Genomic DNA, 55600 nt, shown 5'->3' on the forward strand with positions numbered 1-55600 from the left:
TCGAGGCGCTCGGCACGGAGCCGCTCGGCGCGTTCAGCGCGGAGCAGGCGAAGGCCTGGTTCGAGGACTGCCGCAACGACCTGGTCCGGCAGTGGCTCGCGCACCCCGCGAGCCTGGCGCGCATCGGCTTCGACGGCTACGCCACGGGCGGCGACGTCCTCCCGCTCCTGGGCTTCACCGCCCTCGGCGCCGACGCGCACGACACCTGGGAGCCCGGGACACGGGAGCCCGGCACCCGCGAGCACAGCACCGGCGAGCGCAGCACCGGCGAACCCCGCACCCCGCAGAACAGCACGAGGAGCCCCCGATGAACACCACCGGCATGCGCCGCTACTCCCCCGACGAGGTCGTCGACGCCGTCGTGATCGGCACCGGCGCCGGGGGTGCGCCGATCCTGGCGACCCTCGCCGCGCGAGGCCTCCGTGTCGTCGCGCTCGAGGCCGGACCGCACTTCGATCCGCTGACCTTCACCGCCGACGAGACCGAGGCGACCGAGATCAACTGGATGGAGGAGCGCCTCAGCGGCGGCAGCACGCCCACCGCCTTCGGCCCGAACAACAGCGGCCGCGGCGTGGGCGGTTCCACCCTGCACTGGGGCGCCTTCACCCCGCGCCCCGACCCGCGCGACCTGCTGCTGCGGACCGAGTCGGGCCTCGGCCGCGACTGGCCCGTCACGCACGCCGAGCTCGTGCCCTACCTGGAGCGCGCGGAGGCCACCATCGGCGTCTCCGGGCCGGCCGACTACCCGTGGGACCCCTCGCGCCGCTACCTGCAGGCGCCGGTGGACCGCAACGCCTCCGCCGAGATGATGCTGCGCGGCTGCGCGGCCCTCGGGATCCGCGCCACCGACGCACCGGCCGCCGTCCTCAGCGCCGGGCGCGATCAGGAGGCGCACGGCGAGCGCGCCTCCTGCCGCAACTGCGGGCAGTGCCACCAGGGCTGCCGCACCGGCGCCAAGGGGAGCATGGACACCTCCTACCTGCCGCTCGCGGTGCGCGACGGTGCCGAGATCCGTGCGGAGTCCTTCGTGCACGGGATCGAGCTCGATGCGGCCGGGAAGGTCAGCGCCGTCCTCTACACCGCGGACGGGGTCGAGCACCGGCAGCGCTGCTCCGCCCTCTTCCTCTGCGCGGGCGGCGTGGAGACGCCGCGGCTGCTCCTGCACACCGGCGTCGCGAACAGCAGCGGGCTGGTCGGCCGCAACTTCCTCGCGCACGGCGCCACCCAGGTCTGGGGCACCTTCGACGAGGAGATGCGCGGCTACCGCGGCTACCCCTCCTCCGTGATCACCGAGGACACCGTGCGCCCAGCCGACGCGGACTTCGCCGGCGGGTACCTGATCCAGAGCCTCGGCACGATGCCGCTCACCCAGGCGACCTCGTTCGTCCGCGGCGCCGGGCTGTGGGGGCCGTCGCTGATGCAGGCGCTGGACGACTACCGCTTCCTGGCCGGCGTCGGCATCAACGCGGAGTGCCTGCCCTCGGACGACAACCGGCTCGTGCTGATCGACGAGCTCGACGAGCACGGGGTGCCGAAGGCGCGGATCACCTTCTCGCCGGGCTCGAACGAGGAGGCGATCGACAAGCACGCGATCCGGACGATGACGGCGATCGTCGAGGCGGCGGGCGCGCGCAGCACCCGCGTGATCGCCCGCACGGCGCACACGCTCGGCACCTGCCGGATGGGCACCGACCCGGGCGACGCGGTGGTGGACGGCGACGGCCGCAGCTTCGACGTGCCGAACCTGTTCGTCTGCGACAACTCGGTCTTCCCGAGCGCGATCATCGCGAACCCGGCGCTGCTGACGGTCGCGCTCGCGCTCCGCACGGCGGACCGCTTCCTCGCGGCGTAAGCGGGCGGGCGCCTCCCGCGAGATGCCACTTGTGCACGCTTTCGTCGGCGTGTCGCGTGCACAAGTGGCATCTCGCGAGGGGGAACGAGGGATTTACACGTCGGAAACTTCTCAGAAATCGCACAGCATCTGGGGGCGGTTGAGTGGGAGAACACCCCTCACCCGATGGAGCCCGCATGCGCCTGTCCCGGCCGTCCACCCGCACCGCCCGCCGCGCCCTCGCCCTCGGCGCGGCGCTCGCCGCCACCCTCTCGCTCGTCGCCTGCTCCGGAGCGAGCGACGCCGCCTCCGGAGACGGCGGCGACACGGTCACCGTCACCGTCGGCACCCTCCGCGGCCAGCCGCACTTCTACCAGCCGTTCCTCTACGAGCAGTTCGCCGAGGAGGGCGTCGAGTTCGAGGTGATCACCCTCGACACCACGCCCGCGCTCAGCGACGCGCTCGTCGCCGGGACGATCGACTTCGCGATCTCGGGTGTCACCCCGACCATCGCCTCGATCGCGCAGGACCGGGACCTGAAGATCGTCGCGTCTGCCGCGGACGGCGGCTCGGGCTTCCTCGGCGGCGAGGGCATCTCCTCCGTCGAGGACCTGGCCGGCAAGAAGGTCGGCTACATCCAGGGCAGCGCCCAGGAGGTCGCGCTGCGCTACTACCTCGACCAGGCTGAGCTCACCGACGACGACCTCGAGCTGATCACGATCCCGGTGCCCGAGATGGCGTCCGCGTTCACCAGCGGCTCGATCGACGCGTTCTTCGGCGTCGAGATCGGCGTCTCGATCGCGGAGGCGGCCGGCGGCACCGAGATCGCCGACCCGTATGCGACGCCGATCGGCCGGGTGAACATCGGCCTGGTCACCACCGGCGCGATGATCGAGGAGCAGCCGGAGGTCGTCCAGAAGGTCGTCGACACCCACGCCGCGACGACCGCCTACATGGCCGAGAGCGTCGACGAGTGGCTGCCGGACATGATCGCCGAGTTCGGCGGCGACCAGGAGGTGCTCGAGTCGGCGCTGGAGAACTTCTGGCTCCGCTCCGACCTCAGCGAGGAGTACCAGGGCCAGCTCGGCGCGCTCGCGACGCAGATGCAGGAGCTCGGCTTCATCGACTCCGCGCCCGCGATCGAGGACGTCGTCGACACCTCGTTCGCGCCCGAGGCCTGAGCGGTCGGCCGATGACCACCACGACGCGCCCCGCCGAGGCGGCGACCGCCACCGAGCGGCTGTCGACCGTCCGGCGCCGGCGCCGCCCCGGGCGCAGCGGCTGGACGACCTTCCTGCTGGGCCTGCCCGTCCCGATCCTCTTCCTGCTGCTCTGGCAGTTCGGGCGGGCGGGCGAGTGGGAGCTGCCGTTCGGCATCCGGATGGCGTTCCTGCCCTACCCGGGCGACGTGCTGGTCTCGCTGATGGACTACGCCGTCGCGGGCTTGCGGGACGACGCCTTCAGCGGGCTGCTCTGGACCGACCTGGCGGCGAGCGCCGGCCGCGTCTTCGGCGGCTTCGCGCTCGCCACGGTGCTCGCGGTGCCGCTCGGCGTGCTGATGGGCCGGTACTACGCGATCAACTCGCTGTTCGATCCGTTCATCAACCTGTTCCGGCCGGTGCCGGCGACGGCCTGGGTGCCGCTGGTCGCGCTGCTGATCGGCTACGGCGACCAGGCGTCGATCTTCCTGATCACGCTGTCGGCGTTCTTCCCGATCGTGCTCGGCACGATCAGCGGGGCGCGCCAGGTGCCGCCGCGGCTGATCGAGGCGGCGCGGATGCTGGGCACGTCGCGGGCGGGCGTGCTCGTCCGGGTGGTGCTGCCGGCCTCCGCCGCCGCCATCGTGAACGGCATGCGCATCGGCCTCGGCCTCGCCTGGGTCGTGCTGGTGCTCAGCGAGACGACGGGCGTGAGCACGGGCCTCGGCTCGACGATCTTCCTCGCGCGCGACGTGGTGCGCACCGACCTGATCGTGGTCGGGATGATCTGCATCGCGATCGCGGGATTCGCCTCCGACCGGCTGCTCCTGCTCCTGTTCCGCGTGCTCTTCGGCCGCCGGCCGCTCGTCAAGTGAGGACCCGATGACGCTCTCCGCTGCCGCCCCCGGCCCCGCCGCCGGCCCCTCCGCTCCGGGCACCTCTGCTCCCGCCCGCACCGCGGACGTCCACGTGCTCGATCTGGTGAAGCGCTACGACACCGCCGGCGGCGGCGTGCTCGCCATGGCCGACGTCTCGCTCGACGTCCGCTCGGGCGAGTTCGTCGCCGTGGTCGGCGCGAGCGGCTGCGGCAAGTCGACGCTGCTGCGCATCCTCGCCGGATTCGAAGAGGCGACCGAGGGCGTCGTCGAGGTCGGCGGCCGGGCCGTCTCGGCGCCCGGCCCCGACCGCGGCGTGGTCTTCCAGGACTACGGGCTGTTCCCGTGGCTGAGCGTGCGAGAGAACGTCGCGTACGGTCCGCGGCGGAAGAAGCTGGCGAAAACCGCGGCCGCGGAGGTGACCGACCGCTTCATCGAGGCGGTCGGTCTGACCCGCTTCGCCGACCGCTTCCCGGGCGAGCTGTCCGGCGGCATGCAGCAGCGGGTCGCGATCGCGCGGGTGCTGGCGAACGAGCCGTCGGTGCTGCTGATGGACGAGCCGTTCGGCGCGCTCGACGCGCTGACCCGCTCCGACCTGCAGGTCGAACTCAAGCGGATCCACCGCGAGACGGGCACCACCGTGCTGTTCGTGACGCACTCGATCGAGGAGGCGGTCTACCTCGCCGACCGCGTCGTGGTGATGACCGGCGGCGCCTCGCACGGCGTGCCCGGGCACATCAGCGAGATCGTGACGGTCGACCTGCCCGGCGAGCGCGACGTGACGTCCCCGGCCTTCAACGCCTGCAAGCGCCGCATCTCGGAGCTGGTGCACGCGCCGGCCTGACGCTGCGCCGCGAGATGCCACTTGTGCACGCTCTCCTCGGCGTGTCGCGTGCACAAGTGGCATCTCGCGGAGGGGGACGGGGGAGGCTTCGGGGACCGTCTGAAGGAGGAGTCGTCGTGACCAGCACCGATCGCGCAGGCCGGATCGCCAGGAGCGCCCTCGCCGGGGTGCTGCTCGTCAACGCGGTGCCGCACGGCGTCGCGGCGCTGCAGGGGCGGAGGTTCCCCTCGCCGTTCGCCACGCCGCCGGGGCGCGGGCTGTCGTCGCCGCTCGTGAACGCGGGCTGGAGCGCGGCGAATCTCGTCGCCGGGCTGGCCGCCCTGCCGCGCCGCAGGTCGAGGCGCGCCGCGATCGTCGGCGCGGGCGCCATGGGCGTCCTCCTCGCCGCCTACTTCGGGAGCCTCGACCTCGACTGACGTCCTCGCTCCCCCGCGAGATGCCACTTGTGCACGCTTTCCACGGCGTGTCGCGTGCACAAGTGGCATCTCGCGGCACCGCGCAAGGGGCTCCTCCGCCAGAACCGTTCCCGCAGAAGGGGGGTCCGCGGATCGCTGAGAACGGGCGCACGGATGTGACCGCTCCTGTCACGCTAGGAGCCGGCCCGTTCACGTCGTCCCGAAGGGAAGCGATGCCCGTTCTCCAGCTGGTGCTCTACCTGGTCGACGATCCCGAGCAGAGGGCGCACGCCTGCACGTTCCACGGTGATCGCCACAAGCTCGCCCACGACCTGGAGACGCGGCAGTTCCTGCCGGTCGCGCGCGGGCCCGAGCAGTACAGCGTGGTCGCGGTGAACCGCATCCAGCGCGTCGAGTTCGAGCGTGTCGACGCGGACGCGCAGCCGCTCTCGGACACCGTCGCCTGCTAGCTCCGGCGCAGGAGAGCGGATCGTTACCCGGTCGCCGGCTCCCGCGCGGGAGGATGGGCGGTGGGGGACGATCCGCGACCCCCGTCGTCCGCTTCTCCGGGGGTCCGCCATGCCCGTCCCGTCCCGCTCGCTCCTGCGCACCGCCGTCGCCGGCACCGCCCTCGCCCTCGGCGTCGGGACGGTCCTGAGCGGCTGCGTCTCCTCCGACGAGCCCGTCGCCCAGCCGGCCGCGACGGTGACCGCCACCGCGACGGTCACCGCGACGCCGGCCCCCGCCTCGACCCCCGCACCGACCGCGACGCCCGCGGCCGCCGCGAGCCTGCTGATCGGGCCGACCTCGTTCTCCCTGGTGGACGCCACCGGCGCACAACTGGGCAGCTGGGCCTACCGCGACGGCACCGGTGCGGTCGCGGCGCTCGCCGAGGCGTTCGGCAGCGAGCCGACCGAGTCGGACGACGTCCCGTACGAGGGCTACCGCAGCCGCGCCTACACCTGGCCGGGCTTCGTCCTCCGAGACACCGACGTCTACGACGCCGGCGGGCCGGAGCTCACCTACCCGGAGCCCGACTTCCTCCTCGAGGCCACGGCCGCCGCCGTCGGCGATGTCGCCATCAGCATTCTGGGCGGCGTCGCGGTCGGTGACGCCACCGCCGAGGTGGCGGCCGAGCACCCGGACAGCACCACCGACGGCGCCCCCGGATCCTTCCTCTTCGACACGACGCCCGTCGGCACCCTCGAGGGCTACGAGCTGACCAACACGGTGGGCGCGATCGCCGAGGACGAGGTCACCGTCTCGAGCCTGCGCGCCCCGTTCGTCAACTGGGGTGTCTGAGGGATCACGCGCAGGCGGTCGCGCTCAGCAGTCGCGGGCGCGGAAGCGCAGCGCGGTCAGCGCTGTCGAGTGCCAGCCCTGCTGACCGTCGTGCTGGCTCAGGGTCAGCGTGCTCCCCGAGGGGAGGACGTCGAACGCGAAGGTGTCGAAGCGGGGGTCGTTGACGAGGACGGGCTCGAAGGAGGTGCTGCGCCGGAACGGGTCGGCGACCGTGCCCGTGCCGACTCCCGGATCGGAGCCCTGGGCGGAGATCGAGGTCGGCGCGAGGCTGAAGCCGATGGTGGTCCACCAGCCCGCCACCCAGGGCAGCGAGAGGTCCGAGAGGGACGTGATGTTCTGGAAGGTGAACCGGACGTCGAGCGGGTCGAACGGCCGCCCGTCCGCTCCGAAGAAGCGGAAGGTCAGCGTCTGGGAGTCGGACCCGGGCGACGGGGTCTGCGTGAGTGCCCCGGCACGACGCTGGTTCAGCAGGAGCGTCCCGGGACCGAACGCGCCGGGCTCCCCGGCGCGCGCGACCGTCTCGCTCGGCGGCGGACCGGTCTCCTCCCCGATCCACACGGAGCCCTCCCCGGTCAGATCGAAGCTCCGGCCCTGCGACTCGGTCGTGGTGCCCGGCGCGAGGACGGACGTGATCCGCACCGTCGACACCGCTCCCCCCGGCGAGATCGCGGTGAGCACGGTGGGGTCGCTCGCGACGCTCGCCGGCGGGAACACCGTCGTGCTGAAGCACGGGGCGGGCGAGGCGGCGGCGAGCGGAGCGGCCACCGCCGCGCTGACGACGGGGACGCCCCACACGGCGCTCGCGGCGACGCTGCGCCGGGTGGGGCCGTGCGGGTCGGGGCGGTGCTGCGACATGCGGGATCCGTTCCGTGAGACCAGGAGTGCGGCGGAATCCGACCGGGCACCCCGGCAGCGTAAGAGCAGCGGTCGCCCGAGTGCGGTGTTCCCCTCCCCGCTGGCGTGGAACGAGCGCTCAGCAGTCGCTGGAGCGGAAGCCGAGTCCCGTGATCGCGCTGCTGTGCCAGCCCTGGAAGCCGCCGAACTGGCTGTAGACGAGCGAGCTGCCGGACGGGAAGGAGCGGAACGTGAAGGTGTCGTAGCGCGGCGCGAGCGGTACAGCCCGCTCCCCGGCGGTGGCGCGCCGGAAGGGATCGGCGATCGTGCCGGCGCCGACTCCCGCCGCGCCGCCGCGCGAGGAGATCGACGTGGGCGCGACGCTGAAGCCGACGGTCGACCAGGACTTCAGCGCCCAGTAGAGCCCCAGGCTGGTCGCGTCCGACGAGATGTTCAGGACGGTGAGCTGGACGTCCGTCGGGTCGAACGAGTTCCCGTCGGCGTCGAAGAACTCGAAGATCAGCGTCTGCGAGTCCGATCCCGGCGTCGGCACCTCCGGAACGTTCTCGGTCGTCGTCGAGACCCGCCCGGCGCGACGCTGGTTCAGGAGGAGCAGCCCGGGCTCGTAGAAGCTCAGCGGCACCTCGTTCGCGAACTGGAATGTTCCACCGGCGTACCACGCGGTGCCGTCCTGGGTCAGGTTGAAGCTCCTGGGGTCGGTCGTAGGCGTGGTCGTGGTGTCCGCCGCCAGGACCGAGGTGATGCGGACCGAGGTCGACGTGCCGGTGGGCGAGGTCGCGGTGAGGGTCAGCGGATTCAACGACATGCTCGACTGCGTGAACAGCGTCGTGCTGGTGCAGGGCAGCGTCGAGGCCGCGGCCAGCGGAGCAGCGACGGCCGCACCGACGACGGGGATGCTCCACATCGCGCCCGCCGTCACGGAGCGGCGCGAGGGACCGGAGGAATCGGAGGGGTGAGTGGACATGGCGGATCCGTTCTGAGAGAGGGTGAGGACGAGCTGGAGCGACTCGTCGGGAGTCGAGACAGGCGCACGGTGGTAACGCTGTCATCACTGCAGGAAGCCTCAGTGAATCGCAGTCGCACCGCCCGGCGCACGCCCCCCGTCCGCGCCACGCGCGTCCGGCGCCACCCCCACCGCTCCGGGAAACCCGGGAGAGGACCCGGCGGAGCCGTTCAGCGAGGGCACGAACCGGCGAGGCGCGGCTGACCGACACGGCAGCTTAGGCCGGTCGGCTCGAGAAGACGAATTAGTCTCACTTCTGGCGCGGAACGTCGGTTCGAGCAGGGCGATCAGCACGCTGGTCGAGCCGCCCCGCAGGGGCGTATCGAGCGGAGGGGGCACCTTCGGCACCGGCGTACGACGGGGAGAGACCAACCTCCCCGAGCGGTGCACCTAGGAAGAATCACCTCATAGGTATGGAGAAACCATGCTGATCGAGTAGCCCGCGGAGCGGGCGTATCGAGATCCATCACCGTCTGCACCTGAGTCTGCAGACCCGCCCTGCTGGTGACGGCGGGTCTCGATACGCCCCTGGCGGGGCTACTCGACCGGCATGACGTGGCGCAGCCGCGTCCCTTTCCCTCACCACCGAGACGCGAAGCGGCTTCGGCGCTCGAGACGCCGCCTGCGGCGGCTAGTCGACCAGCATGTCTGCGGGCTCTACCGAGTAGACCCACCCACCCCGAGGACGCCGGGCCCCCTCCCGGGCGGCGGGCACGGCCGCGCCCGGCCCCGCGGGTCAGCGACCGCGCGTGGACGCGCGCTCGACGAGCTCCGGCGCGAAGACCCGGCGCCGGTCGACGACGCCGTCGCCCTCGGCGGACACCACCTCCTGCAGCAGGTCGACCGCCGACGCGCCGAACGACTCCTGCGGAGCGCGGATCGAGCTCAGCGGCACGATCGACGCCTCCGCGTACTCGATGTCGTCGTAGCCGATGAGGGCGATGTCCTCGGGCACGCGGATCCCCCGGCCGATCAGGACCTGCTCGAGGCCGATGGCCAGGAGGTCGTTGACGGCGAAGATCGCGTCGGGGCGGGCGGCGGGCTCCCGGTCGGCGATCGCCTCGCCGACCTCGTGCCCCTCCGCGATCACGCGGTGCTGCACGTCGATCATCTCGAGGGTCGCGCCGGGCACCGCGGCGACCGCGCGGCTGGCGCCCGACAGGCGCTCGCCGACCTGCTGGATCGACAGCGGGCCGCCGACGAAGGCCAGGCGGCGGCGGCCGAGCGCGAGCAGGTGCTCGACCGCGAGGCGCCCGCCGAGCACCTCGTCGATCGAGACCGAGGGCTGGGTCTCGGCGGCCGCGTGCCGGCCGACGAGCACGGTCGGCGTTCCGCGCGAGCGCACCGAGGCGAGGCGGTCCTCGATCGAGCCGTGCGACGCGACCAGCATCCCGCGCACCCCGTGCTCCTCGAACAGCTCGAGGTAGGCGTCCTCCCGCGAGGTCTCGCCGCCCGAGTTGGCGAGGAACAGCGACAGCCCGAGCTCGGCCGCTCGCCGCTCCGCTCCCTCCGCGATCATCGCGAAGAAGGGGTTGGACACGTCGGGCGCGATATAGGCGATGGTGGAGCTCTGCCCGAGCCGGAGCTGGCGGCCGGCGTTGTTGCGCACGAAGCCCAGCGCCTCGATCGCCTCCTGGATCCGCTTGGCCTTGGTGTCGGAGACGCGCGCGGGGTGGTTGAGGAAGTGCGAGACCGTCCCCATCGAGACGCCGGCGGCGGCGGCGACGTCGCGGATGCCGACCCTGGTCATCGCTGTCTCCTCGTGCTGGCGGGCGCCGCGACGGGGCGTCGGACGGGCTTCGATGCTCTCACGCGCCGCTCCCTACTCGCGGAGCGGCGACTCCGGTGGCGACTCCGGCAGCAGCGGCTCCGGCAGCGCGACGCCGTGCGCCTCCAGCGCCTCCGACACCACCTTCACCGCGTTGAGCGCGCGGGGGAAGCCGACGTACTGCACCGTGTGGATGACCGCCTCGACGATCTCCTCCGCCGTCGCCCCGGTGTTGACGGCCGCGCGGGTGTGCCCCCGGAGCTGCGCGTCCACCCCGCCGAGCGCCGTGAGGACGCCGAGGGTGATCAGCTCGCGCTCGCGCAGGGTGAGACCCGGCCGCGAGTTGACGTCGCCGAAGTTGAACTCGAGGCCGTAGCGGGCGAGGTCCTGGGCGCGGCCGCGCTGCAGCGCGATCAGGCCGTCGGCCTTGCCCTCGCCGTAGACGGCGTCGAAGGCGGCCCGGCCGCGGGCGAGGCGCTCGGGGTCGGGGGTGGGCTGCGTCATGGCGGAGTCTCCTGGGATCACTAGATCGAGTGTCCGCCGTCGAGCGGCAGGATCACTCCGGTGATGTTGACGGCCGCCGGCGACGCGAGGAACACGATCGTCCGGGCGAGGTGCTCGGGCTCGCCGAGCAGGCGCGACGGGATCTGGTCGAGCAGCGCCGCGCGCCGCTCGGGGGTGTCGTTGTCCCGGCCGGGCGTGCGCTGCGCGCCGGGCGCGAGCGCGTTGACGGTGACGCCCTGGTCGGCGACCTCGATCGCGAGCGCCTTGGTGAGGCCGACGACCCCGGCCTTGGCGGCGGCGTAGGCGGTCGCCCCGCGGACGAGGCGGCCACCGGCGACGGCCGCGACGGAGGCGATGTTCACGATCCGGCCGGAGCGCCGCTCGAGCATGGCGGGCAGCACGGCGCGGGTGACCGCGAAGACGGTGTCGAGGTTCCGCGACATCTGGGTGCGCCAGGTCTGCTCCGTCATCTCGTGGAAGAACGAGACCGCGCCGCCGCCGGCGCCGTTGACCAGCACGTCGATCGCGCCGTCCTCCTCGATCACGGCGCCGAGGGCGCGCTGCACGGCGTCGAAGTCGGTCAGGTCGACCGCGACGGCGCGAGCGGCCCTGCCCTCCTCGCGCACGCTCCGGGCGACCTCCTCCGCTCCCGCCGCGTCGAGATCGACGACGACCACGTCGGCTCCCGCGCGGGCGAGCTCGCGGCAGACGACCCGTCCGAGCGCTCCCGCGCCACCGGTGACCAGGGCGCGCTGCCCGTCGAGTTCCATGCGATGTCTCTCCGATCCTCGTCGTGCGCCGCCGAGCGGCCATCGGGCTCCAGCGCCCGGACGACGGCTTCATCGTTCCGCAGCTTTTGAAACGTGTCAAGACAGTCTTGACAGCTCGCACAGCCGTCGGTAGCCTCCTGAATTGTAACGTTTCAAACAATGCCCGCTCGGCATGGCCCGTTCGAAACGCCGTTGCACCTTTCAAGGAGGAAATGTGTCCCGCTCTGCAGAATCCCGCGGACGTCGCTCCCGCTCGGCCCTCACCGGGCTCGTCGCCGGCACCGGAGCCGCCGTGCTGCTGCTCACCGGCTGCGCCTCGGGCGACGGCGGCGGCTCGTCCGAGTCCGGCTCCGCCGGCTCCTTCTCGGTCCTCACCCCGGCCGAGAACTCGATCATCCGCGACGAGCTCGCCACCCTCGGCGAGGGCGCCTGCTCCGCCGAGAACGAGGCGATGCCGCTCGACAGCCAGACGGTCGCCCAGGCCGACGTGGTGCAGAAGATCACGCTGCTCGCGAGCCAGGACGCGCTGCCCACCAGCTTCGTCGCCGGCACCGCGCAGGTCCGCCCCGACGGCGACCTCGGCAAGAACGACCTCATCGTCGACTACGAGGAGAAGCTCACCGAGCTCGGCGTCTGGGACGACGTCCTCCCCGCCGCCCGCTCGACGATCACCTCGGTCTACGGCGGCATGGTCTCGCTGCCGTTCCAGTACAACGTCGAGGGCATCTGGTACAACAAGCAGATCCTGGCGGCGAACGGCATCGCCGAGCCGCAGACCTGGGACGAGCTCGTCGCCGCCCTCGAGACGCTGAAGGCCGCCGGAGTCGTCCCGCTCACCGAGGCCGGCAGCCAGGGCTGGCCGCTCACCCGCCTTATCGGCAACTACCTCTTCCGCTCGATCGGCCCGGACGCCATGAAAGACATCCAGTCGGGCGATGCGAAGCTCACCGACGCCGAGTACATCGAGGGCGCTCAGGCCGTCGCCGATCTCGGCAGCGCGGGCCTGTTCGGCGAGGGCGTCACCTCGCGCGACACCGACACCGCGAACGCCCAGTTCCTCACCGGCGAGGCCGCGATGACCTACAACGGCTCCTGGTTCCTGGCGAATCTCAACGACCCCGCTCAGAACCAGATCGGCGAGGAGAACGTCGGCTTCCTGCCGTTCCCGAACGTCACGGGCGGCGCGGGCGACAGCAGCCAGTGGCCGGCCAACGCCGGAGCGGCGACCGCGACCTCGACGAAGGCCTACGACGACGGGGTCGGCGACTGGCTGACCTGCATCGCCGAGAACTACGGCTCGAGCGTGCTGCAGAACCAGGGCGTCATCTCAGGCTTCGCGCTGAACGAGGAGGTCACCGACGTCCCGCCGCTGACCACCACGGTCCAGGAGTACGTGAACGAGGCGGACGAGACCGTGCTCTGGTTCGAGGCCCTCTTCGACGCGAAGACCACCTCGGACGCGCAGACCAACGTCTCACTGCTGGTCTCGGGCGGCATGAGCGCCGAGGACTACATGTCGGCCCTCCAGGCCGATCTCGACCAGGCGCAGTGATCCTGAGCGGGCCGGGGGCTCCTCCCGCCGCCGGCCCGCGTCCCTCCTCTTCCTCCTCCCCCGCGTGCACGCCCTGCGCGCACGTCGAAAGGACAGCGCTTCCGTGAACAGCGTCCTCGGAGACAAGAAGGCGATCCTGATCCTTCTCGGACCGGCCCTCGCCGTCTACACGCTCATCAAGCTCGTCCCGGTGCTCTGGTCGCTCGGACTCACCTTCTTCACCGGCAATCCGCTCAGCGGCTTCGAGTTCTCCGGCGGCGAGAACTTCCTGCGCTTCCTGCAGGATCCGCAGGCGCTCGAGGCCCTCTGGTTCACCGTCCGCTACTCGCTCGTGATCACCGCGGGGCAGGTCGTGCTCGGCTACGCCCTGGCGCTGCTCTACGTCTTCGTGCTGAAGAACGCGTCCTCCTTCGTCCGAACCGTCGTGTTCTTCCCGACCGTGCTGCCCACGGTCGCCGTCGCGCTGCTCTTCAAGAGCATGTTCGCCGTCGGCGGCCAGGAGGGCCCGGTCAACGCGGGACTCGGGTTCCTCGGTCTCGGCAGCATCGACTGGTTCGCGACCGCCGAGGGCACCTTCGCCGTCGCCGTGATCATGGAGCTCTGGCGCTCGATGGGCTTCTTCGCGATCCTGCTCTACGCCGGCCTCGTCGACATCCCGGAGGAGACGCTCGAGTCGGCCCGCCTCGACGGGGCGACCGGCTGGCGCCTGGTCTCCTCGATCGTGCTGCCGCTGTCGCTGCCGGTGCTGCTGTCGTCGGTGATCTTCAGCTTCAACAGCACGCTCAAGGTCTTCGACACCCTGCTCGCGCTGAACAACGGCGGACCGGGCAGCTCGACGACACCGCTGACGCTCTACATGTACCGCACCGTCTTCAGCTACTCGGACTACGGCTACGGCTCGACGATCGCGCTGGTGCTGACGATCATGTGCTTCCTCGTCACCCTCTTCATCTTCCGCTCGTCGCGCCGCGACAACACGAAGGAGGCCTGAGGTGTCCACCGGAACCCTCTCCCGCCCGGCACCCCGCACCCGCCCCTCGGTGCCGGCCGGCCCGCACCGCCGGGTCCGCAGCCTCGGTCGCGGCACCCGGCGCTGGATCGGCCGCGTGCTGATCGGCCTCCTCGTCGTCGTCGAGGCGTATCCGATCTTCTGGATCGTGATGGGCTCGTTCAAGACGCAGAACGAGTTCTTCGCCAATCCGACCTGGGCGCTGCCGCAGAGCCTCGACTTCTCGAACTACGTCTCGGCGCTGACGGAGGGCGACCTTGCGACGAACCTGCGCAACAGCGTCCTGGTCACCGTCCCCTCGCTCGCCCTGATGATCGTGCTCGGCGTCGCCGCCGCGTTCGCGCTCGAGGTCCTGGTCTGGCGCGGCCGCAACACGGTGCTGCTGCTGTTCATCGCGGGCATCATGATCCCCGGCCAGATGATCCTGGTCCCGCTCTTCACGGTGTACTTCCGCACCGGGCTGACGAACTCGCTCTGGCCGCTGATCATCACCTACACGGTGATGGGGCTGCCGCTGACGGTGTTCCTGATGACGGCCTACTTCCGCGCGATCCCCCGCGAGATCTTCGAGGCCGCCGCGATCGACGGCGCGAGCATGATCACCGCCTTCTGGCGGGTCGGCGTGCCGATGATGCGCAACGCGATCATCACGATCGCGCTGGTCGAGTTCTTCGCGGTCTGGAACGACCTGCTGATCGCGCTGACCTTCACGACGAACGACGAGCTGGCCACGGTGCAGGTCGGGCTGCTGAACTTCAGCGACGAGTACGGCTCGACGCAGTACGGACCGCTGTTCGCCTCGATCAGCATCAACATCCTCGGGATGCTCGTGCTCTACCTCTTCCTCAACAAGCAGATCATGGCGGGCCTCGCCGCCGGCTCCGTGAAGGGCTGACGGATGCGCGCGCCCTCCCCCTCCCCCTCCCCTCTCCCCGCGAGATGCCACTTGTGCGGGCGACACGCCGTGAAAGCCGTGCACAAGTGGCATCTCGCGGAGGAGGCGTACTGGGAGGATCTCCGGCCCGGTGAGGGGCGGCGGCGGCCCCGGGCGGACGTGCTCAGCGACGCCCCGCGGCTGCGGCTCGACGGGGACTGGCGCTTCCGGCTCGCGCCGACCGCGCACGGGACCGGGCCGGGGTTCGCGGATCCGCTGCTCGACGACGCGGACTGGGACCTGCTGCGCATCCCGTCGCACTGGGTGCTCGAGGGCCACGGCGACCCGCTCTACACGAACACCGCGTTCCCCTTCCCGCTCGATCCCCCGCACCTGCCGGAGGACAACCCGACCGGCGACCACCGCCTGCGCTTCGAGCTCCCCGCCGGCTGGCCGGAGGGCGGCCGGACCGTGCTGCGCTTCCAGGGTGTCGACTCCTGCGGCGCCGCCTGGCTGAACGGCGAGCCCCTCGGCTGGTCGACGGGCAGCCGGCTGCCCTTCGAGTTCGACGTCACGGTGCCGCTGCGGCGCGGCGAGAACCTGCTCGCTGTCCGCGTGCAGCGCTGGTCGGCGGGGAGCTACCTCGAGGACCAGGACATGTGGTGGCTGCCCGGGATCTTCCGCGAGGTCGAGCTGCTCTGGCGCCCGGACGGCGCGGCCGACGACGTGCTCGTCAGCGCCGATTACGAGGACGGCACGGGCACCCTGCTGGTGCGCGCGCTGGACGAGGCGGGCGGCGAGCTGCCCGGCGTGGTCCGGCTGCCCGAGCTCGGCCTCGAGGCCCCGGCGGGCGAGAGCGTCCGGCTGCCGGTCGAGCCGTGGAGCGCCGAGTCGCCGCGGCTGTACCGCGGCACGCTCGAGGTCGCCGGCGAGCGGATCGAGCTCGCCGTCGGCTTCCGCACGGTGCGGATCCGCGACGGCGTCTTCACCGTCAACGGCTCCCCCGTCCGCCTGCGCGGCGTGAACCGGCACGAGCACGACCCCGATCGCGGCCGCGCCCTCGACGAGGCGACCATGCGCCGGGACATCGAGCTGATGAAGCGGGCGAACGTCACCGCGGTGCGCACCTCGCACTATCCGCCGCACCCCGCCTTCCTCCGCCTCTGCGACGAGCTCGGACTCTGGGTGCTGGAGGAGTGCGACATCGAGACGCACGGCTTCATCTACGCGGGCTGGCAGGGCAACCCGCCGACCGAGCCGCAGTGGCGCGAGGCCCTCGTCGACCGCATCACCCGGATGGTCGCGCGCGACCGCAGCCACCCGAGCATCGTCATCTGGTCGCTCGCGAACGAGAGCATGGTCGGCGAGTCGTTCGACGTGCTCGAGCGGGTCGTGCGCCGGCTCGATCCGAGCCGGCCGATCCACTACGAGCGCGATCCGAGCTTCCGCAACTCCGACTTCTCCTCGGCGATGTACCCCGCGCTGGAGGAGCTCGAGGCGATCGCCGAGCGGCGGGAGCCGACCCCCGAGGGCGTGGTGGCCGGCTCGCCCGACGACGCGCGCCGCCGGCGCCTGCCCTTCGTGCTCTGCGAGTACGGGCACGCGATGGGCAACGGCCCGGGCTCGCTCGACGAGTACCAGCGGATCCTCGAGTCGTCCGACCGGATGGCCGGCGGCTTCGTCTGGGAGTGGATCGACCACGGCTTCCGCGCGACCACCGCCGACGGGTCGGAGCACTTCCGGCACGGCGGCGACATCGACTTCCAGCCCAACGGCGGCAGCTACTGCATCGACGGGCTGCTCTTCCCCGACCGCACGCCCTCGCCCGGCCTCGCGTCGCTCGCGCGGGCGATCGCGCCGGTGGTGATCGACGTGGCGGAGGGGGCGATCGCGATCCGCAGCCGGCAGGACGTCGTCGACACCGCGGCACTGCGCTGGCGCTGGCGGGTCGAGGACGACGGAGCGCTGCTCGCGGAGGGCCTGCTCGACGTCCCCGCCGTGCCGGCCCGCGGGAGCGTCGTCGTGCCGTTCACGGCACCGGTCGCGGGCGTCCTCACCGTCTCGGCCGAGCTGGCCGAGGCGGCGCCCTGGGCGCCCGCCGGCCACGAGGTGGCGTGGGGGCAGCGGATCGACGCGCCGACCCCCGCCGTCCGCCGCCGCTCCGCACGGGTCGCCGACGAGGACGGCGTGCTGCGCCTCGGCGACGCCCTGCTCGACCCGCGCACCGGGCGGCTCCTCTCCCTCGGCGGCGTGCCCGTCGACGGTCCCCTCGTCGACCTCTGGCGCGCGCCGACCGAGAACGATCGCGGGCAGGGGACGCTGAACGCGCTCGCCGCGAGCTGGTCGGCCGTCGGCCTCGACCGCGTCCTGCACCGCACCGTCTCGGTCGAGCGCGATGAGCACTCCGTCACCGTGACCACCCGGAGCGGACCGGCGACCCAGACGCTCGCCGTGCTCAGCCGCCTGGTCTGGACGGCGGAGGAGGGCGCGCTGCACCTCGCCGCGCAGTTCGCGTTCACCGGCGCCTGGCGGGACACCCCGCACGGCCACCACTCGGTGACCCCGCCGCGCCTCGGCGTCCGCCTGACGCTTCCGGGCGGCTACGCGGACGCCGACTGGCTCGGCCGCGGCCCCGGCGAGTCCTACGCCGACACCCTCGACGCCGTCCGCTTCGGCCGCTTCGCCGCGAGCATCGACGCCCTGCAGACGCCGTACGTCGTGCCGCAGGAGAACGGCAACCACGTCGGCACCCGCCGCCTCTCGCTCAGCGGTCCGGGACTGCCGCCGCTCGTCGTCACGGGTGACGGCTTCGACTTCACCGCGCGCCGCTGGACGAGCGAGGCCCTCGCCGTCGCCGCGCATCCCCACGAGCTGCGCGACTCCGGCCACGTCGTGCTCAACCTCGACGTCCGCCAGCAGGGCGTCGGCAGCGCCTCCTGCGGCCCGGCCCTCCCGGAGCGCTACCGCGTCCCACTCGAGGAGGCGTCCCTGGAGCTGACCTTCCGCGCCGGCTGACGCTCCGCGCTCTCGGGTATCTTGCGCCGTCGTACGCCCGCCTGATGTCGGGCGAGCGAAGGATCCGATCGCTCGCTTCGCGCTGATCCGACGGGGCCGTGTCCGCTGAGGCGGGTGCCGCTCAGCGGCGGCGCTCGAGCTCCGCCTCGGCGCGCCAGAGGTGCGCGGGCTCCCAGCCGAGGGCCTCGCGGGCGCGGTCGATCGAGACGACCGTCTCGAAGCCCTCGAGGGGGCGGGTCAGCGGTACGTCGGGGAAGGCTCCGGCGACCAGCTCGGCCGAGGGGATCGTCAGGCCGGTGTCGGAGGCGGCGATGTCGTAGACGGCGAAGCCGGGCTCGCCGACCTCCAGGGCACGCGCGATCGCGCTCGCGCCGTCGCGGGCGTCGACGTAGCTCCACAGCAGTTCGCGGCGGTAGGCCGGGTCGCCCGCGCGCTCGACGAAGCGGGAGTACTCGCCGGCCCGGGTGATGTTGGTGAAGCGCAGCGCGGTGATCGAGCAGTCCCGGTCCCAGCGGACGAGCTGCCGGGCCATCGCCTCCTCGAGGACCTTGACCAGGCCGTAGGTGCTGTTCGCGCGGTCGCCGTCCTCCTCCGTGAGCGGGAGGGAGGCGGGCGGCTCGGCGAAGGGGAAGCCCATCGCGGTGATGCTGGAGGCGTGCACGATCCGCGTCACTCCGGCCCGCAGCGCGGAGTGGAACAGGTTGAACGAGACGGTCATGTTGGCGTGGAAGGTCGCCGCGTCCGGGACCAGGCCGTTCACCGGGATCGCCGCGAGGTGGACGATCGCGTCGACTCCGCTGTGCCGCGCGGTGATGCCGAGCACGGCGTCGAGCGCCTGGCCGTAGTCGGTGAAGTCGACGCGGGTGAAGGGCACCGCGACCGTCGGCGGCGTCAGGTCGAGGCCGATCGGCTCGTGGCCGTCGGCGAGCAGCCGCTCCAGGGTCGCGGTGCCGAGCGTGCCGGAGCAGCCGGTGACGGCGATGCGCATGGGGGTCCTCTCGCGGGGATCGTGCGGGGGTCGAGCGGGGTGGGGCGGGGTCGGGCGTCAGCGTACGGGGAAGTCCGCGGGCAGCGGGAGGGCCGGGACCTCGTGCCCGGCGGCGTCCGACTCGTCGGCGTGCAGGTGCCCGGTGCGCCCGCCCGCCGGCAGGCCGGTCTCGGTGAAGAACCCGCGGAGCGGCTCGTAGACCGCGACGATGTCGTGCACGTCGCCTGCCCGGGTGAGCACGATGTCGCCGGCCTGGACGTAGCGCTCGGCGCCGTCGACGAGGATCCGGCCCTTCCCCTCCGCGAAGAACCACACCTCGTGGTCGTCGTGGTGGTGCCGGTCGAACCGCCCGCCCTCCAGCGGCACGGCGAAGCGGCCGAGGGTGCCGACGGCGCACCACTCCGGCCGGTCGCCGGGGTGCAGCCAGGTGCCGGGCTCGTAGACCGGCATCAGGCCTGCGCCCAGCGCGGAGCGGTGCCGGGCTCGAGGATCCGCGCGCCGGGCAGCTCGTCGAGGCCGGTCTCGGCGCCGCCGGGCGTGTAGACGACGAGGAGTCGCAGCGGCCGCCAGGTGGTGTTGTAGGTGGAGTGCACCGTGTCGCGCGGGATGTGCAGGGCGTCGCCCTCGCGGATCGCGAAGGCCGGGCCGTCGCCGACGGTCTGCTCGCCCTCGCCCGAGACGACGTAGATGACCTCCTCCTCGCCGGGGTGGCTGTGCGGGTCGTGGCCCTGACCGGGGTAGATGATCACCTCGCCGGTGGTCAGGCCGACGGGTCCGTCGAGGTGCGGGGTGACGAGCCACTTGATGGTGCCCCAGTCGAAGACGCGGGTGGGCACGTCGTCGGGGCGTCGGCCGGACTGCGCGGACGGGACGGACGGCGCGGACTGAGTGGCCTGCGCGGACGGGGTGGCGGGCGGTGTCGTGGTCACGGGGTCTCCTTCGAGGTGAGCGGGATGCTGGTGAAGTCGACGAGCTGCTGGCGGATCGCCCGCTCGGTCGGCAGGCGCTCGACGGAGGAGGCGCCGAAGAAGCCGGCGACCCCCGTCGTGTGCTGGAGGACATACGCGGCGTCGGCGGGCTCGGCGATCGGCCCGCCGTGGCAGAGCACGATGACGTCCGGATTCACGGCGACCGCCGCGTCGCGCAGCTCCTGCACGCGCGCGGCCGACTCCTCGAGCGAGAGCGCCGTCTGCGCGCCGATGCTGCCGCTGGTGGTGAGGCCCATGTGCGGGACGAGGACGTCGGCGCCGGCCTCCGTCATCGCCACGGTCGACGCGACGTCGAAGACGTAGGGGGCGGTGAGCAGGTCGCGCTCGGCGGCGAGCCGGATCATCTCGACCTCCAGGTCGAAGCCCATGCCGGTCTCCTCGAGGTTCTGCCGGAAGACGCCGTCGAAGAGCCCGACCGTCGGGAAGTTCTGCACCCCCGTGAAGCCGAGCCGCGCCAGCTCATCGAGGAAGACCTCCATCCGCCGGAAGGGATCGGTGCCGCAGACCCCGGCGAGGACCGGGGTGTCGCGGATGATCGGCAGCACCTCGCGGCTCATCTCGACGACGATCTGGTTGGCGTCGCCGTAGGGCAGCAGGCCCGAGAGCGAGCCGCGGCCCGCCATCCGGAAGCGGCCGGAGTTGTAGATGATCAGCAGGTCGGCTCCGCCGGCCTCGGCGGCCTTCGCCGAGATGCCGGTGCCGGCTCCCGCGCCGATGACGGGCCGCCCCGCGGCGATGGTGCGGCGGAGGCGGGCGAGTGCGGTCGTGCGGTCCATCTCAGCTCCCGTCCTGGTCGGCGGCGTGGGCCGCGGAGTGGTCGGCGGAGTGGTCGGCGGCGTGGCGGATCAGCCGGTCGAGCGCATCCGCGGCGGCGCGGGCGAACTCCGGATCGTTGACGTCGAGCGGGGAGTCGAGGACCTCGACCGCGGAGCCGGCGACTGCGGCGAGCACCGCGTCGACCAGCGCGGCATCGGCCTCGGCGTCGGCGAAGACGGCGCCAGGCACCCCGATCGCCGAGAGCCCGCCCCTCGGCACGGCCAGCACGGTCGGCCCCTCGGCCGCGGCGAGCTTCCGGCCGATCAGGCCGCCCAGCTCGGTGCTCTCGTCGGCGGTGGTGCGCATCAGCGTCACCGTCGGGTTGTGCACGAAGAACCGCCGCTGCGCGAAGCGCTCCGGGACACCGTCCCGCGGGCCGAAGTTGACCATGTCCAGCGCTCCGAGGCTGACGACCTGCGGGACGCCTGCGCGCCCGGCCGCCTCGAGCCGGTCGGGGCCGGCCGTGAGCACGCCGCCGACCAGCTCGTCCGCGAGCTCGGTGGTGGTGAGGTCGAGCACCCCCGCGAGGTGCCCAGAACGGGCCAGGGCCTCGACGGCCCGGCCGCCGGAGCCGGTGGCGTGGAAGACGAGGACCTCGTAGCCGAGCTCGTCGAGGCGGGCGCGGGCGACGTCGACGGCGGCGGTCGTCACTCCGAACATGGTGGCCGCGAGGAGCGGACGGCCGGACTCCTCCGCGGGCTGCTCGCGCCGGGCGGCGTGCGCCGCGGCCATCCCCGCGATGCCGCCGGCGGCGTTGTCGAGGACCTCGCGGGAGAGGCTGTTGATGCCGGCGATGTCGACGACGCTGTAGGTCATCGTCACGTCGCTCGCGCCGACGTAAGGGGCGACGTCGCCCGACGCCATCGTCGAGACGAGCATCTTCGGCAGCCCGACGGGCAGGTCGCGAACGGCCCGGGCGGCGATGGACGAGCCGCCGCTGCCGGCGAGGGCCAGGACGCCGTCGAGACCGCCGTCGCTCCGGAGGCGCTCGAGGACGACGGCGGCGCCCTCTCCCATCGCGGTCATCGCGGCTCCGCGATCGCCGCGCGAGCGCAGCTCCTCGAGCTCGGCGCCCGCGGCGCGGGCCGTCTCGGCGGCGGTGACGTCGGGAGCGGCGGCCGCTCCGGAGTGCGCGCCGACGCCCACGTCGACGAGCAGCACGTCGACGCCGAGGTCGCGCAGACGGGCGGCCGTCCAGGCGTACTCGGCGCCCTTGGTGTCGAGGGTGCCCACGAGGGCCACCCGGGGTGCCGGTGTCCGGGGTGCCGGTCCTGGGGGTGCTGGCGTCATCGCGGCTCTCCTCCTCCTGGCCGGATCGCTCCGGTCCACGTCGTCGTGGTGCGCCGGGCCCGCCCAGCAGCTGCCCCCATGATGACTCGCATTTTGAAACGTGTCAAACAGCAGTTCCGCGGCTATGCTGGCGCTCGATTGAAACGTGTCAGAGTCGAGACGCTCACGCAGAGGAGTGCTCGCCCAGCAGGAACGAGGCACCCCGGTGGCCATCCCCTCCTCCCCCCGCATCGAGCACCACCGTGCAGCGCTCGGCATCGGCGAGCGCCGACCCCGCCTCTCCTGGACGAGCCTCGCCGGCGACGACTGGCGCCAGGAGTCGTACGAGCTCGAGCGCGTCGACGCCGCCGGCGACGTGCAGCGCCGACGCGTCGGCTCCGCCGAGTCGGTCCTCGTGCCGTGGCCGTTCGCTCCGCTGACGAGCCGGGAGCGGGTCGAGGTCCGGGTGCGCGTCTTCGGCCGCGGCGAGGACGACGCCCCCTGGAGCCGTCCGACGGCCGTCGAGGCCGGCCTGCTCGAGCCGCAGGACTGGAGCGCGGTGCCCGTCGGCGCCGCCTGGCCGGAGGACCCGGAGTCCGACCGGCGGCCTCCGCTGGTGCGCCGCTCCTTCACGGTCGACGGCGAGGTCGCCTCCGCGCGCCTCTACCTCAGCGCGCACGGCCTGTACGAGGTCGAGCTCAACGGCGCCCGCGTCGGCGACGACACCCTCGCGCCCGGCTGGACGGCCTACGCCGACCGCCTCCGCTACGCCACCCACGACGTCACCGACGCCCTCGTCCCCGGCGAGAACGCGCTCGGCTCCTGGCTCGGCGACGGCTGGTACCGCGGCCGGCTGGGCTGGCGCGGCGGCTTCCGGAACCTCTACGGCACCGACCTCTCGCTGATCGCCCAGCTCGAGATCGTCTACGCCGACGGCCGGCGCGAGACCGTCGCGACCGACCCGTCCTGGCGCGCCGCGCCCGGCCCGATCCTCTTCTCCGGCAACTACGACGGCGAGGTGCACGACGCGCGCGAGGAGCGGGACGGCTGGTCCTCCCCCGGCTTCGACGACGCCGGCTGGACGCCGGTCGCGGTGGCGGAGCGCGATCCGGCGACCCTCGTCGCGCCGCAGGGCCCGCCGGTCCGCTGCACCGAGGAGGTGCGCCCCGTCGCCGTGCTGCGCACCCCGAGCGGCCGGAGCGTGCTCGACCTCGGGCAGAACCTCGTCGGCCGGATGCGGATCCGGCTGAGCGGGCCGCGCGGGGCGACCGTCACCCTCCGCACCGCCGAGATCATGCAGGAGGGCGAGCTCTACACCCGGCCGCTGCGCGACGCCCGCTCCACCGACGTCTACACGCTGGCAGGGCGCGCCCGGGAGGAGTGGGAGCCGCGCTTCACCTTCCACGGATTCCGCTTCGTCGAGGTCGAGGGCTGGCCGGGAGACCTCGAGGCGGCGGTGGCCGCGGGGGACGTCGTCGCGCGCGTCCTGCACACCGATTTCGAGCGCACCGGCTGGTTCGCCTGCTCCGACCCGCTGGTCGAGCGGCTGCACGAGAACGTGCTGTGGAGCATGCGCGGCAACATGGTGGACATCCCCACCGACTGCCCGCAGCGCGACGAGCGGGTCGGCTGGACCGGGGACATCCAGGTCTTCGCGCCGACCGCGTCGTTCCTCTTCGACGTCTCCGGGATGCTCTCGTCCTGGCTCCGCGACGTGGCGGCCGAGCAGCTGCCCGACGGCACGGTGCCCTGGTACGTCCCGGTGATCCCCGCGCACGCGATGTGGACGCCGATCCGCCCGGGCGCGGCCTGGGGCGACGCCGCGGTCCTCGTGCCGTGGACGCTGTACGAGCGCTTCGGCGACGCCGGGGTGCTGGCGGTGCAGTACGACAGTGCGAAGGCCTGGGTCGAGCTCGTCGAGCGGCTCGCCGGGCCGTCGCGGCTCTGGGACGAGGGCTTCCAGCTGGGCGACTGGCTCGATCCGGACGCTCCTCCCCAGGACCCGGCGGACGCGAAGACCGACCGCTACCTGGTCGCCACGGCCTACTTCGCGCAGTCCGCCCGGCGGCTCGGGCAGACCGCCCGCGTGCTCGGCCGCGAGCAGGACGCCGACCGCTTCCTCGCACTGGCCGCCGAGATCCGGGCCGCCTTCGTCGGGCGCTACGTCGAGCCGGACGGCCGGATGGCCAGCGACGCGCAGACCGCGTACGCGCTCGCCCTCGAGTTCGAGCTGCTGCCGGAGTCGCTGCGCGCCGCCGCGGGGGCTCGCCTGGCCGAGCTGGTCGCGTCCGCCGGGAACCGCATCTCGACCGGCTTCGTCGGCACGCCGATCGTCTCGGACGCGCTCTCGGGCACCGGCGGGATCGACCGCGCCTACGCACTGCTGCTCGAGCGCGAGTGCCCGTCCTGGCTGTACCCGGTGACCCAGGGCGCGACGACGATCTGGGAGCGCTGGGACAGCCAGCTCCCCGACGGCACCGTGAACCCCGGCACGATGACCTCGTTCAACCACTACGCGCTCGGCGCGGTCGCCGACTGGCTGCACCGGGTGGTCGCGGGTCTCGCGCCGGCGGAGCCGGGCTACCGCTCGATCCTGTTCCGGCCGCGCCCGGGCGGCGGGCTCAGCTCGGCGAGCGCCGCCCACCTGACCCCGTACGGCCGCGCCTCCATCGCCTGGACCCTCGCCGACGGCGAGCTGCGCGTCGAGGTCGAGGTGCCCGTGGGGGCCACCGCGGTGCTCGACCTCGAGGGCGCGGAGCCGCGCGCCCTCGGGCCAGGCCGGCACACCGCCGTGGTGGCGGCCGGCGCGGCGGTCGCAGCGGCGCTCTGAGCGGCCGCCTCGCGTGCCGACCCCCGTGGGTGCACGGGGAAGAGGCGCCCCTTGCTCTTCGCCGAACGAGCAGCCCGGAAGGGGCGCATCGAGACCCGTCTCGCGGGAACGGCGTGACGGCAGACCGAGCTCTCGATCACGTGGATCTCGATGCGCCCGCTCCGCAGACCGCCCGATCACCGGGAAGGGGACGCTTGCCGACCAGCCGGATGCCTGCGGGCGTCTCCTCACGGCAGGCCCGGAGTCAGGGGTAGGGAGCCGGCCTCGCCACCCCGCCCCTCACTCCCCGTCGGCGAAGTCCGTGCTGCGGCTGAGCGGCTCCCACGCGTCCACGTCGGAGCGGAGGGCGTCGAGCGCCGCGCGGAAGGCGTCCGAGGCGTCGTTGCCCAGCAGCAGGATCGACGGCGGCGCGTCCGACTCCACGGCCTCGATCAGGGCGGTCGCCGCCTTCGCCGGGTCGCCCTTCTGGGTGCCGTGCACGGTGTCGTGCTCCTTGCGGCGCTTGCCCGCCGTCTCGGCGTAGTCGGCGATCGGCTGGGACGACTGGGTGAGCGAGCGGCCGGCGAAGTCGGTGCGGAAGCCGCCCGGCTCGACCGAGAACGCGCGGATGCCCAGCGGCGCGACCTCCTTGCGCAGCGACTCGGTGAGCGCCTCGATCGCGGCCTTGACCGCCGCGTAGTAGCCGGAGCCCTCCGGCGAGATGCGGGCGCCGATCGAGGACAGGTTGACGATCACTCCGGAGCGGCGCTCGCGCATCCCGGGCAGGACCGCCTTGATCGTGCGGACGGTGCCGAAGAGGTGGGTGTCGAAGAGCTGCTGCACCGCCGCCTCCTCGCCCTCCTCGACGGCCGCGCGGTAGCCGTAGCCCGCGTTGTTGACGAGCACGTCGATTCCGCCGAAGCGCTCCTCGGCGGCGTCGACCGCGGCGGCGACCTGGGCGTCGTCGGTGACGTCGAGCGCGAGGGCGAGCGCGGAGTCGGGGTGCGCCTCGGCGAGGTCGCGGACGGAGTCGACGTCGCGCGCGGTGACGACGACGCGGTCGCCGTGGGCGAGGACGGCGGTCGCGAGCGCGCGGCCGAGTCCGGTGGAGCAGCCGGTGATGAGCCAGGTGGTCATGGCGGTCCTTCTTCCTCGAGGTGCCCGCGGACGGCGCGGGCCGGACTCCATTCCACCGCCGCCCGGGCTCCCCGGGACAGGGGTGGACGCGGATCACGGCTGGACGCGTGGGAGGGTGGTCCGGTGTCCACAGTGAGCGTGCCGACGCCGCGCTCGGGGGTGCGGACGCGGCGATTCCGGCGCCTCGCGCGCCTCGGCTTCGCCGTCAACGGCGTCGTGCACCTGCTGATCGGCGGCCTCTCGCTGCGGGTGGCGTTCGGCGACGAGACGACGCAGGAGGCGGATCCGTCGGGTGCGATCGCGCGCCTGGCCGAGTCGCCGGCCGGCCTCGTCGTCGTCTGGGCGGCACTGGTCGCGCTCGTCGCCCTCGGGCTGTGGCAGTTCACCTTCCAGAGCCGCTCGAGCGATCCGAGCCGCGCGAAGCGCTGGGGGCGGCGGATCGTCGAGTCGGGCAAGGGCTTCGCCTCGCTCGCGCTGGCCGGGACGACGCTGGTGTTCGCGCTCGGCGGGTCGACGAGCTCCTCCGCGACCATCCGCGCGATCAGCACCGACCTGCTGGCCCGCCCGGCCGGGTCGATCGTGCTGACGATCGTCGGCGGGATCGTCCTCGGCAGCGGGATCGGCTTCCTCGCCATCGGCGTGCGGCGCGGCTTCCGCAAGCTCGTGCGCATCCCGGCGGGGCGCCGCGGCCTGGCCGTGCTGATCCTGGGCGCCGCCGGCTACGTCTCGAAGGGGATCGCCCTCGGCATCGCCGGCGGTCTCTTCGTCGTCGCGGCGATCACCGGCGACGCCCGGCGGGCGACCGGGCTCGACGGCGCCCTGCGCTTCCTCGACGTCCCGCCCTACGGGACCATCGCGCTGACCGCGATCGGCGCCGGCCTCGTGATGTACGGCGGCTTCCTGATCGCCCGCGCGAAGCTCGCCAAGCTCTGAGGGCCCGGGCTCAGCCCATGACCGCGGCGGGATCGAGCCGCTTCGCGTAGCAGCGGGTCGCCGGCTCGTCGCCCCAGTAGCCGAAGCCGGGGATCGGGTCGTAGCCCGAGCTGCTGTAGAGCGCCATCGCCTCGGGCTGCTCGATGCCGGTGACCAGGCGGAGCAGCGTCACGCCGTGGCGGACGGCCAGCTCCTCGACTCCCGCGAGGAGGAGGCGGCTGTAGCCGCGGCCGCGCGCCGACTCGGCCACGAACATCCGCTTGATCTCGCCGATCTCCCCGTCGGCGGCGAGCGCGACGCAGCCGACGACCTCGGGCCCGACCTGCAGCAGCAGCGTCGGCGCGTCCACGGGCGGCCGCGGCCCGGGGTCGTCGCCGCCGTAGCGCCTCATGATCTCGGCCTCCTGCACGGCGAACAGCCGCCCCGCCACCGCATCGCCGGCCGTCGTCTCGACCATCCGCGCCTCGTCCGCACTCACGCCCCCCACCCTCGCACGCTCCCATCGCTCCCCGCGAGATGCCACTTGTGCACGCGACACGCCGAGAAAAGCGTGCACAAGTGGCATCTCGCGGAGGGTCAGCAGACGGCGGAGCGGAACCGGAGGTCGGTGAGGAAGACCCCGTGCCAGCCCTGTCTGCCCTCGTGCTGGGTGTAGGTGAGCGTGCTCCCGGAGGGGAAGACGTCGAAGACGAAGACGTCGTTCTTGAAGTACGCGATGGTCGAGACGTCTCCCTCGACGCGACGGTACGGGTCGGCGAGCGTGCCGGCACCGGTCCCCGCGAAGAGGCCGTCCTGGACGATCGTCGTCGGCGCGACACTGAAGCCCATCGCGTCCCAGTGATCCGGCTGCCAGGCCTGCCGGTCCTGCGAGGTGAAGTCGTAGAACTCGAACTGGAGATGGACCGGATCGAACAGCCGCCCCTGCGGATCGAAGAACTGGAAGGTCAGGGTCTGCGAGTCGGATCCCGGACTGGGAAGGGTCGTGGCCGGGCCCTCGCGCCGCTGATTCAGGACCAGCGCGCTTCTCGGCGCGGTGCCCGAGTACTGCACCTCGGTGCTCTCGAGGTCGGTCTCCCCGGTCACCGCGCCCCATCCGAGTCCGCTCTGAGTCAGATTGAAGCTCTGACCCTGCGTCGTCGTCGTGGTGCCGGGAGCGAGCACCGAGGTGATCCGCACGGTGGACACCGCGCCGGAGGAGCTGGGCGCCAGGAGCACCGCGGTGTCGCCGCCGGCGTTGCTGGTCCGCCTGAAGGCGACCGCGCTGTCGCAGAGGGCGGCGGTGGAAGCGGCAGCGAGAGGCGCCGCGATCACCGCGGCGGCGACCGGAGCGCTCCACACCGCCGCTGCGCTCACGGTTCGGCGGGACGGTCCGGGCGTGGGGGTGGAGGACGAGGACACGGCGGTCCTTTCGATCAGGAGGCGGAGTGCGCCTCGATCCGGCGGAGTGGTAGCGCTGTCATGGCGCTGTGCGGCCAGCCAAGCGCACCCCCTCCGCCACGAGCAGTCCCCCGTCCGTGCCACACCCCCCCGGTGAGCACCTCCCGCGAGATGCCACTTGTGCACGCGACACGCCGAGGAGAGCGTGCACAAGTGGCATCTCGCGGGAGGGAAGGGGGACGCGCGGGTCAGGCGTAGTGGGCGGCGACCTCGGCGAGGCACTCGCGGAAGACGCGGACGGCGGGCGAGGCGAGCTGCGCCTCGCGCTGGGCCGTGAAGATGGTGCGGCGGGGGCGGCCGGGCAGCTCGAGCAGGCGGCAGTCGGGCTCGCCGCCGGCCCAGACCAGGTCGGGCATCAACGCGACCGCGTTGCCCGAGGCGGCGAGGCGGATCTGCGCCTGGAGGTCCGCGGTCTCGAAGCGCACGTCGGGCTCGAAGCCGGCGACCCGGCAGGTCTGCTCGGCGAAGTGCCGGCTCGCGGTGCCGCGCGGCTCCATCACCCAGGCGGCGTCGCGCGCGCTCTGCAGGTCGCGAACCGCGGAGTCGTGGCGGACCGCGAGCCGGATCGCATCGGTCGTGAGGTCGCTGCGCACCAGGCCCGGCAGCCAGGACACCGAGTGGCCCGGGTACTGCTCGGCGACGACGAGGTCGAACTCGCGCGCCCAGGAGGTCTCGTGCAGCGCCCCCTCCGGCTCGCGCTGCACCATCTCGACCCGCACCTCGGGCGCCCGCTCGGCGATCGAGTGCAGCGCGCCCGGCATCAGCGCCAGGGCCGCGGACTGGAACACCGCGACCCGCACCCGACCGGTGACCGACTCCCCCGACGCGGCGAGCGCCGCCTCCGCCCGCTCGAGCAGCGCCAGCACCTCGCCGGCCGCCGCGACCAGGATCTCGGCCTGCGGGGTGAGCTGCACCCGCCGCCCGACCTTGCGCAGCAGCTCGACACCGGTCTCGCGCTCGAGCACGGTGAGCTGCTGCGAGACGGCGGAGGGACTGTAGGCGAGGGCCTCCGCGGCGGCGGCGAGCGTGCCCCGGATGGCGACCTCGCGCAGCAGCACCAGGCGGCGGACGTCGAGCACGGGCGACCTCGATTCGGCAGAGCTGATCAGTAAGGAGGAGTGACCGGTACCGGTAAGGAACGGTCGCTTCTGCTCAACGGTACCCCGGTCGGATACTGACGTCATGACGGATCTCGCCGCGCCTGCCCGCTCCACCGGTCCCTCCTCCGACGACGCCGCCGGTCACGCCGGTCCCGCCGGTCACTCCGGCCCCGCCCCCGACAGCGTCGACCCCGGCCTCGTCGACGCGAGCGTCGCGCTGGTGCGCCAGTGGCTGCGCGACGCCGCCGACGTCCCGGTCGACGCCTCCGGCGCCCAGCTCGCCGGCGTGCTGAAGGACCCGACCGGCCTCGACTTCACGGTCGGCTTCGTCGACGGCGTCGTCCGCCCCGAGGACACGAAGGTCGCCGCCGCGGCGCTGCGCTCGATCGCCGGCGGCGTCCCGCGCTTCCTCCCCGCCCCGATGCGCGGCGCGGTCGCCCTCGGCGGCGCGGTGGCCCCGCTGCTCCCCGACATCGTCGTGCCGATCGCGCGCCGGGTGCTGCGGCAGATGGTCGGCCACCTCATCATCGACGCGACCGACTCGCGCCTCGGCCCGGCGATCGCGAAGATCCGCCGCGACGGCGTCCGGCTGAACATGAACCTGCTCGGCGAGGCGGTCCTCGGCCGCAAGGAGGCGCAGCGCCGCCTCGAGGGCACCCACCGCCTGCTCGCGCGGGACGACGTCGACTACGTCTCGATCAAGGTCTCCTCCACCGTCGCCCCGCACAACCCGTGGGCGTTCGACGCCGCGGTCGACGACATCGTCGAGGAGCTCGCTCCCCTCTTCACGCGCGCGGCCGCCGCGACGCCGCAGAAGTTCGTCAACCTCGACATGGAGGAGTACAAGGACCTCGATCTCACCATCGCGGTCTTCACCCGCCTGCTCGACCGGCCCGAGTTCCTCGGCCTCGAGGCGGGCATCGTGCTGCAGGCCTACCTGCCCGATGCGCTCTCCGCGATGATCCGACTGCAGGAGTGGAGCGCCGCGCGCCGGGCCCGCGGCGGCGCCGGCATCAAGGTGCGCCTGGTCAAGGGCGCGAACCTTCCGATGGAGCAGGTCGAGGCGTCCGTGCACGGCTGGCCGCTCGCGACCTGGTCGACGAAGCAGGACTCCGACACCAACTACAAGCGCGTCATCGACTACGCGCTGCACCCGGACCGGATCCGGAACGTGCGGGTCGGCGTCGCCGGCCACAACCTCTTCGACGTCGCGTACTCCTGGCTGCTGGCCGGCGAGCGCGGCGTCCGCGAGGGGATCGAGTACGAGATGCTGCTCGGCATGGCGCAGGGCCAGGCGGAGGCGGTGCGCCGCGCGGTCGGCTCGCTGCTGCTCTACACGCCGGTCGTCTCGCCCGCCGAGTTCGACGTCGCGATCGCCTACCTGATCCGCCGGCTCGAGGAGGGCGCGTCGAGCGACAACTTCATGTCGGCCGTCTTCGAGCTCGAGGCGCAGCCCGCGCTGTTCGCCCGTGAGGAGGCCCGCTTCCGCGCCTCCGTCAGCGCGCTCGACGGAGCGGTGCCGCCCGCGCACCGGGTCGCCGACCGCTTCGCCGCGACCGGCCGCCCCGGCTTCGGCGACTTCCGCAGCACCCCGGACACCGACCCGTCCGTCGCGGCGAACCGCGCCTGGGCCGAGGAGATCCTCGCCCGCGTGCCCTCCTCCCGCGCCGGTGTCGACGCGATCGAGGCCGCGACGATCGCCACCCGCGAGGAGCTGGAGGCGGCCCTCGCCGCGACCCGCGCCGCCGGCTCCGCGTGGGGGGCCCTGCCCGCCGACGAGCGGGCGCGCATCCTGCACCGCGCCGGCGACGAGCTCGAGGCGCGCCGCGGCGAGCTGCTCGAGGTGATGGCCGCCGAGGCCGGCAAGACGATCGACCAGGGCGATCCGGAGGTGTCCGAGGCGATCGACTTCGCGCACTACTACGCCGAGCAGGCCCGTGAGCTCGACTCGGTGGACGGCGCGGTCTTCCACCCCGCGCAGCTGACGCTCGTCGCTCCGCCGTGGAACTTCCCGGTCGCGATCCCCGCGGGCGGTGCGCTCGCCGCGCTGGCCGCCGGCTCGGCCGCGGTGCTGAAGCCCGCCGGGCCGACCGCGCGCTGCGGCGCCGTGCTGGCCGAGGCGCTCTGGGCCGCCGGCGTGCCCCGCGAGGCGCTGCTGCTGCTCCGACTGCCCGAGGAGGAGCTCGGCGCCGACCTCGTCGCGCACCCCTCGGTGGACCGGGTGATCCTCACCGGGGCCTACGAGACGGCCGAGCTGTTCCGCTCGTTCCGGCACGACCTGCCGCTGCTCGCCGAGACCAGTGGCAAGAACGCGATCATCGTCACGCCCTCCGCCGACCTCGATCTCGCCGTGAAGGACGTCGTCGCGAGCGCCTTCGGCCACGCCGGCCAGAAGTGCTCGGCCGCGTCGCTCGTCGTGCTGGTCGGCTCGGTCGCGCGCTCCAAGCGCTTCCGCGCGCAGCTGCTCGACGCGGTCGACTCGCTCACCGTCGGCCTGCCGACCGATCCCGCGACCCGGATGGGGCCGGTGATCGAGCCCGCCGCGGGCAAGCTGCTGCGCGGCCTGACGACGCTCGGCGAGGGCGAGCGCTGGCTGCTGCAGCCGCGCGCGCTCGACGACACCGGGATGCTGTGGAGCCCGGGCGTCCGCGACGGCGTGCGCCGCGGCTCCGAGTACCACCGCACCGAGTACTTCGGCCCGATCCTCGGGATCATGACGGCGGCGACGCTCGAGGACGCGATCGCGCTCGTCAACGAGGTGGACTACGGCCTCACCTCGGGGCTGCACGCGCTCGACCCCGCCGAGATCGGCACCTGGCTCGGCGGGATCCAGGCCGGCAACCTCTACGTCAACCGCGGCATCACCGGCGCGATCGTCGAGCGCCAGCCGTTCGGCGGCTGGAAGAAGTCGGCGGTCGGACCGGGCACCAAGGCCGGCGGACCGGACTACCTGCTCGGGCTGGGGTCGTGGACCTCGGCACCGTCGACGGCCACCGCCGCGGTCGAGGACCCGCGCGTCGGCCGGCTCGTGGCCGCCGCCCGCGCGGAGCTGTCGCCCGCGGAGGCGGACGCCGTCGAGCGGACGGCCCGCAGCGCGGCGCAGGCTCTGGCAGCGGGTGCCGCCCGCGACGTCACCGGGCTGGCCGCCGAGCGCAACGTGTTCCGGCACCTGCCGTACGACGCCCCGGTGCTGATCCGCCTCGCGGGCGGCGAGCCGGTGGGCTCGCTCGCGCAGGTCGTCGTCGCCGCGGCGACCGCGGGGACCCGGGTGGCGGTCTCGAGCGCGACCGAGCTGCCGCCGCAGCTCGTCTCGGCCATCGCGTCGGGAGCCTCGGCGGTCGCCGTCGAGGACGAGGCCGCCTTCGCGGCGCGGGTCCGCGAGCACGGCGCCGGCCGCGTGCGCCTGCTGGGCGCCGACGCCTCCTCCGTGACCGCGGTCACGGGCGGCCGCCCCGACCTCGCGGTCTACGCGAACGAGGTCACCGAGTCCGGCCGCCTGGAGCTGCTCCCGTTCCTCCGCGAGCAGGCCGTCTCGATCACCGCCCACCGCTTCGGCACCCCGGACCACCTGACGGACGCCCTGCTCTGACCCCTTCCGCGAGATGCCACTTGTGGACGCTTTTCACGGCGTGTCGCGTGCACAAGTGGCATCTCGCGGGAGGGGAGGGGGACGTGGGTCAGAAGAGGCCGCGGGGGGACTCGATGGAGGCGAGGACGCCGGGGGCCGCGACGATCGTGAGGCGGGCGACCTCGTCCGCCGTCAGCTCGGGCAGGCGCTGCGCGAGGTCGAGGAAGCGCTCGATCTCGGGCTCCTCGAGGACGTCGGCGGCGAGGGTGCGGAACTTCGCGACGTACTGCTCGCGCGTGAACGGGTGCGCACCGAGCGGGTGCGCGTCCGCCACCGCGATCTCGTCCACGATCGTGCTGCCGTCGGTGAGCAGGATCTCGACGCGCGCGCCGAACGCCTTCTCCGCCGGGTCCGTCGAGTGGTAGCGGCTGGTCCACTCCGCGTCCTCCTCCGTCGTCGTGCGCTGCCAGAGTGCGACGGTGTCGGGGCGGGCGGCGCGCTCGGGGGCGTAGCTGCGCTCGTGGTGCCAGGCGCCGTCCTGCAGCGCGACCGCGAAGATGTACGGCACGGAGTGGTCGAGCGTCTCGCGCGAGGCGGTCGGGTCGTACTTCTGCGGGTCGTTCGCGCCCGAGCCGATCACGTAGTGGGTGTGGTGCGAGGTGTGCAGGACGATCCGCTCGACGCGCTCGGGGTCGGCGGCCTCGGGGTGCGCGTGGTGCAGGCGGCGCGCCAGGTCGATCAGCGCCTGCGCCTGGTACTCGGCCGAGTGCTCCTTCGTGTAGGTGTCGAGGATCGCGCGCTTGGTCTCGCCGGCGTCGGGCAGCGGCACGTCGTAGGAGGCGTCGGGGCCGTCGAGCAGCCAGGCGATCACGCCGTCCTCGCCCTCGTAGATCGGCGACGGGCTGGTCTCGCCGCGCATCGCCCGGTCGACGGCCTCGATGGCGGCCTTGCTGGCGAAGGCGGGGGCGTACGCCTTCCAGCTCGAGATCTCGCCCTTGCGCGACTGGCGAGTGGCAGTGGTGGTGTGCAGCGCCTGGGCGATCGCCTGCTCGATGACGGCGACGTCGAGGCCGAGCATCGTGCCGAGTCCGGCCGCGGCCGAGGGGCCGAGGTGCGCGACGTGGTCGATCTTGTGCCGGTGCAGGCTGATCGCGCGGACGAGGTCGACCTGGACCTCGTAGCCGGTGACGATGCCGCGGACCAGCCGGGCGCCGTCGATGCCCGCGTGCTGGGCGACGGCGACCAGCGGCGGGATGTTGTCGCCGGGGTGCGAGTACTCGGCCGCGAGGAAGGTGTCGTGGTAGTCGAGCTCGCGGACGGCGACGCCGTTCGCCCACGCGGCCCACTCGGGCGAGACGCGGCGGCCCGGGTCGACGCCGAACACCGTCGCGCCCTCGCCGCCGATGGAGGCGGGGTGGGCGAGCGCCTGCGAGCGCGCGGCGACGACGGGGCGGCGCACCAGCGACGCGGCGGCGACGGCGGCGTTGTCGATGACGCGGTTGACGACCATCTCGGCGACCTCGGCCTCGACCTCGACGGGATCGGCGGCGACCTCGGCCAGGGCGTGGGCGAGCTGCCCGTGGCGCGGGAGGTCCTCGTCGCTGCGGTGGACGCGGACGTGGTGTTCGTGCACGGGGGCTCCTTCGGCTCGTCCCTGCCAATCTAGCGGCGGGGCCGCCGGGCAGACTGTCGGCATGACCGCCACCCGCGTGGCCGCGTTCGACTGCGGCACCAACTCCCTCCGGCTCCTGATCGCGGACGTCGAGGACGGCCGCCTCCTCGACGTCCTCCGCCGCACCGAGCTCGTCCGGCTCGGCCACGGCGTGGACCGCACCGGCCGCTTCGACCCGGAGGCGCTCGAGCGGACCCTCGCCGTGACCCGCGAGTACGCCGAGCTGGTCCGCGAGGCCGGGGCCGAGCGCGTGCGCTTCGTCGCCACCTCCGCGACCCGCGACGCGGCGGACCGCGAGGACTTCCTCGGCGCGGTCGAGCGGATCATCGGCGTCCGCCCCGAGACGATCAGCGGCGAGGAGGAGGCGGCCCTCTCCTTCCGCGGCGCGCTCTCGGCCGTCGACGCGCCCCGGCCCGTCCTCGTCGTGGACCTCGGCGGCGGCTCGACGGAGCTGGTCGTCGGGAGCACGGTTCCGGAGCAGGCGCACTCGATGGACGTCGGCAGCGTCCGGCTCACCGAGCGCCACCGCGCCGGCGGGGGTGCGCCGACCGCGGAGCAGCGAAGCGCGATCCGCGCCGACGTCCGCCGGGCGCTGGCCGCCTCCCCCGTCGACCTCTCGGCCACGCGCAGTGTCGTCGGCGTCGCGGCGACGGTCCTGACGGTGACCGCGCACGTCCTCCGCCTCGAGGCCTACGACCGCGACGCGCTCGAGGCGACCCTGCCGATCCGCGACGTCCTGGCCGCCTGCGACGAGCTCGCCGCGCTCTCCCCTGCCGCGACCGCCGCGCTCCCCTACGTCCGCGCCGGCCGCGAGGACGTCCTCGGCGCCGGCGCCGCGATCTGGTCCGAGGTCCTCCGCGCCGTCCAGGAGGCCTCCCCCGCCGTGACGTCGGTCACGACGACGGCCCACGACATCCTCGACGGCCTGGCCCTGCACCTCTGACCCCCCTGCACCTCTGATCCCCTCCGCGAGATGCCACTTATGAGCGCGACACGCCGCAGAACGAGCACATAAGTGGCATCTCGCGGGAGGGGTCAGCGCGTGAGGGTGCTGCCGGAGTCGTGGGGGAGGCGGGCGGCGGCGATCAGGGGGACGAGGGTCAGGACGGCGAGCGTCAGGAAGGCGAAGCGGTAGGGGACGAGGCCGGGGCCGAACGCGGCACCCGCGGCCAGCGCGATGCCGCCGGCGGCGACGCCGAAGCCCGCGGCGATCTGCTGGGTCGTCGCGCTGAGGGTGTTCGCGCCCGACATCCCCTCGGGCGCCACCTCGGCGAAGGTGACCGTGTTGTAGGCGGTGAAGCCGGCCGAGCGCGCGACACCGCTGAGCACCAGCAGCGCCACGATCAGCGGGACGGGCACACCAGGATCGAGGAACGCCATCGCGACCATGCAGGCGATGCCGACGACGTTCGCCGCGACGAGCACCCCGCGGAAGCCGACCGTGTGCAGGAGCCAGGTCGTCGCCGGCTTGATCGCCAGATTGCCGACGAAGAGCGCGAGCACGATCGAGCCGGCCTGCACCGCGTTCCAGCCGAAGGCGTCCTGGAAGAGCAGCGGCAGCAGGAACGGCACCGCGTTGATCGTCGCCCGGTAGAGCGAGCCGCTCGCGTTCGCGACCCGGAACGTCGAGAAGCGGAAGGCGTCCAGCGGCACGAGCGGGTGCGGCGTGCGGCGCAGGTGCCGGACCGCGACGGCGGTGACGAGGGCGCCGGTCACGGCCAGGCCGAGCGCGACGGTGTTCGAGCCGCTGCCGGTCACGAAGCCGGTCGCGCCGACCAGCGCGCCGAGTCCGACCGCGACCAGGAGCAGGCCGACGACGTCCAGCGGAGGCGGTGAGGCCTCGACGCCGGCCGGGATGATCCGCCGCGCGATCACGAAGGCGACGACGCCCAGCGGCAGGTTGATCAGGAAGATCCAGTGCCAGGAGGCGTAGGTCGTCAGCAGCCCGCCGAGGAACGGGGCGAGGATGGGCGCGACCAGCCCCGGCCAGACCAGGATCGCGATGGCGCGGATGATCCCCTCCCGCGGCGTGACCCGCAGCACCGCGAGCCGGCCGACCGGCACCATCAGCGCGCCGCCGACGCCCTGCAGCACGCGGGCCGCCACGAGCAGCGGCAGGGTCGGGCTGAGCGCGCAGAGCAGCGACGCGAGCGTGAACACCGCGATCGCGGTCGTGAAGACCCGGCGCACGCCGAAGCGCTCGCTCAGCCAGCCGGAGGCGGGGATCAGCACCGCGACGGTGAGCAGGAACGCGGTGACGGTGATCGCGACGGCGGCGGAGTCGACGCCCAGGTCGGCGCCGATCGCGGGCGCGGCGGTGGTGACGATCGTCGCGTCCAGGTTCTCCATGAAGAAGCAGCCCGCGACGAGGAGGGCGATCGCGCGCTGACGGCGGGGATCCAGGGCGGCCTCCTGCGGGGACGGGTGCGGCGGGGCGGGCGCCGGGACGACAAGGGCGAGCGTAGCGCGCGGCCCGGCAGCGACTCCGCCTCCACCGCATCCGGGCCCGGTACCGTCGAGGGCATGAGCGACTCCGAGAACCGCACCGTCCAGCTCCGCCGCTACGAGCTCGTCGACGGGGTGATGGACGACTTCCTGGCCTGGTACCGCGCGAAGATCATCCCCGCCCGCGCCGCGCACGGCTTCACGATCGAGTTCGCCTACGCCGACCGCGAGGTGAACGAGTTCGTCTGGGCCGTCAGCACCCCGGGCGACGCGGAGGCGTTCGCCGAGATCGAGAAGGCCTACCTCGCCTCCCCCGAGCGCGAGGCCGCCTTCGCCGGCGAGCCGACGCGCGTGGCCGTCCACCACGTGCGGCTCGTCGAGCGCATCGTCTGAGCGGGGCGGGGCGGCTCCTCGTCAGAAGATCCGGATGCGGAAGCGATCCGCGACTGTCCTGAGGTCGTCATCGGTGACGAGGACGGGCTCGACGGCACGCACGAGCACACGGTGCGCGTGGGGGTGGTCGAGCCAGAGCGCTCTGCACCACGCGGCGCCGTGCTTGCTGCCGAAGTGGACGCCGAGCGGTGTCCCGCCGGTGTCGAGTGTCAGTCCATGCAGATGCTCGGCGATCCGGGTCGTGACGGCGCGATCCTCGCAGCGCAGTGTGCCGGTGGTGAGATGCGGGACCTGGAGTTCGGCGAGGAGTGTGCCGATCGCGCGCTCGATCGACGCGAGCGAGTCGGGGTGCTCGACGTCGACGAGCCATCCCGAGTCCGGGAGCGCGGCGAGGATCATCGCCCGGTCGTAGCGCCAACCCGCGGGAACCGCTCCGAGGCCCATGAAGTCTCGCTCGGACCACTCGCGCGCGATCTCCTCGACGTACTCCTCGAGCGTGACCCCGGCGTAGTCGGCGTCTCGAGCGAGTGCATCGTCGATGCCGTTGGCCCGCTTGAAACCGGAGAGCACCTCGGCGTACGCCGCCGTCCGAGTCTCGGCGAGGTAGAACGTCTGGCCGAAGACGTCGTAGCGCCCCCACTCGTGACGGGACCGTGCCGCGGCGTCACGAGGAGCCCCCGACAGCGGCGGGTGGACCCTCTTGCCGACGTGGTACCCCTGCGCTCCCGGGTCCGAGACGAGTCGGAGTCCGGTGACCGAGCAGGTACGAGCGACCGTCACGCGTCGGCGGTTCCGGCGATGAAGGACTCGACGGCCGCGGCGACATCGCTGTGGCGCCCCTCGCGGATCGCGGTGATCGGCGTGCTCTCACCGAGGTGCGGGTTCCCTCCGATGAACCACTGCCGTGCGACGTGGTCGCCGTCGGCAGCGGAGAGAAGCGTCCACTGACGATGCGCGAAGATCAGCCGGTTGGCGGCCTCCGAGCGCGGCTCCGGTCCGTCGGCCTTGGCCCAGCGGAGGGGCAGCTTGCGGTCCTTCGTTCCCGCCAGGCCTGCCACGAGCGTCGGGCCCAGGGCCGCAGTGAGCTCGCGTGCGATGTCATGGATGTCCATGCGCAGGGTGCGACCGTGCTGAGCAGCGGGGGTGAGGATCTCCATGCAGGCAAGCCTACTCATGAGGCCCCCTGAAAAGCACCGGAATACCACCGTGCGCAGTGAGCCTTCGACACGGTGAGCGCGGCTGAGCGGCTCGGAGGTCCAGCGGTGGAGCGGCACTCCGCGAAGGTCGGAGAATCACGATGCCGGCGCCTCTCGCTAGCTCCGGGCGCGGCGCGCGACGGCCAGGACGGCCCGGAGCGCCAGCGAGCCGACGGCGATCGAGGCGACGGTTCCGAGCAGCCGCGGCAGGACGTGCTTCGGCGAGTCGAGCCCCGCGCGGTCCTTCGGCGAGGCCAGCGCCGCCGGCGGCAGGGTGCGGCCGTTGGCGCCCGCCTCCGCCATGTGCGCGAGCCGGCGCAGGGTCTCGATGTTGCGCACCCAGAGGAACGAGTGCAGCAGCGGCTTCGGGATGAGCGTGCCCGGGCCCTTCACCGCCGTCTCGTGGATGCGGACCCTGCAGCCGTCGCGGTGCAGCTCCACCTCGAGGCGGACGCGCGCCTCGCCCATCGGCCAGCCGGCCGCCTGGATGATGAAGCGGCTCGACGGGTCCCACTCCAGGACCGTCGTCTCGTCGTCGATCACCAGCGGCCAGACGCCGAAGGAGTGGTGCAGCTTCGAGCCGACGTGCGGCCAGTCTCGGCCGACCCGGCGCATCCGGGACGAGCCGACGACCCAGGAGGGGAAGAGCCAGCCGGACGCGAAGACGGCGAAGACGGACTCGGGCGGGCAGTGGAAGACGCGGGTGTTGCGGGACATCGCGGGCTCCTAGTCGTGAGGGCGGGGTCGGGCGGGTCGTGCCGCCCGACCCTCAGGGTGCCAGATCGGACGAGCGGGTCCGATCGGGCGAGGGCGACAGATCGGGCGCCCGCCGGATCCCGAACTCGTGCCGGAGCGCGCTGCGGGCGGCGTGCCAGCCGGCCATCCCGTGCACGCCCGGGCCGGGCGGCGTCGAGGACGAGCAGAGGTAGAGCCCCTTCGCGGGCGTGCGCCACGGGTCGGAGGAGGGGATCGGCCGCGAGAGCAGCTGCGCGACGCTCGCCGCTCCGGCCGCGATGTCGCCGCCGATGTAGTTGGGATTCCAGGCCTGCATGTCGCGGGCCGTCATCGAGGACACGGCGAGGACGCGGTCGCGGAAGCCCGGGGCGAAGCGCTCGATCTGCGCGGTGATCGCCTCGCGCTGGTGCGCCGGCGAGTCGCGCGGCACGTGCGTGTACGCCCAGAGGACCTGCTTGCCCTCCGGCGCGCGGGTCGGGTCCAGCACCGAAGGCTGCGCCACGAGCACGTACGGGTTCTCGCTGTGCCGGCCCTGGACGACGTCGCGCTCGGCCGCGGCGATCTCGGCGCGGGTGCCGCCGACGTGCAGGGTGCCGGCCCCGGCGAGCTCCGGGTCCGTCCAGGGGACGGGTCCGTCGAGCGCGAAGTCGACCTTGGCGACGCCGTTGCCGTAGCGGAACATCGCCAGCGCCGACGCGTACGGGCCGGGCAGGCGGTCGCCGGCGAGCGCGAGGAGCGCCCTCGGCGTGAGATCGAGCAGCACGGCGCGCGCGCTCGGCAGCTGGGAGAGCGAGGTGATCTCCACTCCGGTCTCGATGGTGCCGCCGTGAGCGCGGAGGTCGTCCGCCATCGCGTCGACGATCGCCTGGCTGCCGCCGACCGGCACCGGCCAGCCGCGCGCGTGTGCGTAGGAGCCGAGCGCGAGCGCCGCGGCGGCCGTGGACAGGCTCGGCATCGGCCGGATCGCGTGCGCGGCGACCCCCGCGAACATGGCGGGCGCGACCTCGTCGCGGAACCGCGCGTTCCAGAGCGGCGAGCCCTGCTCGAGCACGCGCAGGCCGAAGCGGAGCAGCACCGAGGGGTCGGTCGGGATCTTCAGCAGGGCGTCGTTCGTGAAGCCCGCGACGCGGTCGGCGCGCTCCGCGAGCGGACCCATCAGGGAGCGCCACGCCGCACCGTCGCGCCCCAGCGCCGCGGCGGTCCGCTCGAGGTCGCGGTAGGCGATGCCCGAGCGGCCGCCGTCGAGCGGGTGCGCGTAGGAGATCTCGGGCAGCCGCAGGTCGATCCGACGGTCGAGCTGGAACCGGCGGAAGAACCCGGAGGCGAGCGCCATCGGGTGCACGGCCGAGCCGATGTCGTGGTGGAAGCCGGGCAGCGTCAGCTCGGCGGTCCGGGCGCCGCCGCCCAGGGTCTCGTTGCGCTCGTAGACCGCGACCGAGAGCCCGGCGCGGGCGAGGGTGACCGCGGCGGAGAGCCCGTTGGGGCCGGAGCCGACGACGACGGCGTCGACCACGTCACTTCCTCCGCAGGGCCGCGACCGCGCCGACCAGGCCGGCCGCGCCGAGCACGGCCGCACCGGCGTAGCTCGCGGCGCGGTGGCGGATCATCCAGATCTGCGGCGTCATCGTGTGCGCGCGGTCGCTGAAGAGGCCGCGGGCGCCGTGGTCGCCGGGGACCGGCTCGTAGACGTTGTTCGGCAGCATCGGCTCCTTCTTGTCCGGCGCCTGCTGTCCGTCGAAGGCGCTGCGGGCCAGGTACCAGTCCATGAAGGCGCCGGCGAAGCGGTCGCCGAGGATGGTGCCGGCCGTCGGCTCGCCGACCCAGGTGCGGCGGCGCGGCTTGTCGGCGACGTCGGCGATCGCGATCGCGCCGACCTCGGGCTCGTAGATCGGCGGCACCGGCTGCGGGTGGTGCGGCAGCTGCGACTTCACCCAGTTGAACTGGATGGTGTTGAGCGCGGGCATGTCGACCTCGGACAGCTTGATCCTGCTCTTGGAGTGCAGGAGCTCGGCGGTGACCGCCTCGGTGAAGCCGCGGGCGCCGAACTTCGAGGCGCAGTACGCGGCCTGGAGCGGAATGCCGCGGTGCGCGAGCGCCGAGCCGACCTGGATGACGTGGCCGCGGCCGCGCGGGGTCATCCGCGAGAGCGCCGCGCGGGTGCCGTTGACGAAGCCGAAGAAGTTCACCGCGACGGCGCGCTCGAAGTCGGCCGGGTCGGTCGAGAGGAACTCGCCGAAGACGCCGACCATCGCGTCGTTGACCCAGAGCTCGATCGGCCCGAGCTCGGCCTCGATGCGGTCGGCCGCCGACTCGACCGCCTCGCGGTCGGCGACGTCGGTCGGGATGGTCAGACCGCGGCGGCCGGCCTGCTCGATCTCGGCCAGCGTGGCCGCGAGTCCGTCCTCACCACGGGCGAGCACGGCGACGTCCCAGCCGCGCGAGGCCAGCTCGCGGACGGTGGCGCGGCCGAGACCGGCGGTGCCACCGGTGACGACGGCGACGCCGCGGCTCATGCGCGGGCTCCGGAGGCGGGGGTGCGGGGGTTCTGCGTCATGGTCGAGCTCCTTCGTGAGGGCGCCGGAGGCGGCTTGCTGCATCTCCACGGTAGGCGGCAGCGGAGGCGCGCCGCGCGGGGTTGCGCCCGGTCGGTGGGAGCATCGCAGAACGAGCGCCTGGGGAGGAGCCCCGCCCGCCTCTCGATCCGTCCAGCGATCATCCAGACCGCACCCAGACGTCGGCGCCAGACTGACCGCCGCCGCGCCCCGCGCGACCCCGCCCCTCGACGACCGGATCGACCCATGAACACACTCCTCGGGCTCAGCCTCGTCTCCGGTCCGGTGGTGATCACCGTCTACGCGGTCTCGGGTCTCGCGCTGCTCCTGCTGGTCCTCGCCTTCGCGCGCTCGGCCCGCCGCGGCCGCCGCCGCCGCCTGGCGCTCGCAGCGGCCGTCCTGCTCCTCGGCCTGCTGGTCGGCTGGGCGCTCGGCGGTCTGCTCGGCGGCACCGGCGGCCCCTTCGGCGTCGACTTCACGCCCGTCACCCGCGTCTGGATCGGGCTCGGCCTGGGCGGACTCGCCGTGGCGCTGCTCGCCCTCGGCCACGCCCTCGCGCACCGGCGCAGACGGCGGGTGCTGGCCTCGGCGCTCGTCGGGGTCCTCGTCGTGGCGACCGCGGCGATGACCGTCAACATCGACTTCGGCCAGTACCCCACCGTCCGCAGCCTCCTCGGCATCAGCGCCTACCCGACGGTGGCCGAGCCGATCGCGACACCCGCCGGCGACCACGCCTCGCTCGACACCTGGACCGCCCCGGCGGGCATGCCGACCGCGGGCAGCGTCACGAACGTGGCGATCCCCGCGACGCAGTCCGGCTTCCCCGCTCGCGACGCCGTCGTCTACCTCCCGCCGGCCGCGCTGACCGAGAACCCGCCGCTGCTGCCCGTGATGGTGATGCTCTCCGGCCAGCCGGGCTCGCCGTCCGACCCGCTCGCGGTCGAGCACCTGCAGCAGACCCTGGACACCTACGCGGCCGCGCACGCCGGGCTCGCCCCGATCGTGGTCTCGCCCGACCAGCTCGGCGATCCGACGGCGAACCCGATGTGCGTCGACTCGCCGCTCGGGAAGTCCGCGACCTACCTCACCGTCGACGTGCCGAACTGGATCCGCGCCAACCTGCCGGTCCTCGGCGACGCGCACGACTGGGCGATCGGCGGCCTCTCGCAGGGCGGCACCTGCGCGATCCAGCTCGGCGCCGGCTACCCGCAGCTCTTCGGCAACATCGTCGACGCGTCCGGCGAGCTCGCCCCGACGCTCGGCGACGACGCGACCACCATCCAGCAGGGCTTCGGCGGTGACGCGGCGGCGTACGAGGCGGCCAAGCCCGCGGCGATCCTCGCGAAGAACGCGCCCTACAAGGACTCGTTCGCGGTCTTCGGCGTCGGCGCGAACGACACCTCGTTCCTCGCCGGAGTGCAGACCCTGCACGCCGCCGCGCAGGCCGCCGGGATGGACACCACCTACCTCGAGGTGCCGGACAGCGCGCACGACGCGACGGCGTGGTCGACGACGTTCGACAAGGGCGTCGAGCTGCTGACGGCGCGCTGGAACCTGGTCCCGGCGTCCTAGGCGCTCGGGACCGCCGGCAGCACCCCCGCCGCCGTGCCCGAGACGACGAGATCCGCCCGATCGCGGGTCGCCTCGATCAGGACGGCGTTCGCGCCGTCGACGTCCGCCGCCCAGGCCGACGCCGCCTCCGGAGCGCGGCCGAAGGACACGTGCCGGTCGACCAGCCGCTCGAAGCGCTCCGACTCGGGGGTCGCGCAGAACCAGGCCTCGTCGAACTCCGCGCGCAGCAGCGCCCAGGGCCCGTCGTCCACCAGCAGGTAGTTGCCCTCGACCACCACCAGCGTCGCCTCGGGCCGGACGGCGAGCGAGCCCGCCACGCCCTCGTCGACCGTGCGCTCGAACGCCGGCGCGTAGACCACGTGGTCGGTCTCGGCGCGCAGCCGCCGCACCAGGGCGAGGAAGCCCCAGCCGTCGAAGGTGTCGACGGCACCCTTGCGCCCGTGCCGGCCCAGCTGGTCGAGCATCGCGTTCGCCAGGTGGAAGCCGTCCATCGGCACGAAGGCCGCGGTCCCCTCCCCCGCCAGCTCGTTCGCGCGGGCGACCACGGCCCGGGCGAGAGTGGTCTTGCCCGCGCCAGGGCTGCCCGCGAGGGCGAGGACCGCTCGCCGGCCGGACCTGCGGAGCGCGAGCGCCCGGCGGGCCAGCTCGTCGAGGTCAGGCGTCGCCACGGGTGCCCTCGAGCGCGTTGACGAGGAACGCGTGCGCGTGCCGGGCGAGGGCGGGGCCGTCGTTCCAGAGGTTCCGCCAGACGGCGAGGTCGTTCGAGAGCGTCGGCGAGACGACGGCCGAGGAGAAGGACTCGAAGGTGATCGGCCCGCGGTAGTCGATGGCCGCCAGGGCGTGGAAGAAGCTGGTGAAGTCGAGGTGCCCGCTGCCGAGGTAGCCGCGGTGGTTCTCGCCGATGTGCACGTAGCCGAGGCGGTCGCCGACGAGCAGCACCGGGCGGAAGAAGTCGTCCTCCTCGATGTTCATGTGGTACGTGTCGAGGTGGATCAGGACGTTGTCTGCGCCGATGTCGTCGGCGAGCCGCAGCGCCTCGGCGGCGGTGTTGATGACGTTGGTCTCGTAGCGGTTGCAGATCTCGAGACCGAGGGTCATGCCCTTGCCGGCGGCCTCCGCGGCGAGGTCCGTCAGCACCGAGACCACATTGGCGCGGCCCGCGGTCGACAGCGGCGCGCTGTACTTGCCGAGCGCACTGTAGAGCGCACCGGTGAAGTGCGTGCCCCCGAGCGCGTGGGTGGTCTCGAGAGAGTCGGCGAGCAGCTTCGCGCCGCGGGCGACCACCTCCGGGTCGTCGCTGGAGACGTCGGCCGAGAACGCGAGGCCGCGCGAGCAGACGATGCCGAGGTCGTTCGCCTCGAGGGCGGCGCGGGCGGAGGCGGTGTCGAGGTTCTCGACGTCGTGCAGCGAGAGCTCCAGCAGGTCGAATCCGGCGGCCTTCGTCTGCTCGATCGTGCTCGTCACTTCGGCGGGCGTGGTGCCGCCGGCGAAGACGAGGGCGTGCACTCCGAGGGGGTTCGTGGGCATGGTGGTACTCCTGGTTCGGTCGAAGGGTCGAGGTCGAGAGGTCGAGATCGAGAGGTCGGGATCGAGAGGTCGGGATCGAGAGGTCGGGGGGTCGGGTCGCGGCGTCAGGCCGCGGCGGACCGCGAGGTGTCGAGCAGGCCCGCGAGGAACGCGTGGCCCGAGGTCGCGAGGGCGACCGGGTCGTGCCAGAGCTCGCGCCAGAGGCCCATCGCCTCGGCGGACGCGGTCGGCTGGATCCGCGGCGAGAAGCTCTCGAGCGTGAGCGGGCCGCGGTAGCCGGAGGCGGTGAGCGCGGCGACGAGTCCGGTCCAGTCGGTGCTGCCGGTGCCCAGCTCGCCGCGGTGGTTCTCGGAGGCGTGCAGGTAGCCGAGGGCACCGCCCGCGTCCCGGACCGCGCTCGCCAGGTCGACCTCCTCGACGTGCGCGTGGAAGGTGTCGAGGTGCAGCAGCACGTTCGGAGCGCCGAGCTCGTCGAGGAAGGCGACCGTCTGCGCCGCCGTGTTCAGCAGATTGCTCTCGTAGCGGTTCACGTACTCCGCTCCGAGCGCGATGCCCGACGGCGCGGCCGCCGCGGCGACCCTCCGCAGCACCGCGAGCGAGCGCTCCCGCGCCGCGGCGTCGGCCGCGTGCTCGTACTTGCGCATGGCCGAGTACGTGACGCCGCCGACGTACCGGGCGCCGATCGCCTCCGCGAAGCGCACGGCGTCGAGGAGGCGCTCCTCGCCACGGGCCGAGACCGCCGCGTCGGCGGCGGTGATGTCGGAGTCGGCATCGAGCGCCAGCGAGACGACGGCGTCGATCCCGTGCTCGTCGAGCAGAGCCTCGGTCCACGCGGCGGCGGCGGGGTCGCCGGGCGCGGGGATCTCGATCAGGTCGAAGCCGATCGCGGCGGCCGCGGCGATCGCGCGCCGGCCCGACTCCCTGGTCCAGTCGCCGGTCAGCAGGCCGGCGTGCACGCCCAGCGGCGAGGAGCGCGCAGGGCTCCCGCGGTGCACGAGCGAGGGCCGCATCAGGCGGCCTTCGCGCCGGTGATCAGCGAGACGAGCTCGTCGCCGCTGGTCTCGGCGGTGCGGCGCCCGGCGACCGCCAGACCCGCGCGCATCACCCAGACCTGGTCGCTGAGCCGCATGACCTGGTCGAAGTTGTGGCTGATGAGCAGCACGGCGACGCCGGCGTCGCGGAGCTTGAGGATGATCTTCTCGACCCGGGCCGTCTCCTGCACGCCGAGCGCCGCGGTCGGCTCGTCCATGATCACGATCTTGCTGCCCCACCCGGCGGCGCGGGCGATGGCGACGGCCTGGCGCTGGCCGCCGGAGAGGCGGCGGACCTTGCTGGTCACCGGCGGGACGTTGACGGCCAGATCGCCGAGCAGCTCCTGCGCGGTCCGCTTCATCTGCGCCCGATCGAGGAACCGCAGGCCGGGCACGCCCTTGGTGAGCTCGCGGCCGAGGAAGAAGTTCTGCCAGACGGCCAGGTCCTCCACGAGCGCGAGGGTCTGGTGCACCGTCTCGATTCCGCCGTCGCGAGCGCCGAGCGGCGAGGTGAAGTGGACGACGTCGCCGTCGAGCACGATGGTGCCGGAGTCGGCGGGGTGCACGCCGGAGAGGCAGCGGACGAGCGTCGACTTGCCGGCGCCGTTGTCGCCGATCAGGGCGGTGATCTCGCCGCGGCGCATCGAGATCGACGCGCCCTTGAGCGCGTGGACGCCGCCGAAGGACTTCTTGATGTCGGTCGCCTCGAGCAGGAGGTCGCTGGTCATGGCGGGGCTCACTTCTTCTGGTAGCGGGTGATGAGGGCGGCGAGCACGACGACCAGGCCGACGGCGAGGGGCTGGTAGAACTGCGAGACGCCGAGCAGGGTCAGGCCGTTCGTCAGCGCGGTGAGCAGGAACGCACCGATGATCGGGCCGACGATCTTGGCCTTGCCTCCGGTGAGGCTCACGCCGCCGAGCACGACGGCCGCGATCGAGTTGAGCAGGTACTGCGTGTTGATCGCGGGCTCCGCGGCGCCGACGCGGGCGACCAGGAGCAGCGAGCCGATGCCGGCGAGGACCGCCGCGATGATGTACACCGCGATGCGCACCCGGCCGGCCTTGATGCCGTTCGCGACAGCGCTCTCCTCGTTGCCGCCGACCGCCTGCACGTGCAGGCCGAAGCGGGTGCGGAACATGACCACCCAGGCCACGACTCCGATGACCGCGGCGAGGATGATCGGGTAGCCGATGATCCCGATCGAGCCGGTGGTCAGCGTCAGCAGCTCGGGGCTGCCGACGGTGATCGGCTTGCCGTCGGAGGCGATGAGCGCGAGTCCCGTCGCCACCGACAGCGTGCCGAGGGTCGCGATGAAGTCGGTGACCTTGCCACGGGCGATGAGGAGGCCGTTGATCACGCCGATCACGCCGGCGAAGAGCAGGGCCGCCAGCGCCGAGAGCCAGAAGCCCCAGCCCCCGCTCCAGGCGAGGCCGAAGCCGACCGCGCCGACCGTCATCGTCGCCGAGATCGACAGGTCGATGCCGCCTGTCGTGATGACGAACGACTGGCCGATCGACAGGATCACCAGGATCGCCGCCGCGACGAGCATCGCCTTGATGTTGCCGAGGCTGAGGAAGGTCGGCGTCGCGATCGAGAACACGATCACCAGGGCGACGAGCCCGATGGGAGCGGCGTTCTCGGCCCAGAAGCTGAGCTGGCGGAGGTTCGCGAGCAGCGGCGCGGCGCTGATCGGGCTGGGGGAACGGGCGGGGACTGTGGTCATGGTCGCTTCCTGGGTCGCGGAGGGCGCGTCGGGCCGGGTGGCGTCGGGCTGGGTGGCGTCGGGCTGGGTGGCGTCGGGCTAGTCGCTGGGGACGAGGTCGGCCAGCGGGTTGTCGAACTCCTCGAACGGGGCGGGGAAGGCCGCGAGCGCCTGGTCGGCGGTGTCGGAGGTGACGAGCGCGGTGGGCGACTCGATCTCGGCGGGGATGCTCTCGCCGCCCTGCACCGCCTCGCACGCCTGCACGCCGAGCTGGCCGATCGCGTAGGGGTACTGCGCCACGGTCGCGGTCAGCCCGCCGTCCTTCACGGACTGCAGGGCGTCCTCGTTCCCGTCGACGCTGACGACCTTCACGGTGCCGGTGAGGCCCGCGTTCTCCACGGCCTTGACGATGCCGAGGCCCATGTCGTCGTTCGCGGCGAAGAACGCCGTGACGTCGGGGTTCGCGGCGAGGATGTCGGTCGCCTTGGTCAGCGCGATCTCGCGCTTCCAGTCGGCGGCGGCCTCCTGCACGACGGTGAGGTCCGAGCCGATGGCGGCGGTGAAGCCGTCGACGCGGGCGGCGCTGGTGACGTCGCCGGAGATGCCGCCGATGACGGCGACCTTCGAGCCGGCCGGCAGCTGGTCGACGAGGAGGTCGCCGGCCTTGCCGCCCGCGGCCTCGTTGTCGGTGCCGATGTAGGTGGTGACGTCGAGGTTCGCCGCCTTCACGGCGTCCGGGTCGAGCGGGCTGTCGATGTTGACGATCGTCTTGCCGGTCGCCGAGGCGAGGGCCTGCACGAGGTTGGTGCCGCTGATCGGGTTGACGATGATGCAGCCGAAGTCCTGGCCGGCCACCGTGGTCAGCTTGTCCGCCTGACCGGTGGTGTCGCCGATGTCGGCGGCGGCCTGGACCGAGACGTCCACGCCGTCGTCCTTCGCGGTGGCCTCGATCCCGTTCTCCATCGCCTGGAAGAAGGGGTTGTCGAGGCCCTTGATCACTGCGGCGACCTTGGCCGAGCCGCCGCCGGAGGCGGCGTCCCCGGTGCCGGAGGAGGCGCAGCCGGTGAGCAGGAGAGCGAGGGCGCCGACCGGTGCGAGGACGGGGAGGAGTCGGCGGGCGGCCGTCGAGCGGTTCATCTTTGAAGACATCGTCATCCTTGAAGATCAGGGCACCACTGCGTGCCGATGTGTGAAAACTAGCGCCCCTTTCGCTTGACCGCAACACGAAAGTCGGCCGACTTCCTGCTTTCCATCGACGGCGATGTACGCTGACCCTGACGATGGGGGCGGGATGACGGCATATCCGACCGGTGAGACGGGATCGCACGTGGCGGACGTCCTCGCCCTGTTCCGCGAGCAGGGCGAGATCTCGCGCAACGCGGTGATGGAGCAGACCGGCCTCTCTCGGTCGACCGTCAACCAGCGTCTCGCCACCCTCGTCGAGCTCGGCCTGATCGTCCCGACCTCGGGCGGGGAGTCGACGGGCGGTCGGCCCTCGAGCATGTTCGCGGTGAATCTGCGCGGCACCGTCCTCCTCACCGCCGACATCGGCGCGAGCGGCTTCGTCGTCGCCGCGTGCGACCTGCGCGGGACGCCGCTGCGGCACGAGAGCGCGGTCATCGACGTGTGGGAGGGGCCCGAGAAGGTCCTCGCGCAGGTCCTCGAGGCCTTCGAGCGCCTCCGCCTCGGCGACGCGGTCGCCGGCATCGGCATCGGGGTCCCCGGGCCGGTGGAGTTCGCCGCCGGGCGGGTGCGCAACCCGCCGATCATGACCGGCTGGGACGACTTCGACATCGCCGGCTTCTTCGCCCAGCCCTACGGCGGGGTCCAGGTCGTCATCGAGAACGACGCGAACGCGCGTGCGCTGGCCGAGTCCCGGCACCACGGCTCCGACAATCTGATCAGCCTCAAGCTCGGCACCGGCATCGGGGCGGGTCTCGTCTTCAACGGCGCGACGATCCGCGGCGCCGTCGGCGCGGCCGGGGACATCGGCCACACCCGCGCGGTCGCCGACACCGTCGACGACGACCCGCTGCCCTGCCGGTGCGGCAACTCCGGCTGCGTGGAGGCCTACGCGAGCGGCTGGGCGCTCGTGCGCGACCTCTCGGTGCACGACCCGTCGATCACCCACGTCGCCGACGTGACCGCGCGCGTCCTCCGCGGCGACATGCGGGCGACCCAGGCGGTGCACCGGGCCGGACGGGTCCTCGGCGAGGCGGTCGCCGACCTCGTCAACATCCTCAACCCGCGCACCATCGTCGTGTCCGGCCAGCTCGGCGACTGCGGCGAGGTGCTGATGTCGGGCCTGCGCGAGCGCGTCTACCTGCGCACGCACCCGCTGGCGACGCGCTCCCTCACCATCCACACCTCCGACCTCGGCGAGCTCGCCGGCGTCATCGGCCTCGCGCTCACCACCGCGGACCAGGTCTTCAGCCGGAGCCGCTTCGACCGCGAGGCGCAGGAGCCGCAGGAGGCGCAGGACTCCCCCGCGCGCTCCGCCTAGGCGCGGGTCGCCGCCGCGACCGCGGCCGCCACTCCCCCGCCCCACGGCGCGCCGTGGCCGGGCAGCACCCAGGTGGCGCCGGTGGGCAGCAGGCGCTGCAGCGAGGCGAGCGCCTGCTCCGGCTCGTCGGTGAAGGGCGCAGGAGCCGGGCCGGTCGCACCGGTCAGCACGTGGCGCGTCGTGAGGCCGTCGCCGACGAACACGGCGTCGGCGATCGGCACGTGCACCGCGATGCTGCCGGCGGAGTGGCCGGGCAGCCCGATGATCCGCGGAGCACCCGGGAGGTCGAGCGTCTCGCCGTCCCGCACCGTCACGACCTCGGTCAGCGGGGGCACGCGCGCGCCGCCCTTCCGCAGGAAGTAGCCGAGGAAGCCGACGAGAGCGCCGATCTTCATCGACTGCTTCCCGTTCGCGGGCTTCTTCCCGCCCTTCGCGCGCTCGGCGTCGGCCTCGTGCACGAAGACGGGCACGCCGTGCTCGCGCCGGAGCCGCTCGGCGAAGCCGATGTGGTCGGAGTCGCCGTGGGTGAGCACGACCCCCTTGATGTCGTCGACGGAGCGGCCGATCGCCTTCAGCTCCGCGAGCAGCTCGGGCCAGAGCCGGGGCAGGCCGGCGTCGATGAGGGTCACGCCCTCGGGCGTGTGGACGAGGTAGGCGGCGACGATGTCCGAGCCGATGCGGCGGAGGTGGGGGGCGAGTTCCATGATGGCTACGGTAGCTAGCCATCATGGCTACTGTCAATAGCTATAGTGGAGGCATGCCCACCCCCGAGCGCACCTCCCTCGACGCGATCGTCCGCGCCGCCGCCGAGATCCTGGAGGAGGAGGGGCTCGCCGGCGTGACGATGCAGGCCGTCGCGCAGCGCGTCGGCGTGCGCGCCCCCTCCCTCTACAAGCGGGTCGAGGGCCGCGACCCCCTGCTGCGCCTGGTCGCCGAGGCGACGCTGGGCGAGCTCGCCGCGCGCGTCGAGCCGATCGAGGACGCCGCCGAGCTCGCCGGCGCCTTCCGCGCGTTCGGCCGCGAGCGGCCCGCCGCCTTCCTCCTGGTGATGGCGCCGGCACCCGGGACGCCGGTGGCCCGGCAGGAGTTCCGCGACGCGGCGAGCGCCTCCGTCCTCCGCGTCGCCGCCGGGCTCGCGGGCCAGGAGCACGCGCTCGAGGCCGCGCGCACCCTCACCGCCTGGAGCACCGGCTTCATCGGGATGGAGATCAACGGGGCGTTCACCCTCGGCGGCGACGTCGAGAGCGCCTGGCGCTTCGGGCTGAGCCGGGTGATCGCGGCGCTGGCGCTGGTGGAGGTGGAGCCGGCGGAGGTGGAGCCGGCGGAGGTCAGCGCGCCGCGGCCTCGTCCTCGAGGAAGCGCGGCCGGCTCGCAGCGAGTCCGCTGAGCAGCAGCACCACGAGGCTCGCCAGCAGCAGGACGTACGAGCCGGTCCAGCTCCCCTGCGCCTCGTAGAGCAGGCCGATCAGCAACGGCCCGGCGCAGGCGAGCGCGTAGCCGAGGCCCTGCGTCGCCCCGGAGAGCACCGAGGAGCCGGCCGTGCTGCGGGTCCTGGCGTTGACGAGGGTCAGCGTCATCGGGAAGGTGCTGACACCCAGGCCGAGGCAGACCACCCAGGCCACGGCGCCGGCCAGCGGCGCGACCAGCAGGCCGACGTAGCCGACGGCGAGCAGCGCGACGCAGACGACGACCACGATCGAGGGGTTCCGCATCCCGAGGGTCAGCGGCGGGACGACGAAGGCCGCTCCGAGGCCGAAGATCGAGAAGAGGGCGAGCAGCGCCCCGCCCTGGGCCGGGTCCGCGCCCGCGTCGACGAGGATCGTCGGCAGCCAGGTGATGATCGCGTAGGTGTTCAGCGCGGTCATCCCGAGCATCAGCACCATCGCCCAGAGCAGGCGGGTGCGCCAGGCTCCGGCGAGGCGGGTGGGCGCGGCGGCCGCGGCAGCGCCGGCCTCCCCGCGCCGGGCGAGCGCCGCCCAGAGCAGGCAGGCGACGGCGGTCAGCGCCGCCCAGACGCCGACGGCGAAGCGCCAGTCGAGGGCCGAGGCGAGCGGGACGGCGACCAGCGGGGCGACGAACTGGCCGGTCTGCAGCAGCGCGAGGTAGAGCGAGCTGATCGTCTTCAGCCGGTCGGCGAAGTAGCGCTTCACGATCGGCACGATCAGGACGTTCGAGGTTCCCACTCCGGCGAAGGCGACGACAGAGGAGAGCACCAGCGCGAGCGGGCTCGGGCTCAGCGCACGGAGCAGCAGGCCCGCGGTGGTCACCAGCGTCGCGACGGCGAGGGTGCGCTCGAGGCCGAAGCGGCGGGCGGCCGCGGCGGCGACCACGCCGAAGACGGCGAAGGAGGCGGTGACGATCGTGCCGAACGCGCCGTAGAGCGAGGGGCCGAAGCCGAGGTCGGCGCCGATCGTCTCGAGCAGCGGGCTGAAGCCGGTGACGGCCGTCCGGAGGTTGAGCGCCGTCATCACGATCGCGGCGAGTGCGAGGAGCGCGGTCCTCTGCGGGGTGACGACGGTGGACGTCATGGCGGCCTGCCCTGGGTAGGATGATGGGATGAATTCAGCCGAGCCTAGCGCGCCGGAGCCTCGATCGGTCGACCTCCGCGAACCGGAGCCGTTCCGCCGCGAGAGCGTCATCGATCACGTCACGGCGCTCTTCCACGAGGAGATCCGCTCCGGCCGGTGGGCCGTCGGCACGCGGATCCCGACGGAGCCGGAGCTGGTGCGCTGGAGCGGCGCCGGGCGGAACTCCGTGCGCGAGGCGGTGCAGACGCTCGTGCAGTCGGGGCTGGTGCGGCGGGAGCAGGGGCGCGGCACCTTCGTGATCGCGCGCTCGCAGCTCACCACGTCGCTCCGGAGACGGCTGCCCAGCGCCGAGCGGCGCGACGGCCTGGAGCTGCGCTTCGCGATCGACGGGGCGACCGCGGCCCTCGCCGCCGAGCGGCGGACGGCCGAGGACGTCGAGACGCTTCGGGCGCTGCTGGCGGCGCGCACCCGCTCCTGGGAGGGACACGACCTCGCCGAGCGGACTGCGACCGACACCGCGCTGCACCGCGCCGTCGTCGCCTCCACCCACAACGCACTCTTCCTCGAGCTCTACGACGGGCTGACGGGCCTCTTCGAGACGGTGCTGCAGGACGACGTCGTGGGCGAGGAGGACCGGCACGCCCGCGAGCACGCGCTGCTGGTCGAGTCGATCGCCGCGGGCGACGCGGACGGGGCCCGGCGAGCGATCGAGGAGCTGCTGGCGCCGCTGCTGGAGCCGGACGGCGAGCAGAACATCAGCTGAGAGGCCGCGTCATCGGCGATCGGCGATGAGACGTGCTCTCAGCCGATGTTCTGCGGGATCAGCGCCGTTCAGCGCTGCGGACGGCGCGTCGACCAGAGCGCCCAGGCCACCAGCAGCGGCTGGAAGACCAGCCGGACCGCGCGCTTGCGGTCGGTGTCGAGGCCGAACGCGCTGGTCTTCGTGACGTACTGCGAGACGTTGCCAGGGAAGATCGCGGTGAAGAACGCGGCGGCGGCCGCGCCCACCAGCGGCGCCCGGCGGCGCGCGAGCACCAGCGAGGCGCCGAGGCCGATCTCGACGACGCCGGACGCGAGCACGACCGTGTCCTTGTCCAGCGGCACCCACTCCGGCACCTGCGCCTGGAACTCCTCGCGCGCGCGGGTCAGGTGGCTGACGCCGGCGAAGACGAGGGCGGAGCCGAGGAGGACCTTGGCGCCGGTGCGGATCAGGGACGGAGTGGAGGAGGCCATCCCCCCATCGTTCCCGATCGAGCGGGCCGGAGTGCCCGGCAGCGCCCGAACCGCACGGATGTGCCGTGTCGGAGGCCCGGCCTAGTCTGATCGGGTGTCAGACCGCATCCTCGTCCTCACCACCGGCGGAACCATCGACAAGGAGTACTCGCTCGCGGGCGAGCTCGAGATCGGGGCGCCGACGATCCCGCGCCTGCTCGAGCCCGTGCTGTCGACGCTCGAGTTCCGCGTCGAGGAGGTCCTGCGGAAGGACAGCCTCGACCTCGACGACGCCGACCGCGCGCTGATCCGGGAGCGGGTGCTCTCGGCGGAGGAGGACCGGATCGTCCTCACCCACGGCACCGACACGATGACCCTGACGGCCGAGGCGCTCGGCGCCGTCCGCGACCGGGTCGTCGTGCTGACCGGCGCGATGCAGCCCGCTCGGATGCGCGACAGCGACGCCGCCTTCAACCTCGGCGCGGCCGTCGCGGCGGTGCAGCTGCTGCCGCCGGGCGTCTACCTCGCGATGAGCGGACGGGTGCTGCCGGCCGGCGCCGTCGTCAAGGACCGGGCGGCCGGGATCTTCCTGCCGGCCTGAGCCGCGCCGGCCCGAGCCCTGGCGACCGGAGACCGGGAGCCCGAGCCCGCGAACCGCGACGCCGCGCCGTCACTCCGCCGCCGCGACCGCCCGCGTGCATTCCGCGCACAGCCCGAAGACGTCCACGACGTGGTGCGCGTCGGTGAAGCCGTTCTGCGCCGCGACGCTGTGCGCCCAGGTCTCTACCGCGTCCGCGGCGATCTCGACGGTCAGCCCGCAGCGCCGGCAGATGAGGTGGTGGTGGTGGGTGCCCGGGGTGCAGGCGCGGTAGAGGCTCTCGCCGTCCGGCGACTGCAGCGAGTCGGCCTCACCCTCGACCGCGAGGTCGGACAGGGCGCGGTAGACCGTCGCCAGGCCGATCGGCGAGCCGGAGGCGTGCAGCGCGCTGTGCAGCCCCTGGGCGCTGACGAAGTCCTCGCGCTGAGTGAGCGCCTCGCGCACGGCCTCGCGCTGCCACGTGTTCCGCTTGACCACCGGTCCGCCTTCCCGTTTCACGACCCGCGCCACGCTATACCCCCGCCCCGACCGCGGCCGGCGAGCGCCGGCGCGAGGGCCGCCGCACGCCCTTGCGGCCGATGATCCGGCAGACGACGTAGATCGTGAACGAGATCGTGGTCACGTAGGGGCTGATCGGGACGGAGCCGCCGAGCGCGAGCAGGATGCCGCCGACCAGCGCGCCGACGGCGAAGAGCACGCTGAGCAGCGGCACGAGCACCGGCGACGCGGAGATCCGCAGCGCCGCGGCCGCGGGGGTGACCAGGATCGCGAGCACCAGCAGCGAGCCGACGATCTGCACCGACACCGCCACGGCGAGGCCGAGCAGCAGCATGAACACGATCGAGAGCGCCCGGGTCGGGATGCCGCGCGCGGCCGCCACGTCGGCGTCGACGCTCGCGAAGGTCAGCGGGCGCCAGATCAGCGCGAGCCCGATCACGACGACGATCGAGATGGCGATCAGCCAGCCCAGCTGCGGGTCGTCGACCGCGACGATCTGCCCGGTGAGCAGGCCGAACTTGTTCGCGCTCCGCCCCGGGTACAGCGCGAGGCAGAGGATCCCGAGGCCGAGGCCGAACGGCATCAGCACGGCGA

The 55600-nt window shown here is 73.2% G+C and carries 54 protein-coding genes (2 of these 54 cut by a window edge); 22 read left to right on the forward strand and 32 right to left on the reverse strand.

Features of this window, described 5'->3' with window-relative positions:
• From EDF43_RS01375 to EDF43_RS01410, 8 genes are all read left to right on the forward strand, one after another.
• Positions 1-311: the 3' portion of an alpha/beta hydrolase gene (locus tag EDF43_RS01375; protein ID WP_165908972.1), read on the forward strand. Its footprint begins 1138 nt before the window's first position; only the last 311 of its 1449 coding nucleotides appear in the window; its start codon lies beyond the left edge, outside the window; its stop codon occupies positions 309-311.
• Positions 308-1852, forward strand: a complete 1545-nt coding sequence (locus EDF43_RS01380) for a GMC family oxidoreductase (protein ID WP_132434988.1) — start codon at positions 308-310, stop codon at positions 1850-1852. Before EDF43_RS01375 ends, EDF43_RS01380 begins: the two co-directional genes overlap by 4 nt.
• Before the next feature lie 176 nt (positions 1853-2028).
• On the forward strand, positions 2029-3012 hold the full coding sequence (locus EDF43_RS01385) for an NrtA/SsuA/CpmA family ABC transporter substrate-binding protein (RefSeq protein WP_132434990.1): 984 nt from the start codon (positions 2029-2031) through the stop codon (positions 3010-3012).
• Between the two features lie 11 nt (positions 3013-3023).
• A complete protein-coding gene (locus EDF43_RS01390; protein ID WP_132434992.1) occupies positions 3024-3905 on the forward strand; it encodes an ABC transporter permease in 882 nt (293 codons plus the stop codon).
• 7 nt (positions 3906-3912) lie between these two features.
• Positions 3913-4749 carry an ABC transporter ATP-binding protein gene (locus tag EDF43_RS01395; protein WP_132434994.1) on the forward strand — a complete coding sequence of 279 codons (837 nt, stop codon included), beginning with the start codon at positions 3913-3915 and terminating at the stop codon, positions 4747-4749.
• Between the two features lie 116 nt (positions 4750-4865).
• Positions 4866-5165, forward strand: coding sequence for a hypothetical protein (locus EDF43_RS01400; RefSeq protein WP_207901598.1), 300 nt, complete (start codon positions 4866-4868; stop codon positions 5163-5165).
• A 212-nt stretch (positions 5166-5377) separates the two neighbouring features.
• A complete protein-coding gene (locus EDF43_RS01405) occupies positions 5378-5614 on the forward strand; it encodes a hypothetical protein (protein WP_123444746.1) in 237 nt (78 codons plus the stop codon).
• 109 nt (positions 5615-5723) lie between these two features.
• The gene (locus EDF43_RS01410) at positions 5724-6446 is read left to right on the forward strand and encodes a hypothetical protein (RefSeq protein ID WP_132434996.1); all 723 of its coding nucleotides are present in this window, start codon (positions 5724-5726) and stop codon (positions 6444-6446) included.
• Between the two features lie 24 nt (positions 6447-6470).
• Here EDF43_RS01410 and EDF43_RS01415 read toward each other — a convergent pair whose 3' ends face one another.
• The 5 genes from EDF43_RS01415 to EDF43_RS01435 all read right to left on the reverse strand — a co-directional run bounded on the left by EDF43_RS01415 (position 6471) and on the right by EDF43_RS01435 (position 11346).
• Positions 6471-7301, reverse strand: a complete 831-nt coding sequence (locus EDF43_RS01415) for a hypothetical protein (protein WP_132434998.1) — start codon at positions 7299-7301, stop codon at positions 6471-6473.
• Positions 7302-7419: 118 nt separating this feature from the next.
• The gene (locus EDF43_RS01420) at positions 7420-8265 is read right to left on the reverse strand and encodes a hypothetical protein (RefSeq protein ID WP_132435000.1); all 846 of its coding nucleotides are present in this window, start codon (positions 8263-8265) and stop codon (positions 7420-7422) included.
• A gap of 775 nt (positions 8266-9040) precedes the next feature.
• Positions 9041-10054 (reverse strand): substrate-binding domain-containing protein, encoded by a 1014-nt coding sequence (locus EDF43_RS01425; RefSeq protein ID WP_123444736.1) that lies wholly within the window; start codon positions 10052-10054, stop codon positions 9041-9043.
• Between the two features lie 72 nt (positions 10055-10126).
• Positions 10127-10576, reverse strand: a complete 450-nt coding sequence (locus EDF43_RS01430; protein WP_132435002.1) for a carboxymuconolactone decarboxylase family protein — start codon at positions 10574-10576, stop codon at positions 10127-10129.
• 20 nt (positions 10577-10596) lie between these two features.
• Positions 10597-11346, reverse strand: coding sequence for an SDR family NAD(P)-dependent oxidoreductase (locus EDF43_RS01435; RefSeq protein WP_123701526.1), 750 nt, complete (start codon positions 11344-11346; stop codon positions 10597-10599).
• Positions 11347-11560: 214 nt separating this feature from the next.
• On the opposite strand from EDF43_RS01435, the gene EDF43_RS01440 reads away from it, so the two are divergent.
• The 4 genes from EDF43_RS01440 to EDF43_RS01455 all read left to right on the forward strand — a co-directional run bounded on the left by EDF43_RS01440 (position 11561) and on the right by EDF43_RS01455 (position 17796).
• Positions 11561-12898 carry an extracellular solute-binding protein gene (locus EDF43_RS01440; RefSeq protein ID WP_243646201.1) on the forward strand — a complete coding sequence of 446 codons (1338 nt, stop codon included), beginning with the start codon at positions 11561-11563 and terminating at the stop codon, positions 12896-12898.
• A 103-nt stretch (positions 12899-13001) separates the two neighbouring features.
• Complete coding sequence (locus EDF43_RS01445; RefSeq protein WP_123444732.1) at positions 13002-13889, forward strand: sugar ABC transporter permease; 888 nt, start codon at positions 13002-13004, stop codon at positions 13887-13889.
• Position 13890: 1 nt separating this feature from the next.
• Positions 13891-14802 carry a carbohydrate ABC transporter permease gene (locus EDF43_RS01450; RefSeq protein ID WP_243581075.1) on the forward strand — a complete coding sequence of 304 codons (912 nt, stop codon included), beginning with the start codon at positions 13891-13893 and terminating at the stop codon, positions 14800-14802.
• Positions 14803-14871: 69 nt separating this feature from the next.
• A complete protein-coding gene (locus EDF43_RS01455; RefSeq protein WP_243646202.1) occupies positions 14872-17796 on the forward strand; it encodes a glycoside hydrolase family 2 TIM barrel-domain containing protein in 2925 nt (974 codons plus the stop codon).
• A gap of 121 nt (positions 17797-17917) precedes the next feature.
• Here EDF43_RS01455 and EDF43_RS01460 read toward each other — a convergent pair whose 3' ends face one another.
• From EDF43_RS01460 to EDF43_RS01480, 5 genes are read right to left on the reverse strand one after another with little or no spacing between them, the layout of a single operon-like run.
• Positions 17918-18784, reverse strand: a complete 867-nt coding sequence (locus EDF43_RS01460) for an NAD(P)-dependent oxidoreductase (protein ID WP_132435008.1) — start codon at positions 18782-18784, stop codon at positions 17918-17920.
• 57 nt (positions 18785-18841) lie between these two features.
• Positions 18842-19234: an AraC family ligand binding domain-containing protein gene (locus tag EDF43_RS01465; protein ID WP_123444728.1), complete on the reverse strand. Its 393-nt coding sequence runs from the start codon at positions 19232-19234 to the stop codon at positions 18842-18844.
• The gene (locus EDF43_RS01470) at positions 19234-19713 is read right to left on the reverse strand and encodes a cupin domain-containing protein (protein WP_123734778.1); all 480 of its coding nucleotides are present in this window, start codon (positions 19711-19713) and stop codon (positions 19234-19236) included. The genes EDF43_RS01465 and EDF43_RS01470 overlap by 1 nt, the downstream gene beginning before the upstream one ends.
• Positions 19710-20549, reverse strand: a complete 840-nt coding sequence (locus EDF43_RS01475) for a phosphoenolpyruvate hydrolase family protein (protein ID WP_123734777.1) — start codon at positions 20547-20549, stop codon at positions 19710-19712. The genes EDF43_RS01470 and EDF43_RS01475 overlap by 4 nt, the downstream gene beginning before the upstream one ends.
• A 1-nt stretch (position 20550) precedes the next feature.
• Complete coding sequence (locus EDF43_RS01480) at positions 20551-21879, reverse strand: Tm-1-like ATP-binding domain-containing protein (protein ID WP_132435010.1); 1329 nt, start codon at positions 21877-21879, stop codon at positions 20551-20553.
• 205 nt (positions 21880-22084) lie between these two features.
• On the opposite strand from EDF43_RS01480, the gene EDF43_RS01485 reads away from it, so the two are divergent.
• Positions 22085-24688, forward strand: a complete 2604-nt coding sequence (locus EDF43_RS01485) for an alpha-L-rhamnosidase (RefSeq protein ID WP_132435012.1) — start codon at positions 22085-22087, stop codon at positions 24686-24688.
• A 279-nt stretch (positions 24689-24967) separates the two neighbouring features.
• On the opposite strand, the gene EDF43_RS01490 is transcribed toward EDF43_RS01485, so the two are convergent.
• Positions 24968-25804, reverse strand: coding sequence for an oxidoreductase (locus EDF43_RS01490; RefSeq protein WP_132435014.1), 837 nt, complete (start codon positions 25802-25804; stop codon positions 24968-24970).
• A gap of 123 nt (positions 25805-25927) precedes the next feature.
• On the opposite strand from EDF43_RS01490, the gene EDF43_RS01495 reads away from it, so the two are divergent.
• On the forward strand, positions 25928-26737 hold the full coding sequence (locus EDF43_RS01495) for a DUF1206 domain-containing protein (protein WP_165908973.1): 810 nt from the start codon (positions 25928-25930) through the stop codon (positions 26735-26737).
• Positions 26738-26747: 10 nt separating this feature from the next.
• Here the strand turns inward: EDF43_RS01495 and EDF43_RS01500 are convergent, their stop codons facing one another.
• The 3 genes from EDF43_RS01500 to EDF43_RS01510 form a co-directional block, all read right to left on the reverse strand.
• Positions 26748-27215 (reverse strand): GNAT family N-acetyltransferase, encoded by a 468-nt coding sequence (locus tag EDF43_RS01500; protein ID WP_132435017.1) that lies wholly within the window; start codon positions 27213-27215, stop codon positions 26748-26750.
• A 98-nt stretch (positions 27216-27313) separates the two neighbouring features.
• Positions 27314-28135, reverse strand: a complete 822-nt coding sequence (locus tag EDF43_RS01505) for a hypothetical protein (RefSeq protein ID WP_132435018.1) — start codon at positions 28133-28135, stop codon at positions 27314-27316.
• A 227-nt stretch (positions 28136-28362) separates the two neighbouring features.
• Complete coding sequence (locus EDF43_RS01510) at positions 28363-29253, reverse strand: LysR family transcriptional regulator (protein ID WP_123734770.1); 891 nt, start codon at positions 29251-29253, stop codon at positions 28363-28365.
• Positions 29254-29356: 103 nt separating this feature from the next.
• Here EDF43_RS01510 and EDF43_RS01515 point away from each other — a divergent pair, with 103 nt between their 5' ends.
• A complete protein-coding gene (locus EDF43_RS01515) occupies positions 29357-32863 on the forward strand; it encodes a bifunctional proline dehydrogenase/L-glutamate gamma-semialdehyde dehydrogenase (protein WP_132435019.1) in 3507 nt (1168 codons plus the stop codon).
• Between the two features lie 88 nt (positions 32864-32951).
• Here the strand turns inward: EDF43_RS01515 and EDF43_RS01520 are convergent, their stop codons facing one another.
• The gene (locus tag EDF43_RS01520; protein ID WP_243581083.1) at positions 32952-34475 is read right to left on the reverse strand and encodes an MmgE/PrpD family protein; all 1524 of its coding nucleotides are present in this window, start codon (positions 34473-34475) and stop codon (positions 32952-32954) included.
• Positions 34476-34536: 61 nt separating this feature from the next.
• On the opposite strand from EDF43_RS01520, the gene EDF43_RS01525 reads away from it, so the two are divergent.
• Positions 34537-35457, forward strand: a complete 921-nt coding sequence (locus EDF43_RS01525; protein WP_132435021.1) for an exopolyphosphatase — start codon at positions 34537-34539, stop codon at positions 35455-35457.
• 92 nt (positions 35458-35549) lie between these two features.
• Here the strand turns inward: EDF43_RS01525 and EDF43_RS01530 are convergent, their stop codons facing one another.
• On the reverse strand, positions 35550-36917 hold the full coding sequence (locus EDF43_RS01530) for an MFS transporter (protein ID WP_279388996.1): 1368 nt from the start codon (positions 36915-36917) through the stop codon (positions 35550-35552).
• A 120-nt stretch (positions 36918-37037) separates the two neighbouring features.
• Between EDF43_RS01530 and EDF43_RS01535 the strand changes: the two genes are divergently transcribed.
• Positions 37038-37352 carry an NIPSNAP family protein gene (locus EDF43_RS01535; RefSeq protein ID WP_132435022.1) on the forward strand — a complete coding sequence of 105 codons (315 nt, stop codon included), beginning with the start codon at positions 37038-37040 and terminating at the stop codon, positions 37350-37352.
• A 21-nt stretch (positions 37353-37373) separates the two neighbouring features.
• On the opposite strand, the gene EDF43_RS01540 is transcribed toward EDF43_RS01535, so the two are convergent.
• The 5 genes from EDF43_RS01540 to EDF43_RS01560 all read right to left on the reverse strand — a co-directional run bounded on the left by EDF43_RS01540 (position 37374) and on the right by EDF43_RS01560 (position 41796).
• Positions 37374-38132, reverse strand: a complete 759-nt coding sequence (locus tag EDF43_RS01540; RefSeq protein ID WP_132435023.1) for a hypothetical protein — start codon at positions 38130-38132, stop codon at positions 37374-37376.
• Positions 38129-38509 carry a hypothetical protein gene (locus tag EDF43_RS01545; protein ID WP_123701458.1) on the reverse strand — a complete coding sequence of 127 codons (381 nt, stop codon included), beginning with the start codon at positions 38507-38509 and terminating at the stop codon, positions 38129-38131. The genes EDF43_RS01540 and EDF43_RS01545 overlap by 4 nt, the downstream gene beginning before the upstream one ends.
• Positions 38510-38665: 156 nt before the next feature.
• A complete protein-coding gene (locus tag EDF43_RS01550) occupies positions 38666-39265 on the reverse strand; it encodes an SRPBCC family protein (RefSeq protein WP_132435024.1) in 600 nt (199 codons plus the stop codon).
• 52 nt (positions 39266-39317) lie between these two features.
• Complete coding sequence (locus tag EDF43_RS01555; protein ID WP_132435025.1) at positions 39318-40796, reverse strand: NAD(P)/FAD-dependent oxidoreductase; 1479 nt, start codon at positions 40794-40796, stop codon at positions 39318-39320.
• 1 nt (position 40797) lies between these two features.
• On the reverse strand, positions 40798-41796 hold the full coding sequence (locus EDF43_RS01560) for an SDR family oxidoreductase (protein ID WP_123734762.1): 999 nt from the start codon (positions 41794-41796) through the stop codon (positions 40798-40800).
• 285 nt (positions 41797-42081) lie between these two features.
• On the opposite strand from EDF43_RS01560, the gene EDF43_RS01565 reads away from it, so the two are divergent.
• Complete coding sequence (locus tag EDF43_RS01565; protein WP_132435026.1) at positions 42082-43407, forward strand: alpha/beta hydrolase-fold protein; 1326 nt, start codon at positions 42082-42084, stop codon at positions 43405-43407.
• On the opposite strand, the gene EDF43_RS01570 is transcribed toward EDF43_RS01565, so the two are convergent.
• From EDF43_RS01570 to EDF43_RS01595, 6 genes are all read right to left on the reverse strand, one after another.
• The gene (locus tag EDF43_RS01570; protein WP_123734760.1) at positions 43404-44075 is read right to left on the reverse strand and encodes a nucleoside/nucleotide kinase family protein; all 672 of its coding nucleotides are present in this window, start codon (positions 44073-44075) and stop codon (positions 43404-43406) included. The genes EDF43_RS01565 and EDF43_RS01570 overlap by 4 nt on opposite strands.
• Positions 44062-44934, reverse strand: a complete 873-nt coding sequence (locus EDF43_RS01575; protein ID WP_123701449.1) for a sugar phosphate isomerase/epimerase family protein — start codon at positions 44932-44934, stop codon at positions 44062-44064. The genes EDF43_RS01570 and EDF43_RS01575 overlap by 14 nt, the downstream gene beginning before the upstream one ends.
• Before the next feature lie 104 nt (positions 44935-45038).
• Positions 45039-45944 (reverse strand): sugar phosphate isomerase/epimerase, encoded by a 906-nt coding sequence (locus EDF43_RS01580; RefSeq protein ID WP_132435028.1) that lies wholly within the window; start codon positions 45942-45944, stop codon positions 45039-45041.
• Entirely contained in the window at positions 45944-46693 is a 750-nt protein-coding gene (locus tag EDF43_RS01585) for an ATP-binding cassette domain-containing protein (RefSeq protein ID WP_123701445.1), read from the reverse strand. Before EDF43_RS01585 ends, EDF43_RS01580 begins: the two co-directional genes overlap by 1 nt.
• 8 nt (positions 46694-46701) lie before the next feature.
• Positions 46702-47688, reverse strand: a complete 987-nt coding sequence (locus EDF43_RS01590) for an ABC transporter permease (RefSeq protein ID WP_123701444.1) — start codon at positions 47686-47688, stop codon at positions 46702-46704.
• 78 nt (positions 47689-47766) lie between these two features.
• The gene (locus EDF43_RS01595) at positions 47767-48816 is read right to left on the reverse strand and encodes a substrate-binding domain-containing protein (RefSeq protein WP_207901599.1); all 1050 of its coding nucleotides are present in this window, start codon (positions 48814-48816) and stop codon (positions 47767-47769) included.
• A gap of 142 nt (positions 48817-48958) precedes the next feature.
• Here EDF43_RS01595 and EDF43_RS01600 point away from each other — a divergent pair, with 142 nt between their 5' ends.
• Positions 48959-50170: an ROK family transcriptional regulator gene (locus tag EDF43_RS01600; protein ID WP_165908974.1), complete on the forward strand. Its 1212-nt coding sequence runs from the start codon at positions 48959-48961 to the stop codon at positions 50168-50170.
• Here the strand turns inward: EDF43_RS01600 and EDF43_RS01605 are convergent.
• Complete coding sequence (locus EDF43_RS01605; RefSeq protein ID WP_132435030.1) at positions 50167-50874, reverse strand: MBL fold metallo-hydrolase; 708 nt, start codon at positions 50872-50874, stop codon at positions 50167-50169. The two genes, EDF43_RS01600 and EDF43_RS01605, sit on opposite strands and share 4 nt — an antisense overlap.
• 53 nt (positions 50875-50927) lie before the next feature.
• Here EDF43_RS01605 and EDF43_RS01610 point away from each other — a divergent pair, with 53 nt between their 5' ends.
• The gene (locus EDF43_RS01610; RefSeq protein WP_132435032.1) at positions 50928-51557 is read left to right on the forward strand and encodes a TetR/AcrR family transcriptional regulator; all 630 of its coding nucleotides are present in this window, start codon (positions 50928-50930) and stop codon (positions 51555-51557) included.
• Here EDF43_RS01610 and EDF43_RS01615 read toward each other — a convergent pair.
• Positions 51499-52698, reverse strand: coding sequence for an MFS transporter (locus EDF43_RS01615; RefSeq protein ID WP_132435034.1), 1200 nt, complete (start codon positions 52696-52698; stop codon positions 51499-51501). The genes EDF43_RS01610 and EDF43_RS01615 overlap by 59 nt on opposite strands.
• Positions 52699-52726: 28 nt before the next feature.
• On the opposite strand from EDF43_RS01615, the gene EDF43_RS01620 reads away from it, so the two are divergent.
• Positions 52727-53461, forward strand: coding sequence for an FCD domain-containing protein (locus EDF43_RS01620; RefSeq protein WP_132435036.1), 735 nt, complete (start codon positions 52727-52729; stop codon positions 53459-53461).
• Positions 53462-53529: 68 nt separating this feature from the next.
• On the opposite strand, the gene EDF43_RS01625 is transcribed toward EDF43_RS01620, so the two are convergent.
• Entirely contained in the window at positions 53530-53931 is a 402-nt protein-coding gene (locus EDF43_RS01625) for a hypothetical protein (protein ID WP_123444687.1), read from the reverse strand.
• Between the two features lie 94 nt (positions 53932-54025).
• On the opposite strand from EDF43_RS01625, the gene EDF43_RS01630 reads away from it, so the two are divergent.
• Entirely contained in the window at positions 54026-54511 is a 486-nt protein-coding gene (locus tag EDF43_RS01630; RefSeq protein ID WP_123444686.1) for an asparaginase domain-containing protein, read from the forward strand.
• A gap of 69 nt (positions 54512-54580) precedes the next feature.
• On the opposite strand, the gene EDF43_RS01635 is transcribed toward EDF43_RS01630, so the two are convergent.
• Positions 54581-54985: a transcriptional repressor gene (locus EDF43_RS01635; RefSeq protein WP_123734752.1), complete on the reverse strand. Its 405-nt coding sequence runs from the start codon at positions 54983-54985 to the stop codon at positions 54581-54583.
• A gap of 34 nt (positions 54986-55019) precedes the next feature.
• A protein-coding gene (locus EDF43_RS01640; RefSeq protein WP_123701428.1) for a metal ABC transporter permease crosses the window boundary here: on the reverse strand, positions 55020-55600 show its 3' portion. Its footprint extends 304 nt past the window's final position; 581 of the gene's 885 nt are visible here — the last part of the coding sequence; its start codon lies beyond the right edge, outside the window; it ends in the stop codon at positions 55020-55022.

Source organism: Rathayibacter sp. PhB179 (assembly GCF_004345345.1).
In the GTDB taxonomy this organism is placed as follows: Bacteria; Actinomycetota; Actinomycetes; order Actinomycetales; family Microbacteriaceae; genus Rathayibacter; species Rathayibacter festucae.

Bases quoted from the DNA above. Each gene is read 5' to 3' on its own strand.
- EDF43_RS01525 (WP_132435021.1), top strand. From the start codon at position 34,537: ATGACCGCCACCCGCGTGGCCGCGTTCGACTGCGGCACCAACTCCCTC.
- EDF43_RS01460 (WP_132435008.1), bottom strand. From the start codon at position 18,784: ATGCGCATCGCCGTCACCGGCTGCTCCGGCACGCTCGGCACCGCGACC.
- EDF43_RS01410 (WP_132434996.1), top strand. From the start codon at position 5,724: ATGCCCGTCCCGTCCCGCTCGCTCCTGCGCACCGCCGTCGCCGGCACC.
- EDF43_RS01405 (WP_123444746.1), top strand. From the start codon at position 5,378: ATGCCCGTTCTCCAGCTGGTGCTCTACCTGGTCGACGATCCCGAGCAG.
- EDF43_RS01575 (WP_123701449.1), bottom strand. From the start codon at position 44,934: ATGCCCACGAACCCCCTCGGAGTGCACGCCCTCGTCTTCGCCGGCGGC.
- EDF43_RS01625 (WP_123444687.1), bottom strand. From the start codon at position 53,931: ATGGCCTCCTCCACTCCGTCCCTGATCCGCACCGGCGCCAAGGTCCTC.
- EDF43_RS01430 (WP_132435002.1), bottom strand. From the start codon at position 10,576: ATGACGCAGCCCACCCCCGACCCCGAGCGCCTCGCCCGCGGCCGGGCC.
- EDF43_RS01620 (WP_132435036.1), top strand. From the start codon at position 52,727: ATGAATTCAGCCGAGCCTAGCGCGCCGGAGCCTCGATCGGTCGACCTC.
- EDF43_RS01385 (WP_132434990.1), top strand. From the start codon at position 2,029: ATGCGCCTGTCCCGGCCGTCCACCCGCACCGCCCGCCGCGCCCTCGCC.
- EDF43_RS01595 (WP_207901599.1), bottom strand. From the start codon at position 48,816: ATGTCTTCAAAGATGAACCGCTCGACGGCCGCCCGCCGACTCCTCCCC.
- EDF43_RS01560 (WP_123734762.1), bottom strand. From the start codon at position 41,796: ATGAGCCGCGGCGTCGCCGTCGTCACCGGTGGCACCGCCGGTCTCGGC.
- EDF43_RS01580 (WP_132435028.1), bottom strand. From the start codon at position 45,944: ATGCGGCCCTCGCTCGTGCACCGCGGGAGCCCTGCGCGCTCCTCGCCG.
- EDF43_RS01415 (WP_132434998.1), bottom strand. From the start codon at position 7,301: ATGTCGCAGCACCGCCCCGACCCGCACGGCCCCACCCGGCGCAGCGTC.
- EDF43_RS01465 (WP_123444728.1), bottom strand. From the start codon at position 19,234: ATGCCGGTCTACGAGCCCGGCACCTGGCTGCACCCCGGCGACCGGCCG.
- EDF43_RS01550 (WP_132435024.1), bottom strand. From the start codon at position 39,265: ATGTCCCGCAACACCCGCGTCTTCCACTGCCCGCCCGAGTCCGTCTTC.
- EDF43_RS01435 (WP_123701526.1), bottom strand. From the start codon at position 11,346: ATGGAACTCGACGGGCAGCGCGCCCTGGTCACCGGTGGCGCGGGAGCG.
- EDF43_RS01545 (WP_123701458.1), bottom strand. From the start codon at position 38,509: ATGGAGATCCTCACCCCCGCTGCTCAGCACGGTCGCACCCTGCGCATG.
- EDF43_RS01490 (WP_132435014.1), bottom strand. From the start codon at position 25,804: ATGACCACCTGGCTCATCACCGGCTGCTCCACCGGACTCGGCCGCGCG.
- EDF43_RS01380 (WP_132434988.1), top strand. From the start codon at position 308: ATGAACACCACCGGCATGCGCCGCTACTCCCCCGACGAGGTCGTCGAC.
- EDF43_RS01425 (WP_123444736.1), bottom strand. From the start codon at position 10,054: ATGACCAGGGTCGGCATCCGCGACGTCGCCGCCGCCGCCGGCGTCTCG.
- EDF43_RS01395 (WP_132434994.1), top strand. From the start codon at position 3,913: ATGACGCTCTCCGCTGCCGCCCCCGGCCCCGCCGCCGGCCCCTCCGCT.
- EDF43_RS01600 (WP_165908974.1), top strand. From the start codon at position 48,959: ATGACGGCATATCCGACCGGTGAGACGGGATCGCACGTGGCGGACGTC.
- EDF43_RS01475 (WP_123734777.1), bottom strand. From the start codon at position 20,549: ATGGACCGCACGACCGCACTCGCCCGCCTCCGCCGCACCATCGCCGCG.
- EDF43_RS01565 (WP_132435026.1), top strand. From the start codon at position 42,082: ATGAACACACTCCTCGGGCTCAGCCTCGTCTCCGGTCCGGTGGTGATC.
- EDF43_RS01585 (WP_123701445.1), bottom strand. From the start codon at position 46,693: ATGACCAGCGACCTCCTGCTCGAGGCGACCGACATCAAGAAGTCCTTC.
- EDF43_RS01420 (WP_132435000.1), bottom strand. From the start codon at position 8,265: ATGTCCACTCACCCCTCCGATTCCTCCGGTCCCTCGCGCCGCTCCGTG.
- EDF43_RS01605 (WP_132435030.1), bottom strand. From the start codon at position 50,874: ATGGAACTCGCCCCCCACCTCCGCCGCATCGGCTCGGACATCGTCGCC.
- EDF43_RS01535 (WP_132435022.1), top strand. From the start codon at position 37,038: ATGAGCGACTCCGAGAACCGCACCGTCCAGCTCCGCCGCTACGAGCTC.
- EDF43_RS01590 (WP_123701444.1), bottom strand. From the start codon at position 47,688: ATGACCACAGTCCCCGCCCGTTCCCCCAGCCCGATCAGCGCCGCGCCG.
- EDF43_RS01480 (WP_132435010.1), bottom strand. From the start codon at position 21,879: ATGACGCCAGCACCCCCAGGACCGGCACCCCGGACACCGGCACCCCGG.
- EDF43_RS01615 (WP_132435034.1), bottom strand. From the start codon at position 52,698: ATGACGTCCACCGTCGTCACCCCGCAGAGGACCGCGCTCCTCGCACTC.
- EDF43_RS01390 (WP_132434992.1), top strand. From the start codon at position 3,024: ATGACCACCACGACGCGCCCCGCCGAGGCGGCGACCGCCACCGAGCGG.
- EDF43_RS01515 (WP_132435019.1), top strand. From the start codon at position 29,357: ATGACGGATCTCGCCGCGCCTGCCCGCTCCACCGGTCCCTCCTCCGAC.
- EDF43_RS01610 (WP_132435032.1), top strand. From the start codon at position 50,928: ATGCCCACCCCCGAGCGCACCTCCCTCGACGCGATCGTCCGCGCCGCC.